A 57671-nucleotide genomic window follows, 5' to 3' on the forward strand; every position below is an offset into this window, starting at 1 on the left:
GTACACGCTGTTCGCCGAAGGCTGCCGCGGCCATCTGGGCCGCCAGCTGATCTCGAAGTTCAAGCTCGACGCGAACGCCGATCCGCAGGCGTACGGGATCGGCATCAAGGAACTGTGGGAAATCGATCCGGCCAAGCACAAGCCGGGCCTCGTGATCCACACGGCCGGCTGGCCGCTGAAGTCCGACACGTACGGCGGCTCGTTCCTGTATCACATGGACAACAACCAGGTGGTGGTCGGCTTCGTGGTGGGCCTGGGCTACACGAACCCGTACCTGTCGCCGTTCGAGGAATTCCAGCGCTACAAGACGCATCCGTCGATCCGCGCGTTCCTCGAAGGCGGCAAGCGCGTGTCGTACGGCGCGCGCGCGATCACGGCCGGCGGCCTGCTGTCGCTGCCGAAGACGGTGTTCCCGGGCGGCGCGCTGATCGGCGACGACGCGGGTTTCCTGAACGCATCGCGGATCAAGGGCAGCCACGCGGCGATCAAGACCGGCATGCTGGCCGCCGACGCCGCGTTCGACGCGGTGCAGGCAGGCCGCCAGTCGGACGAGCTCAATGCGTACCCGGATGCGTTCAAGCAATCGTGGCTGTACACGGAGCTGTACCGCGCGCGCAACTTCAAGCAGTGGATGGCCAAGGGCCTGTACCTGGGCACGCTGATGGTGGGGCTCGAGCAGAAGGTGATGGGCGGCAACGTGCCGTGGACGCTGCATCACCAGCATGCGGACCACGAGATGCTGAAGCCGGCGTCGCAGTGCGAGCCGATCGAATACCCGAAGCCGGACGGCAAGTTGACGTTCGACCGGCTGTCGTCGGTGTTCATCTCGAACACGAACCACGAGGAGAACCAGCCGGCGCACCTGACGTTGAAAGATGCGAGCGTGCCGGTGAACGTGAACCTGCGCACGTACGCGGGGCCGGAGGCGCGTTTCTGCCCGGCGGCGGTGTACGAGTTCGTGAAGAACGACGACGGCGGCGAGCGCCTCGTGATCAATGCGCAGAACTGCGTGCACTGCAAGACCTGCGACATCAAGGACCCGACGCAGAACATCGTGTGGGTCACGCCCGAAGGTGGCGGCGGGCCGAATTATCCGAACATGTAAGCTGCCGGAACGCGCCGCGGCGAGCGGCGCGTTTTTTTGAGTCACGGCACACACCGCCGCAAACGAAACGGGGCGCTGCATCACGCAGCGCCCCGCTTGCATTCATCGCTCGACGGCCGAGGCGACGCAGGGCGCCCCGCCCGCCTCTATCAGGTCGCGCTGCCGGCGATCTTCGGCGTGGCCGTCTCCACGTCGCCGCACTGCGCGCGATGGCGCAGCGCATGGTCGATCAGCACCAGCGCGAGCATCGATTCGGCGATCGGCGTCGCGCGAATGCCGACGCACGGATCGTGGCGACCGAAGGTTTCGACCGTCGCCTCGTCGCCGCTCTTCGTGATCGAGCGGCGCGGCGTGCGGATGCTCGACGTCGGCTTGATCGCGATCGACACGGTGATGTCCTGCCCCGTCGAAATCCCGCCGAGCACACCGCCCGCGTGGTTGCCGACGAAGCCGGCCGGCGTCAGTTCGTCGCCATGCACCGAGCCGCGCTGCGCAACGCTGTCGAAGCCCGCGCCGATCTCGACGCCCTTCACCGCGTTGATGCTCATCATCGCCTTCGCGATATCGGCATCGAGCCGGTCGAATACCGGTTCGCCCCAGCCGACCGGCACGCCCGACGCGACGACGTCGATGCGCGCGCCGATCGAATCGCCATCCTTGCGCAGCGCATCCATGTACGCTTCGAGCTCCGGCACGACCGCCGCATTCGGCGAGAAGAACGGGTTCTCGTGCACGTACGACCAGTCGACGAACGGCACGTCGATTTCGCCGAGGCCGCTCATGTAGCCGCGCACCTCGACCCCGAAGCGCTCGCGCAGCCACTTCTTCGCGACCGCACCGGCACCGACGATCGGCGCGGTCAGGCGCGCGGACGAGCGGCCGCCGCCGCGGTAGTCGCGGATGCCGTATTTCTGCCAGTAGGTGTAGTCGGCGTGGCCGGGACGGAACGTCTCGACGATGTTGCCGTAATCCTTGCTGCGCTGGTCGGTGTTGCGGATCAGCAGCGCGATCGGCGTGCCGGTCGTCACGCCTTCGAACACGCCCGACAGGATCTCGACCTCGTCGGCTTCCTGCCGTTGCGTCACGTGCCGCGACGTGCCCGGCTTGCGGCGATCGAGTTCGACCTGGATATCGGCTTCGGTCAGCCCCATCCCCGGCGGGCAGCCGTCGATCACGCAGCCGATCGCGGGACCGTGCGATTCGCCGAAGGTCGTGACAGTGAAAAGCGTGCCGAGGGTATTGCCGGACATGATGGAACCGCCCAAAGAGAAATGGGCAAACCGATGCGCTGCCGGGGCCGCAGGCAGGTCGATCGTTTGCCGGTCGAGAAAAAGAGGTAAACCGCTATTATGCCAGCCGTCCCGGGCGCGCGGGCCGCGTGAACCGTTCAGACCACACGGGCCGGCGCGGATAAGGGCAGAGGCAAGGCGGTGCGGCGATCACAGGCCCTCGGCGTTACGCGCGGGAGCCGCCGAACCGCGGCCCCCATCCCGTCCCGGTGCGCGAATCGATCATTCCGCGCCGGGCCCGGTGCCCGCCTACTTCCGTGCGCCGCGCAGTTCGGTCACCGCCGCCTGCAACGCCTCGGGCGTCGCCACCGAAGCGGGGATCGGCTCGCCGACCGCCAGCGTCAGCCGGCTCATCACGCCGCGCTTGATCGGCCGTGGCATCCGCGCATCGGAATGCCGCGAAAAATAGCTGCCCCACAGCCCGCGCAGCGCCATCGGGATCACCGGCGCCGGCGTGCGGCTCAGGATCTCGGTGATACCGTGGTGGAACGTGTTGATGTCGCCCGTCTTCGTCAGCTTGCCCTCCGGGAAGATGCACACGAGCTCGCCGTCCTTCAGCGCGGCCTCGCAGAGGTCGTACGCACGCGCGAGCATCGCGGGGTCCTCGTGGCGCGGTGCGATCGGGATCGCCTTCGCATGCCGGAATACCCAGCTCGCGAAACGCGTCTTGAAGATCCGGTGATCCATCACGAAACGAATCGGGCGCGGGCTCGCGGCGGCCAGCACCAGCGCATCGACGTAGCTGACGTGATTGCACACGAGCACCGCCGCCCCTTCCGCCGGAATCCGCTCCGCGTGCACGAGGCGAATCCGGTAGAAGGTATGCACGAGCACCCACGCGACGAAGCGCAGCAGGAACTCGGGCACGAGCAGGTAGATATACGTCGCGACCACGACGTTCAATAGCGCGGTGACGAGGAACAGCCCCGGGATGTCGACACCGGCCTTGGTCAGCCCCATCGCCATCACGGCCGACAGGATCATGAACAGCGCGTTCAGGATGTTGTTCGCGGCGATGATCCGGGCGCGGTGCGTCGGCGCGCTGCGGCTCTGGATCAGCGCGTACAGCGGCACGCTGTAGAAGCCGCCGAACATCGCGAGCAGGAACAGGTCGGCGAGGATGCGCCAGTGGCGCGCACCGGCCAGGAATTCGCCGACCGACAGCAGATGGCCGGGCGACGGCAGCGCGTGGCTCGCGAAATACAGCTCGATCGCGAACACGCTGATGCCGATCGAGCCGAGCGGCACGAGGCCGATCTCGACACGCCGCTGCGACAGCCGCTCGCACAGCAGCGAGCCGAGGCCGATGCCGACCGAGAACGTCGCGAGCAGGATCGTGACGACGTCGGGGCTCGCGGACAGCACGTCCTTCGCGAAATTGAAGAACGACGTGAGGAAGGTCGCGCCGACGAACCACAGCCACGAGATGCCGAGCAGGCTCAGGAACACCGTGCGGTTCTGGCGCGCGAGGCCGAGATTGCGCCAGGTTTCGCTGACCGGGTTCCAGTTGATCACGAGGTCGGGCTGCGGCGCGGGTGTCGGCGGCACGCGCTGCGCGACGAGCCGCCCGGCCAGCGCGATGACGACGACGCTTACCGCAAGCACGCGCTCGCCGCTGCCTTCGATGCCGGCCGCCGCGCCGCCGATGATCGTGCCGATCAGGATCGCGATGAACGTGCCCATCTCGACGAGCCCGTTGCCGCCGACCAGCTCATGTTCGCCGAGATGCTGCGGCAGGTACGAATACTTGACGGGCCCGAACAGCGTCGAGTGCATCCCCATCATGAACGTGCACAGATACAGCAGCGTCGCGCTATGCGTGACGAAGCCGGCCGCGCCGACCAGCATCAGCACGATCTCGAACGATTTCACGAAGCGCGTGAGGGTCGCCTTGTCGTATTTGTCGGCGATCTGGCCGGAGGTGGCCGAGAACAGCACGAACGGCAGGATGAAGATCGCGGAAATCAGGAACGCGGCCGTCTTCGCATCGACGCCGGAGAACCGCGCGGTGTGATACGTGACGAGCGACGTGAAGCCGATCTTGAAGACGTTGTCGTTCAGCGCGCCGAGGAACTGGGTCGTGAAGAACGGCGCGAAGCGGCGCTCGCGCAGCAGGTCGAACTGCGATGCGTGGGCGCGACGTTCGTCGCGCCGCCCCGAAGTGGCTTGCGTGTGATCGCTCATGCGGAATACGCGCGCACCGTCTGGGCGATGCTGCGCGGGCCTCGTGTTGTCGTTGGAAAAACGGCGGCGCAGGACATGCCTGCGCCGCCGCGTGCCGGATGGCGGCGCCCATGCATCGACGTGCCGGGCGCGGCGTGATTCACGGCTTGTGCGCTTCGGCTTCCGATTCCGGCCAGTCGCGGATGTACGCCTTCAGCATCCGGTTCTCGAAGCTCTGCGCCTCGACGACCGTCTTCGCGACGTCATAGAACGAAATGACGCCCATCAGCACTTTCTTGTCGAGCACCGGCATGTAGCGTGCGTGACGCTCGAGCATCATCCGGCGCACTTCGTTGACGTCCGTTTCCGGCGTGCACGTGAGCGGCTCGTCCATCACCTTGCGCACCTGCACGTCGCCGATCGCGCCGCCGTTCACGTGCAGGCGCAGGATGATCTCGCGAAACGTCAGCATCCCGACGAGATCGCCGTACTCCATCACGACGAGCGAACCGATGTCGTGTTCGGCCATCGTATCGACCGCTTCGCGCAGCGGCTTATCGGGCGTCACCGTAAACAGCGTGTTGCCCTTCACTTTCAGAATATCGCTGACGCGCATCGTAGTCCCCTCATGCTTGAATGCAAAATCTCTTTCGATCCTATCGGAAAGCCTGTCAAAAGGAAAGCACGGGCCGGCGCGGCGGCCCGCCACCGCTTGCGGACACGGGCCGCCGGCCGCACAATGGCCCCATGAACAGCGGCCCGAGGAGACGGCCATGGCGCATACGCATACGGAGCAATTCGCCAGCTTCGCTGACTTCTACCCGTATTACCTGAACGAGCACCAGAACCTGACGTCGCGGCGGCTGCACTTCATCGGCTCGCTCGGCGTGATCGGCTGCGTCGCGATGGCGGTCGCGACCGGCCACTGGCTGTGGCTGCCGGCGGCGGTCGTCTGCGGCTACGGGTTCGCGTGGGTCGGACACTTCTTCTTCGAGAAGAACCGCCCGGCCACGTTCCGGCACCCGATCTACAGCCTGATGGGCGACTGGGTGATGTTCAAGGACATCTGCACCGGCAAGATCCCGCTGTAGCCGCCCGACCCCGCCTTCAGGCAGGTCGCGGCGGCTGCGCGTGCGCGTCGGCCACGCCCGGCGCCGGTGCGGCGCTGCCGGCCGGCTGCCCGCCCGCGAGCCGGTGCGCGGCGATCAGCGATGCGAGCGTCACGTCGAACCGGTCGTTCGACAGCACGTCGAGCAGCGCGGCCCCGTCGACGTGGCTGCGGCGCCGCTGGAGTTGGTAGGTCAGCTCGGTGCGATCGATCACCAGCACGTCGAACAGTTGCGCGAGCGTCAGCTGCTCCGGGTTCGCGAGCAGAATGTAGCGCGGCGTGGCCTCCCCGCCGCCGTCGAGCCGCGCCACCCATTCCCGCTCCTCCATCGTCGTCAGCAATCGCTGCGCGGTTTCCATGTCGCAGCGCAGCATCGTCGCGAGCCGCAGCGCCGTATAGCCGCGCTTGCCGGCCGCACGCGCTTCGGCGAGCCGCGCGAGGAGCTCGAGCGCGTCGAGCAGGTCGCTGCCCGGATAGTGGATGCGATGGAACTGGCCGACGCGGATCGCCGGCAGCGCCGACGCCACCATCGCACCCAGCAGCGCGATGAACCAGCTCAAATACACCCACAGCAGGAACACCGGCAGCGCCGCGAACGCGCCGTACACGGCCGTATAGGTCGGAATGCGCCGCACGTAGTAGCCGAAGCCGCGCTTCGCGAGCTCGAATGCGATGGCCGCGAACAACCCGCCGATCACCGCGTCGCGCCATGCGACCGTGCAGTTCGGCAGGTACACGTACAGCAGCGTGAACGCGAGCACCGTCAACGGCAGCGATGCGAGCGCGAGCAGCCACTCCACCATCGACGTGGACGGCCCCGCGCCGGTGAACGCGAGCGACTGCGTGAACAGGTACGACGAGATCGACAGGCTCACGCCGAACAGCAAGGGCCCGAGCGTGATCAGCGCCCAGTACGCGAGCACGCGCTGCGCGAACGGCCGCGGCTTGCGTACGCGCCAGATCAGGTTGAACGCCGATTCGATCGTCATCATGGTCATCACCGAGGTGACGACGAGCACGATCAGGCCCGCCGTGGTCAGCCCCTTGGCCTTCGACGCGAACTGGTTCAGGTACTTGAAGATCTGGATGTTGAACTGCGCGGGCATCAGGTGATCCGCGAGGAACCCCTGCAGCGAGATCTGGAACGACGCGAACATCGGGAACGCGGTGAACAGCGCGAACGCGACCGTCAGGAGCGGCACGAGCGCCAGCAGCGTCGTGAAGGTCAGGCTGCCCGCCACTTGCGGGATGCGATCCTCGGCGCTGCGCCGGGCCGCGAACTGCGCGAGGCGCTTGATGGTGTCGAGATCGACGCTCAACTTCGGCAAACGGCTTCTCCTTCTCGATGCTGCGCGCGTCACGGCGCGCCGCCGCCGCGCAGCGCGACGGCTTCAGCCCCTATAATAGCCGCTCGATTCCAGCAGGGGCCGACTGCACCGGGCACGCGCGCGGCCGCACGCGGCTCCGTCGCCCATGAAAGACATCCTCGTCCTCTATTACAGCCGTCACGGCGCCACGCGCGAGCTCGCGCTCGCGATCGCCAACGGCATCGACAGCGTGCCGGGCATGCAGGCCCGCATCCGCACCGTGCCGCCCGTGTCGGCCGTCTGCGAAGCCACCGCCCCCGACATCCCGGCCGACGGCCCGCCCTACGCGGAACTGCGCGACCTCGAGGAATGCGCGGGCCTCGCGCTCGGCTCGCCGACCCGCTTCGGCAACATGGCCGCACCGCTCAAGTATTTCCTCGACGGCACGACGCCGCAATGGCTGTCGGGCGCGCTCACCGGCAAGCCGGCGAGCGTGTTCACGTCGACGGGCAGCCTGCACGGCGGCCAGGAGTCGACGCTGCTGTCGATGATGCTGCCGCTGCTGCATCACGGGATGATGATCGTCGGAATCCCGTACACCGAATCCGCCCTGAGCACGACGCGTACCGGCGGCACGCCGTACGGCGCGTCGCACGTCGCGCAGCACGACCGCTCGACGCCCGCCGGGCTGTCGGCGGACGAGAAGGCGCTCGCAGCCGCGCTCGGCGTACGGCTCGCACGCGCCGCCGCGGCCCTCGCCAGCGCCCAGGCCGCCGAGGCTGCATGAACGCCCCCGCCCGCCCCGCCGCCGCGGCCCGGCCGCGCTACGCGCTGGCCGCCGCCGCGTGTCTCGTCGCGCTGATCGCGCTGTCGCTCGCGTGGGAGCTGTGGCTCGCGCCGCTGCGCCCCGGCGGCTCCGCGTTGATGCTCAAAGCCGTGCCGCTCGCGCTCGCGCTGCCCGGCGTCTGGCGGCGTAACATCTATACGATGCAGTGGGCGAGCATGCTGATCCTGGTCTATCTCGCCGAAGGCATCGTGCGCGGCATGTCCGATCGCGGGCTGCCCGCGACGCTCGGCTGGTGCGAGACCGCGCTTGCCGTCGGCTTCTTCGTGGCGGCGCTGGCTTACGTCGCGCCGTTCAAGCGCGCGGCGAAAAAACTGCGCGCCACGTCCTGACCCTTACGCGACAAGGTGATGATGTCCTCCGAAGCTTTCGTTTCCGCGTGCCGCGACGCGATCGGCGCCGACCACGTGCTGACCGATCCGCACGATACCGAGCCGTTCCTGACCGACTGGCGCCGCCGCTACAAGGGCGCGGCGTGTGCGGTGCTGAGGCCCGCGAACACGGCGGAAGTCGCCGCGCTCGTGAAGCTCGCCAACGCGCACGGCGTCGCGCTCGTGCCGCAGGGCGGCAACACGGGCCTCGCCGGCGGCGCGACGCCCGATGCGAGCGGCAGCCAGGCCGTGCTGAGCCTGGCGCGCCTGAACCGCGTGCGCGCGCTCGATCCGCACAACAACACGATCACCGTCGAAGCCGGCGTGATCCTCGCCGACGTGCAGGCGCGCGCTCGCGAAGGCGGCCGGCTGTTCGCGCTGAGCCTCGCGGCGGAAGGCAGCTGCACGATCGGCGGCAACCTGTCGACCAATGCGGGCGGCACCGCGGTGCTACGCTACGGCAACGCGCGCGAGCTGTGCCTCGGGCTCGAAGTCGTGACGCCGCAGGGCGAGATCTGGGACGGGCTGCGCGGACTGCGCAAGGACAACACGGGCTACGATCTGCGCGACCTGTTCATCGGCGCCGAAGGCACGCTCGGGATCATCACCGCGGCCGTGATGAAGCTGCATCCGCTGCCGGCCGCGCAGGTCACGGCGCTGGCCGCGCTCGAATCGCCGCACGCGGCGCTCGATTTCCTCGCGCTCGCGCAGCGCGCGGCCGGACCGCTGCTGACCGGCTTCGAGCTGATGTCGGATTTCTGCATGCAGCTGGTCGGCAAGCACTATCCGCAACTGCGCTACCCATTCGCGCAGACGCATGCGCAAACGGTGCTGCTGGAGCTGTCCGACAACGAAAGCGAAGCGCACGCGCGCGCGCTGTTCGAGAAGCTGATGGAAGACGCGTTCGAGGCCGGGCTCGTGGTCGACGCGGTGGTCGCGGAGAACCTCGCGCAGTCGCGCGCGTTCTGGGACCTGCGCGAGCACATCCCGCTCGCGCAGGCCGACGAAGGGCTCAACATCAAGCACGACATCGCGGTGCCGATCTCGTCGATCGCACGCTTCATCGACGAGACCGACGCGGCGATCCAGCAGGCCGCGCCGGGCGCGCGGATGGTCACGTTCGGCCACCTCGGCGACGGCAACCTGCACTACAACGTGCAGACGCCCGAAGGCGGCGATCCGAAGGCGTTCCTCGCGGAATTCCAGAAGCCGATCAACCGGATCGTCTACGACAACGTGCACCGCCATCACGGCACGATCAGCGCGGAGCACGGCATCGGCCAACTGAAGATCGACGACGCGCAACGCTACAAGTCGCCGGTCGAAACCACGCTGATGCGCACGCTGAAGACCGCGCTCGACCCGCGCGGCCTGATGAATCCCGGCAAGGTCCTGCGCTGACGCCGCCTACTCAGGAGCCAAGCCCGTGAAAGTCCGCGTCCTGTCCGACCTGCATCTCGAAAACAACCTGCCCGACGCGATCCCGCATGCCGACGCGGATCTCGTCGTGCTGGCCGGCGACATCCACAATCACGCGGAAGGCCTGCGCTGGGCCGCCGAGACATTCGACCCGGCGGTGCCGGTGATCTACGTGCCGGGCAATCACGAGTACTACGACGGAGAATTCGGCGCGCTGGAGACGGCGATGCGCGACGCGGCGCATGCGCTCGACAACGTGCATTACCTGAACAACGGCGTCTACGTCGATCCCGCCCAACGCTTCCGCGTGCTGGGCACGACGCTCTGGGCGGATTTTTCGCTGTTCGGCGGGGACGAAGCCAGCGTCGCGCGCACGATCGACGCCGCGCTGCGCGTGATGCTCGATTTCAAGGGACTGATCCAGGTGACGTGGCCGCACGATGCGGCGCTGCATGCGGCAGCGGGCGCGCCGGAACGGGATTTCGCGCCGGCCGACGCCATTGCGCTCCATCTGCAAGGCCGTGCATGGCTGGAAACGCAGCTGGCGGTGCCGTTCGCGGGCAAGACGATCGTCGTCACCCATCATGCGCCGCACCGGCGCTCGCTGGCGGAACGCTATGCGGACGATCTGGCGTCGGCGGGGTTCGTCACGGACATGGCGGAACTGGTGCGACCGCCGGTGGATCTGTGGCTGCACGGCCACACGCATACGTCATTCGACTACGTGGCGGACGGCGGCACGCGCGTGGTGTGCAATCCGCGCGGCTACCTTCACCGGCGCACCGGCGAATGGGAAAACCCCGCGTTCGCGTGGGACAAGGTCGTCGAGCTCGGCTGAGCGCCGGCCCGGGCGGCCGCGTGGCGCGGCCTTGCCCGTCTGAAACGTGACGGCGGGATCAGCGGCCGGGGCGGCGCGGCTCGCGCACGCGGACCGGCACGGGCTTCATCTGCGCCCTCGCCTTCATCGCACGCAGCAGGTCGCGGGTCGCCGCCGCGGCGGCAGCCGCGCCCAGCAGGACGCCAAGGCCGATCATCAGGTGCGTATCCATCGCTACTCCGGTGTGGTGTATCTCGTTAATTCCAACAGTATCAAACTGTCTGACACACGTTCGTAAAAAAATGTTGCGTGAAGGACAAATCTCGTCAGATGGCGGCCGACCGCGCGGTCATGTCGCACGCGTGAACTGTTCGAGCGCCGCTTCGTCCGCTTCGAGCGTCAGCGGCAGCTCTTCGCGCAGGAAATCGACCCAGGTCCGGATTTTCGCGTCGAGGTACTGGCGCGATGGATACAGCGCATAGATGTTCATCACGTGCGACCGGTACTCGGGCATCACGCGCACGATGTGCCCGCTGCGCAGCCAGCCGATCGCCGAATAGAGCGGCAGCCCGCCGATCCCCATCCCCTCCCGCACGGCCACCGCGAGCGCCTCCGCGACGTTCACGCGGAACGGCGGCGCCGTGATCGGCACGACCTCGTCGCCGTTCGGCCCCGCCAGCGCCCATTCGTCGAAGTGAAAGCCCGGCGCGACCATCCCGAGGCACACGTGCTGCGCGAGATCGGCCGGCCGCTGCGGCACGCCGTGCGACTCGACATAGCCGGGCGACGCGCACACGACGCTGTAGCTCTCGCCGAGCCGCTGCGACACGAGCCCCGAATCCGGCAGATCGCGGCCGACGACGATCGCGACGTCGTACCCCTCGTCGAGCAGGTCGGGCATCCGCTGCGCGAGCGTCAGCTCGACGTGCACGTCCGGATAGCGCTCGCGATAGCGCGCGATCGCCGGCACCAGATAGTGCTGGCCGAGGCTCGTGAAGCAATGGACCTTCAGCTTGCCGGACGGACGCGCGTGCGCGTCCCCCGCCTCGGCTTCGGCCTGGTCGACGTAAGCGAGGATCTGTTCGCAGCGCTGCAGATAGCGCTCGCCGGCTTCGGTCAGCGCGATCCGGCGCGTCGTGCGGTTCAGGAGACGCGTGCGCAGATGGGCCTCGAGATCCGAGACCGCGCGCGAAGCGTAGGCGGTGGTCGAATTCATCTGCTGGGCGGCCGCGGTAAAGCTTCCCGCGTCCACCACGCGGACGAATACCCGCATGTTTTGTAACGTATCCATCCGATTACCCGTTTGAATCCGGAGGGATTGTTGCACAGGGTCCAACAAATATTATCTCAGGATTCGTAAAAATGACTTGCACCGTTGTCCGTTTATTCAGGAATCGCCGAAAAATATAATCGCCTCCGACTCATCTATATCCGAAAGGGAGAAAATCGTGCAGTCTCCGGCGACAAAAGGGACGCTCGCACTGGCGGTTCTTGCAGTCTCATTAATAATGGCCGGTTGCGCGAGCATGGGCGACAACAAAACCCAGTCCACTCGCATCGAAGCGAACGCACTCGACGCCGGCGCGGCCATCCGCGCGGCCGACCGCGACGCAGGCTGGCCCGCCGCCGACTGGTGGCGCGCGTACCGCGATCCACAGCTCGATGCATGGATCGCCGCCGCCCAGGCCGGCAACCCGACCCTCGCGGCCGCCGAGGCCCGCGTGCGCGAAGCGCAGGCGATGGCGCGCGTCGCCCGCTCGGCCGAGTTGCCGCAGATCAACGGCAACCTGTCGCTGATGCGCCAGCACTGGCCCGACAACGTGTACTACGGCCCGGGGCCGCTCGCCGATACCGACACCTGGAACAATACCGGCACGCTCGGCCTGTCGTACCACCTCGATCTGTGGGGCAAGGACAAGAACGCGACCGAGCGCGCGCTCGACACCGCGCATGCGAGCGCCGCCGATGCACGGGCAGCGAAGCTCGAACTCGAGGTCAACGTCGTGCGCGCGTATGTCGGCATGTCGATGAACTACGCGCTGCTGGACCTCGCGCACGAGACGTTCGAACGCCAGCGCTCGCTCGCCGATCTCGCGCGCAAGCGGCTGCAGGCCGGCCTCGGCACGCAGCTCGACGTGAGCCAGGCGGAATCGACACTGCCCGACTACGAGCGCCAGATCGACAGCTACGAAGAGGCGATCCAGCTCGCGCGCCATCAGCTCGCCGCACTGGCCGGCAAGGGCCCGGGCGCCGGCGACACCATCAAGCGGCCGCAGCTTGCGCTCGATGCGCCGGCCGGCCTGCCGTCGGCGATGCCGGCCGACCTGCTCGGCCGCCGCCCCGACGTCGTCGCGGCGCGCTGGACGGTCGACGCGCAGGCGCGCGGCATCGACGTCGCGAAGGCGTCGTTCTACCCGAACATCGACCTGCTCGCGACGGTCGGCGGCTTCGGCGTGACCGCGCCGTTCACCGACTTCCTGCGCGCGATGAACGGCGGCTGGACGGCCGGCCCCGCGCTGTCGCTGCCGATCTTCGAAGGCGGCCGGTTGCGGGCGCAGCTCGGCGCCGCGAACGCCGGCTACGACCAGGCGGTCGAGCGCTACAACCAGACGATCGTCGGCGCGCTCAAGGACATCGCCGACCAGGTCGTGCGAATCCGCTCGCTCGACACGCAGAAGAAGGACGCCGCGCGCTCGGTGGCGGCCAACAATCGCAGCTATCAACTGTCGCGCGAAGGCTTCCGCCGCGGGCTGACCGATTACGTGAACGTGCTGGTCGCGCAGCAGCAACTGCTGCGCGCGCAGGAGACGGCCGCCCGCATCGATGCGGAACGCCTCGCCGCGCACGCGCAGCTGATGGCCGCGCTCGGCGGTGGAGTCGAGACGGGCAGCGACGTGCCGAAGGACGAAGCCGCCGCCGCGGTTGCCGCTCCCGCCGCCGCATCGGGCACGAAGCCGGCGGCAGCCGTCGCCCGGCCCGCGGAAGTCGCCACCACCGGCGCGTCCGGCGTGCCGGCCGCACGGTAACGCGGAGCGTCGCCATGTCAGCTTCCTCCCCCGCTTCCACGCCCGCCGGCGGCCCGTTCGCGGCCTGGACCGCCGCGTTCGGCGACTGGGCCCGCACCGACGGCGCCGCGTGGCTCTATCTGTTCAAGGCGCTGCTCGCCGCGTTCATCGCGACCGGCGTGTCGATGCGGCTCGACCTGCCCGCGCCGAAAACGGCGATGACGACGGTGTTCATCGTGATGCAGCCGCAAAGCGGCGCGGTGCTCGCGAAAAGCTTCTACCGCGTCGCCGGCACGATCTTCGGATTGATCGCGACGCTCACCTTCGTCGGGCTGTTCCCGCAACAGCCGCAGCTGTTCCTGCTGGCGGTCGCGCTGTGGGTCGCCCTGTGCACGGCCGGCGCCGCGCGCAACCGCAACTTCCGCAGCTATGGCTTCCTGCTGGCCGGCTACACGACCGCGCTGATCGGGCTGCCCGCGTCGCAACACCCGGACGGTGCGTTCATGAGCGCAATGACGCGCGTGGCCGAAATCATGGTCGGGATCGTGTCGGCCGGCGTGGTCAGCGCCCTCGTGTTTCCGCGGACCACCGGCGAGCAGATGCGCACGACGGTGCGCAAGCGCTTCGGCAGCTTCGTCGACTACGTCGCGGCGGCGCTGTCGGGCCAGCTCGACCGCGCACATATCGAAACCATCCATACGCGCTTCGTCGCCGACGTGGTCGGGTTCGAAGCCGCGCGCAGCATGGCCGTGTTCGAGGACCCGGACACGCGGATGCGCAGCGGCCGCCTCGCGCGGCTGAACAGCGAGTTCATGAGCGCGTCGAGCCGCTTCCATGCGCTGCACCAGTTGATGAACCGGCTGCATGCGGCCGGCGCGCAAGCCGCGATCGACGCGATCGAGCCGTACTTTCGCGAGATCGCCCCGCTGCTGCTGACGCCGGCCGGCGAACCGGTACGCACGTCGGCCGATGCCGGCCACGCGGCCACGCAACTGCTCGCGTGGCGCGACGCGCTGCCGCGCCGCATCCGCGCGACGCGCGCGGCGCTCGAAACGCAGCCGGACTTTCCGCTGCTCGACTTCGATACGGCCGCCGAACTGCTGTACCGCTTCATCACCGACCTGCACGAGTACGCGGCCACCTACGCGTCGCTGTCGAGCGCGACGCACGAACGCGAACGCTGGATCGAGCGCTACGAGCCGCGCACCAATGCGACGGCAATGGTGATCGCGGCGATTCGCACCGCGACCGTGATCCTCGTGCTCGGCTGGTTCTGGATCGAGACCGCGTGGCCGAGCGGCGTGACGATGACGCTGACGGCGGCGGCCACCTGCGCGCTCGCGTCGTCGACGCCGCGCCCGACCGCGATGTCCGCGCAGATGGGCATGGGCACCGCGCTCGCCGTCTGCACGGGCTTCCTGCTGACGTTCGGCATCTATCCGCACATCGACGGCTTCCCGCTGCTGTGCGTCGCGCTGGCGCCGCTGCTCGCGATCGGCATCTTCATGACGCTGAAGCCGAAGCTCGCCGGCTACGGGATGGGCTACCTGATCTTCTTCAGCTTCCTCGCCGGCCCGGACAACATCACGCACTACGATCCGACCAGCTTCATGAACGATTCGCTCGCGCTCGTGCTGGCGATGCTGGCATCGGCGATCGCGTTCGCGGTGCTGTTCCCGCCGACCGCGCCATGGCACAAGAAGCGCCTCTTCGCGGACCTGCGCCACCAGGCCGTCGCGGCCGGCCACGCGCGGCTCGCGGGTTTGCGCACGCGCTTCGAAAGCGGCGCGCGCGACCTGATGTACCAGGCGCACACGCTGTCGGCCGACCAGCCCGACGTGCAGCGCGACGCGCTGCGCTGGATGTTCGCGGTGCTCGAAACCGGCAACGCGACGATCGACCTGCGTCACGAGCTCGCGACGCTGCCGGCCGACCCGCGCTATGCGCCGGCGATGCCGTGGCGGCGCGCGATCGACACGATGCGTAGCGCGCTGTCGGCATTGTTCACCCGGCCGAGCGCCGCGCGTTTCGACGCGACGCTCGTCGCGACCAATGCGGCGATCGACGCGACCCGGCAAACGCTCGATGCGGTCGAGCCGTCGCGCGACGAGCGCCACCGGCTGCAGCGCATCCTGAGCCACCTGCATTTCGTGCGGACCGCGCTGCTCGACCCGGAATCGCCGCTCGAGCCGCTCAACCGCAACCGCCCCGTGCATCCCCAACCAGGAGCCTCGTCATGATGCCGCGTGAAATCGCCATTCTCGATGCCTACATGCCGACGGTGGTGCTGATGTTCGTCCTCGGCGCGATCGCGACGTGGGCTGTCGACCGCCTGCTCGCCTATACGGGCCTCTACCGTCTCGTCTGGCACCCGTCGCTGTTCCGGGCCTGCCTTCTCGTCTGCATTTGCGGCGGACTGAGTCTTGCCGTTTACCGTTGATTCCGAACCATCATGATGCTCAGAAAACTCTTCGGCTTCGCCGCGACCGCCATCATCCTTCTCGTCGCGATCCTGATCGGGCGCTCGCTGTGGGTGCACTACATGGACGATCCGTGGACGCGCGACGGGCGCGTGCGCGCCGAGATCGTCAACGTCGCGCCGGACGTGTCGGGCGCGATCGTCGAGCTGCCCGTGCATGACAACCAGCTCGTGAAGAAAGGCGACCTGATCATGCAGATCGACCCGTCGCACTACCAGATCGCGGTCGAGCAGGCGCAGGCGGCGGTGGCCGCCCGCCGCGCGGAACTGCAGATGCGCCGCGACGACGCGGCCCGCCGCGCGGATCTCGATGCGCTCGTCGTGTCGAAGGAAAACCGCGAGAACGCCGTGCACAGCGCGTCGAGCGCCGATGCGCAGTATCAGCAGGCGATCGCCGCGCTCGACGCCGCGAAGCTCAACCTCGAGCGCACGCGCGTCGTCGCGCCGGTCGACGGCTACATCACGAACCTGCAGACCTTCAAGGGCAACTATGCGGTGGCCGGCCAGGCGAAGCTCGCGATCGTCGACAGCCACTCGTTCTGGGTCTACGGCTACTTCGAGGAAACCAAGCTGCCGCGCGTGAAGATCGGCGCGCCGGCCGAAATGCGGCTGATGAGCGGCGGCGTGATGAAGGGCCACGTGGAAAGCATCTCGCGCGGCATCTACGATCGCGACAACCCGCAAAGCCGCGACCTCGTCGCGGACGTGAACCCGACCTTCAACTGGGTGCGCCTCGCGCAGCGCGTGCCGGTGCGCATCAAGATCGACGAAGTGCCGGCCGACGTGGTGCTGTCGGCGGGCACGACCTGCACGGTCATCATCGATCCCGACAAGCAGAAGAAGTCGTAAGCGCCCGGGCGCGCCGCACGCTCAGTGCGCGATGCGGAAACGCCCGACCAGCGCCTTCAATGCCTGAGCCTGCTCGTCGAGTGCGTTCGCGGCAGCCGCCGCCTGTTCGACGAGCGCCGCATTCTGCTGGGTGCCGGCATCCATTTGCGTGACCGCGCGGCCGATCTCGTCGATCCCCGCGCTTTGCTCGTCCGACGCCGCCGAAATCTCGCCGATGATGTCGGTCACGCGCTTGACCGCGCGCACCACGTCGCCCATCGTGCGGCCCGCGTCGTGCGCGAGCGCCGCGCCGTTGGCCACGCGCTCGACCGACGCGCCGATCAGTTCCCGAATCTCCTTGGCCGCGGTCGCCGAGCGCTGCGCGAGCAGCCGCACCTCGCCGGCGACCACCGAGAAGCCGCGCCCCTGCTCGCCGGCGCGCGCGGCCTCGACCGCCGCGTTCAACGCGAGAATGTTGGTCTGGAACGCGATTCCCTCGATCGTGCCGATGATGTCGCGAATGTTCTTCGCGCTGTCGTCGATCTCGCTCATCGTCGCGACCACCCGGCCGACGACTTCCCCGCCCGTCTCCGCGACCGCCGACGCATTGGCCGCGAGCGTGCTCGCCTGCCGCGCGTTCTCGGCGTTCTGCCGCACGGTCGACGTGAGTTGCTCCATGCTGGCCGCGGTGCGCTCGAGTGCGACGGCCTGCTGTTCGGTGCGCCGCGACAGGTCGAGATTGCCGGTGGAGATTTCGCCGGACGCGGCCGCGATGGCCTCGGCGCTCACCGCGATCTCGCCCACGGTGGCCGCGAGCCCCGTCTGCATCTCGGCCAGCGCGCGCACCATGCTGTCGCGGTCGTGGCGGGCGAGCGTGATCGGCCGCGTCAGGTCGCCGCGCGCGATATCCGCGGCAATTTCCTTCGCGAGCGCGGGCTCGCCGCCGAGTTGCGACGCGAGGCGCCGCACGACGCGCTCGGCGATCGCGACGGCCAGCACGATCAGCGCGGCCGTCATCGCCGCGATCATCGCGAACGACGACGAAAAAATGGTGGCGGACGCATCGAGTGTCGCCTTCGACTTCTTGCCGCGCGTCTTCACGAGTTCGGCGACGAGTTTTTCGAGCTTGCCGGTTTCGACCAGCAGCGACACGTCCTGCGTGCCGACCTGCCAGTTCATCTGCGACAGGTCGAGCGGCTGGGCGCGCACCAGCGTGACGAAATCGCGCAGATGCGTGCTCCACGTGCCAACCGCCGTCGAGAAGGCGCGCAGCCTCGCCGAATCGCCGGCATCGGCCGGATCGGCATAGCGCTGCAGCGTGCCGAGCGCCTGGCCGATCGACGCGAGCCCCGCGCTCACCTCGGCGCCGAGTTCGTCGCGCTCCTTCGCGGTGGTCGCGGTCAGCAGCATTTTTTGCGCGCGGCTCGCGCGCAACACCTCGGCCCGCACCTCCGCCGCCGCGCGGCTCGCGACGTGGCCCTGCTCATAGACCGACGCGATCGACGCGTTCAGCCGGCTGATCTGCCACAGCGAGAACACGCCGATCGCGAGCGTGCCGACCAGCAGGATCGCGAACGCGGCGCGCAACGTCGCCTTGACGGTCCACGGCCGACGCGTGCGACGCGCCGCGCGCGCGCGCCGAGCGGCGCGACCGGCGGCAACGGCGGGTGCGGCGGCGGCCGCACCGGGCTGTGGATGCAAAGATGCTGCTTTCATCGAACTATCCCCGTATGGATCACGCTGCCGGAAAGGTCGGTCCCGGCGGTCCCGCGATGGCAGGCCATGCCGCGCGTCCTGCGCCCGCCCGGCGGGTAGCCGGTGCGGGCGCGGCGCGCCTGTTGTCATTGGGTCGTTCTACGGCCGCCATCGCCGTTTCTTGAGTCCGGAAAAACACGCACCGGGCCCGGCGCGGCCCGGCTGAAGGACGGACGCGCCGCCAGCGTTATACCCGTCCAAAAAAGCACGCACCGGCCGATCCATCACACGAATGTCCGATTCGCGACAAAACTTGGCCTGACATTCTCGATACGCCACATTACACTTCTTTGACGCATCAACGAATCGACAACGCGCCGATCCCCAACAGAGCGCGCCAGCCACCTCAACTCGTTCAGCTCACATGGAAACCAGCCTCGACTCCGGAGCCGCCGGCGCAGCCGCCGCCCACCCGTCCGCACCGCCCGCCGCCCGCACCGTCTACCCGGTGCTCGGCGCGATCAGCTTCTCGCACATGCTCAACGACATGATCCAGTCGTTGATCCTCGCGATCTACCCGATGCTCAAGAGCCAGTTCGCGCTGTCGTTCGCGCAGATCGGCCTGATCACGCTCACTTACCAGATCACCGCGTCGCTGCTGCAGCCGCTCGTGGGCCTCTATACCGACAAGCATCCGAAGCCGTATTCACTGCCGGTCGGCATGGGCTTCACGCTCGCGGGGCTGCTGCTGATGTCGGCCGCGCCGAATTTCCCGATGCTGCTGGTGGCCGCCGCGCTCGTCGGCTGCGGCTCGTCGGTGTTCCACCCCGAATCGTCGCGGGTCGCGCGGATGGCGTCGGGCGGCCGGCACGGGCTCGCGCAGTCGGTGTTCCAGGTGGGCGGCAATGCAGGCTCCGCGCTCGGGCCGCTGCTCGCCGCGCTCGTGATCATTCCGCACGGCCAGCACAGCATCGCGTGGTTCTCGGCGGCCGCGCTCGTCGCGATGATCGTGCTCACGCAGATCGGCCACTGGTACAAGAAGCATCCGTCGATGAAGAAAAAGGCCGCCTCGGCCGGCCACCCGACGCTGTCGCGCGGCCGCGTGATGGCCGCGATCGGCGTGCTGGTGCTGCTCGTGTTCTCGAAGTACTTCTACCTCGCGAGCATCAACAGCTATTTCACGTTCTACCTGATCGACAAGTTCCATCTGTCGGTGCAGGCCGCGCAGATCCACCTGTTCGTGTTCCTCGCGGCGGTGGCTGCCGGCACGCTGATCGGCGGGCCCGTCGGCGACCGGATCGGCCGCAAGTACGTGATCTGGGTGTCGATCCTCGGCGTCGCGCCGTTCACGATGCTGCTGCCGTACGCGAACCTGTTCTGGACGAGCGTGCTGACCGTGATCATCGGCGTCGTGCTGGCGTCGGCGTTCGCCGCGATCCTCGTCTATGCGACGGAGCTGATGCCCGGCAAGGTCGGGATGGTCGCGGGCCTGTTCTTCGGCTTCGCGTTCGGCCTGGGCGGCGTCGGCGCGGCCGTGCTCGGCCAGCTCGCCGATGCGACGAGCATCCCGTTCGTCTACAAGGTGTGCTCGTTCCTGCCGTTGATCGGCGTGCTGACGGTGTTCCTGCCGAACCTCGAAAGCAGCCGGCGCAAGCAGGCGTGACGAACGACCGGCCGCGGCGTGCGCGCCGCGGCCGGTCGAGCGGTTTGATGGGAAAAGTACGAGACGGCGGCTTCAGGCCGCCGTCGTCGCATGCAGCGTCAGGAAGCGCTTGAGGATGCCGGACGAATAGCTGCTGGCGATCGCCGACAGGAAGTGCGAGAACGACTGCGTCGCGTGATCGTCGGCCGTATCGGAAATCGTGCGCACGAGCGCGAACGGCACGTCGTGTTCCGCGCACACCTGCGCGATCGCCGCGCCTTCCATCTCGACCGCGAGCGCGTCCGGCAGCGCGTCGCGCAGCGCGAGCACTTCCCGCTCGCTCGACACGAAGCGATCGCCGCTGATGACGAGCCCCGCGTGCAGCGCCGCGCCGGCGAGCCCGAAGCGCTCGGCGAACCGCGCGCCCTCTTCCTCGACGAACAGCGTGCATGCAGCCCGCAAGCGGGCTGTCAGCGCGGCGTCGGTCGCGAAACGCGTGATGCCGAGCAACGGCACCTCGTAGCGCGGAAAGAGCGGCGACGCGTCGAGATCGTGCTGCAGCAGCGTATCGGCCACGACGACGTCGCCGATACGCACCGTGCGCGACACGCCGCCCGCGACGCCGGTGAACACCACGCCCGACACGCCGAACACGTGGATCAGCGCGCTGACCGTCGCGGCGGCCGCGACCTTGCCGATCCGCGCGAGCGTGACGACGCAGGCCGCGCCGTGCACGGTGCCGACGTGGTAATCGCGGCGGCCGAGCGTGACCGTCTTCATCGCGCCGTCGGCGCGCATCGCGGCGATCAGGTCGCCGAGCTCCTCGGGCAGCGCGGCCAGAATGCCGAGCGGACGAGCGGCAGGCGTCACGGCGAGGTCGACGTCCATCATTCCACCGCCTGCAATTTCGCGACCGCAAGCGCGAGCCATTTCTCGCCGTGGCGCTTGAACTTCACCTGCGCCTTCGCATCGGTGCCGTTGCCTTCGAGCGCGGTGACCGTGCCTTCGCCGAACTTCGTATGGAATACCTGCTGGCCGACCCGGAAGCCGGCGTCGGCCGCGCGCTGCTTGTCCGCGAACGCGGGCAGCGGCGCGGACACGGCCGCATCGACGATCTGCTCGCGACTGCCGCCGCCCGGCCGCGCGAACCAGTCGCGCCCGTAGCCGGCATTGTCCGAGCGCCCGCCCCAGCGCGACCCGGCCTCGACCTTCGGCGTCAGCCACTTCAGCACGTGCTCGGGCAGTTCGTCGAAGAAGCGCGAGCGCACGTTGTAGCGCGTCTGGCCATGCAGCATCCGGCTCTGCGCGAACGACAGATAGAGCCGCTCCTTCGCGCGCGTGATCGCGACGTACATCAGCCGGCGCTCTTCCTCGAGGCCGTCCGATTCGAGCACGCTGTTCTCGTGCGGGAAGAGGCCCTCCTCGAGCCCCGTGATGAACACGGCCGCGAATTCGAGCCCCTTCGCCGCGTGCACGGTCATCAGCTGCACCGCGTCCTGGCCGGCCTGCGCCTGGTTGTCGCCGGCCTCCAGCGACGCGTGCGACAGGAAGCCGGCGAGCGGCGTCATCGTGTCGGGGTTCTGCGCGGGATCGGCAGGCGACGCCGGGTCGAGCACGTCGACCGCCGGATCGTCCGTCGCGGTACCGAGCTCGGGCGCCGCGATCGCGCCCGCGCGCAGCGGGATCGAGCGGGCCGGCGTGTCGAGCCCGTAGCCTTCCTCGGCGATGAACGCGGTGGCCGCGTTCACGAGTTCCTGCAGGTTTTCGAGGCGATCCTGGCCTTCGCGCTCGCCCTGGTAGAAATCGGCAAGGCCGCTCGCGCGCACGATGTGCTCGACGGTGTCGGGCAGGTTCATGTGCTGCGTGTCGGCACGCATCTTCGCGATCAGGTTCGCGAACCCGCCGAGGCTCGTGCCGGCCTTGCCGGTCACGTACGGAATCGCGGCGGCCATCGAGCAGCCGTACAGGCGCGCGGCGTCGGCCAGTTGCTCGACCGAGCGCGCGCCGATGCCGCGGGTCGGGAAATTCACGACGCGCGCGAATGCCGTGTCGTCGTTCGGGTTGTCGATCAGGCGCAGGTACGCGAGCGCGTGCTTCACTTCCTGCCGCTCGAAAAAGCGCAGGCCGCCGTACACGCGGTACGGAATGCCCGACGACATCAGCGTGTGCTCGATCGAGCGCGACTGCGCGTTGCTGCGGTACAGGACGGCCACTTCGCTGCGCGCCATCCCGGTATTGATCAGCGAGCGGATCTCCTCGACGATCCAGCCGGCTTCCTGCGAATCGGTGCTGGCTTCGTACACGCGCACCGGTTCGCCGTGGCCGGCATCGGTACGCAAGTTTTTGCCGAGGCGGTGCGCGTTGTTCGAGATCAGCTGGTTCGCCGCGTCGAGGATGTTGCCGTGCGAACGGTAGTTCTGCTCGAGCTTGATCAGGTTGCGCACGCGGAATTCGTCTTCGAAGTCGCGCATGTTGCCGACGTTCGCGCCGCGGAACGCATAGATCGACTGATCGTCGTCGCCGACCGCGAAGATCGCGTTCTCACCGCCCGCGAGCATCTTGAGCCACGCGTACTGCAGCTTGTTGGTGTCCTGGAACTCGTCGACGAGGATGTGCCGGAAGCGCGCCTGGTAGTGCGCACGCAACGGCGCGTTGTACGCGAGCAGCTCGTAGCAGCGCAGCAGCAGCTCGGGAAAATCGACGACGCCTTCGCGCTGGCACTGCTGGTCGTACGCCTGGTAAAGCTCGACGAACTTGCGGTTGAAGTTGTCGGTCGCGTCGACCTTGTCCGGGCGCAGCCCTTGCTCCTTCGCGTTGTTGATGAAGTACTGGACGTTCTTCGGCGGATACTTTTCGTCGTCGACGTTCGCCGCCTTCATCAGTCGCTTGATCGCGGACAGCTGGTCGGCCGTGTCGAGGATCTGGAAAGTCTGCGGCAGGCCGGCGTCGCGCCAGTGCGTGCGCAGCATCCGGTTGCACAGGCCGTGGAACGTGCCGATCCACATTCCGCGCGTGTCGATCGGCATCATCGCCGACAGGCGTGCCATCATCTCGCGCGCGGCCTTGTTCGTGAAGGTGACGGCGAGCACGGTGGGCGGCGACGCATAGCCCTGCTGGATCAGCCACGCGATGCGCGTGATCAGTACGCGGGTCTTGCCGCTGCCCGCCCCTGCGAGGATCAGCGCCGGTTCGTTCGGCAACGTGACGGCGGCGAGTTGTTCGGGGTTCAGATTGGCGAGCAGATCGGGCATGGAGCGGCAGCTGACGGGCGAGAAAAATGCGGGACCCGACATTATAAGTCGGCGACGCGATGCCGTTTCCGATCCGTTCGGTCGCACGCTGCCTGCATGTTGCGGGCACGTTGCGGCCGCGTCACGACAGGCCCGCGCCGGCAAGGCGATGGCTGGGCGATGGGCATCCATTTATAATTGTCGGATTCGGCATCCAATTCACGCATTTTTCGGCAGATTTCCAAACATGAGCGACAACACGCTTGCGAAGAGCTTCGAGCCCCATACCATCGAGTCCCAATGGGGGCCGGAGTGGGAAAAACGCGGCTATGCCGCCCCGGCATTCGATCCGGCCCGCCCCGATTTCGCGATCCAGTTGCCGCCGCCGAACGTGACGGGCACGCTGCACATGGGCCACGCGTTCAATCAGACGATCATGGATGGCCTCGCCCGCTACCACCGGATGCTCGGCGAGAACACGCTGTGGGTGCCCGGCACCGACCACGCGGGGATCGCCACCCAGATCGTGGTCGAGCGCCAGCTCGACGCGCAAGGCGTGTCGCGCCACGACCTCGGCCGCGAGAAGTTCGTCGAGCGCGTGTGGGAGTGGAAGCAGAAATCCGGTTCGACGATCACCGACCAGGTGCGCCGCCTCGGCGCGTCGACCGACTGGTCGCGCGAATACTTCACGATGGACGACAAGATGTCGGCCGCCGTACGCGACGTGTTCGTCACGCTGTATGAACAAGGGCTGATCTATCGCGGCAAGCGCCTCGTCAACTGGGATCCGGTGCTGCTCACCGCCGTGTCGGACCTCGAAGTCGTCAGCGAAGAGGAAAACGGCCACCTGTGGCACATCCGCTACCCGCTCGTCGACGGCTCGGGCTCGCTGACGGTGGCCACCACGCGTCCCGAGACGATGCTCGGCGACGTCGCGGTGATGGTCCATCCGGAAGACGAACGCTACGCGCACCTGATCGGCAAGCTCGTCACGCTGCCGCTGACGGGCCGCGAGATTCCGGTGATCGCCGACGACTACGTCGACCGCGAGTTCGGCACGGGCGTCGTGAAGGTCACGCCCGCGCACGATTTCAACGACTACCAGGTCGGCCTGCGCCACAAGCTCGCGCCGATCGAGATCCTGACGCTCGACGCGAAGATCAACGACAACGGCCCCGAGCAGTATCGCGGCCTCGACCGCTTCGACGCGCGCAAGGCGATCGTCGCCGACCTCGACGCGCAGGGCTTCCTCGACTCCGTGAAGCCGCACAAGCTGATGGTGCCGCGCGGCGACCGCACGGGCGTCGTGATCGAGCCGTTGCTGACCGACCAGTGGTTCGTCGCGATGACGAAGCCGGCGCCGGAAGGCACGTTCCATCCGGGCAAGTCGATCACCGAGGTATCGCTCGACGTGGTGCGCGACGGCCAGATCAAGTTCGTCCCGGAAAACTGGACGACCACCTACTACCAGTGGCTCGAGAACATCCAGGACTGGTGCATCTCGCGCCAACTGTGGTGGGGCCACCAGATTCCCGCGTGGTACGGCGAGAACGGCGAGGTATTCGTCGCGCGCAACGAGGAAGACGCACGCGCGCAGGCCGCCGCGAAGGGTTACGCGGGGGCGCTCAAGCGCGACGAAGACGTGCTCGACACGTGGTTCTCGTCGGCGCTCGTGCCGTTCTCGTCGCTCGGCTGGCCGAACGAGACGCCCGAACTGAAGCACTTCCTGCCGTCGTCGGTGCTCGTCACCGGCTTCGACATCATCTTCTTCTGGGTCGCCCGGATGGTGATGATGACGACCCACTTCACCGGCAAGGTGCCGTTCCATACCGTCTACATGCACGGCCTCGTGCGCGACGCGGAAGGCCAGAAGATGTCGAAGAGCAAGGGCAACACGCTCGACCCGATCGACATCGTCGACGGCATCGACCTCGAGTCGCTGGTCGCGAAGCGCACGACGGGCCTGATGAACCCGAAGCAGGCCGCGACCATCGAGAAGAAGACGCGCAAGGAATTCCCGGACGGCATCCCCGCGTTCGGCACCGACGCGCTGCGCTTCACGATGGCGTCGATGGCGACGCTCGGCCGCAATGTGAACTTCGACCTCGCGCGCTGCGAAGGCTATCGCAACTTCTGCAACAAGCTGTGGAACGCGACGCGCTTCGTGCTGATGAACTGCGAAGGCCACGACTGCGGCAACGACAAGCCGGAAGTGTGCGGCGCGGGCGACTGCGGCCCCGGCGGCTACCTCGACTTCTCGGCGGCCGACCGCTGGATCGTGTCGCTCTTGCAGCGCACCGAAGCCGACATCGCGAAGGGGTTCGCCGATTACCGCTTCGACAACATCGCGAGCAGCATCTACAAGTTCGTGTGGGACGAGTATTGCGACTGGTATCTCGAACTCGCGAAGGTGCAGATCCAGAACGGCACGCCGGAACAGCAGCGCGCCACCCGCCGCACGCTGCTGCGCGTGCTGGAAACGGTGCTGCGCCTCGCCCATCCGGTCATCCCGTTCATCACCGAAGCGCTCTGGCAGAAGGTCGCGCCGCTCGCCGGCCGCTATCCGCAAGGCAAGGCCGACGGCGAGGCGTCGCTGATGACGCAGCCGTACCCGGTCGCAAACCTGCAGAAGCTCGACGAGGCATCCGAGCAGTGGGCGGCCGACCTGAAGGCGATCGTCGACGCGTGCCGCAACCTGCGCGGCGAGATGAACCTGTCGCCCGCGACCAAGGTGCCGCTGCTGGCGGCCGGCGACGCCGAGCGCCTGCGCTCGTTCGCGCCGTACGTCCAGGCGCTCGCACGCCTGTCGGAAGTGCAGATCCTCGCGGACGAAGCCGCGCTCGACCAGCAAGCGCACGGCGCGCCGATCGCGATCGTCGGCCCGAACAAGCTGGTGCTGAAGGTGGAAATCGACGTCGCGGCCGAGCGCGAGCGCCTGTCGAAGGAAATCACGCGCCTGACGGGCGAGATCGCGAAGTGCAACGCGAAGCTCGGCAACGAGGCTTTCGTTGCGAAAGCACCGCCGGCCGTGGTCGAACAGGAGCAGAAACGTGTCGCGGAATTCCAGAGCACGCTCGAAAAACTGCGTGCGCAGCTCGATCGGTTGCCTGCGTAACAAACGGTAAGGTCATTTGCGTTCACTATAATGCGAACGTGAACATAGACCGTCTGACAAGTCGATTACAGGAATAAAGGTTCGATCATGTTGAAAGTCACCAAGGCGGTATTCCCCGTTGCCGGTCTCGGCACGCGGTTCCTCCCGGCAACGAAGGCGAGCCCGAAGGAAATGCTGCCGGTCGTCGACAAGCCACTGATCCAGTACGCGGTCGAGGAAGCGATCGCGGCCGGCATTACCGAGATGATCTTCGTCACCGGGCGCAGCAAGCGCGCGATCGAGGACCACTTCGACAAGTCGTACGAGGTCGAGGCCGAACTCGAGGCGCGCGGCAAGGAAAAGCTGCTCGAACTCGTGCGCAGCATCAAGCCGAGCCATGTCGACTGCTTCTACGTGCGCCAGCCGGAAGCGCTCGGCCTCGGCCACGCGGTGCTGTGCGCGGAAAAGCTCGTCGCCGACAACCCGTTCGCGGTGATCCTCGCGGACGACCTGCTCGACGGCAACCCGCCGGTGATGAAGCAGATGGTCGACGTGTTCGACCACTATCACAGCTCGGTGATCGGCGTCGAAGAGATCCCGCCGTCGGAGACGAAGTCGTACGGGATCGTCGACGGCAAGGAATGGGAAGAGTCGATCGTCAAGATGTCGGCGATCGTCGAGAAGCCGGCGCCGGAAGTCGCGCCGTCGAACCTCGGCGTGGTCGGCCGCTACGTCCTGAAGCCGCGGATCTTCGATCACCTGCGCGCGCTGAAGCCGGGCGCGGGCGGCGAACTGCAGCTCACCGATGCGATCCAGGCACTGCTCGCCGACGAACAGGTGCTGGCCTACAAGTACCAGGGCACGCGCTACGACTGCGGCAGCAAGCTCGGCTACCTGAAGGCGACGGTCGAATTCGCGCTGCGCCACCCGGAAGTCGGTGCGGAATTCGAAACGTACCTGCGCACCCGCGACGGCGCCCAACCGACCGTCTGAACGCGGCAAGGGCGCGCTCCAGCGCGCCCGCCCTCACCTCGCGGCCGCCGCTTCAGCGCGCGTCGGCCGGCTTCACCGAGACGACGCCCGGCATGCCGCCCGCGTCGTCTTTTTTCGTCTTGACGAGCCAGCCGCTGCCGTCGCCGAACGGCACCTTCGCCAGCGCGCTCTTCACGAGCGCCGGCGCGGCCTGCTGCGTACCGGGATCGCGATCGCGCAGCGACGCCGACACGCGATAGACGTCGGCGCCCGATTTCGCATCGACGAAGCGCAAGGTCAGCACGTGACGGTACACGCGGCCCATGAACGGCAGCGCGAACGGCGCGGGCCCGTCGACCGTCACGCATGCGCTGCTCGCCGCACCGCACCGCTCGGCGGTCGCCGCGACCGCCGCCGGCTGCGTCGCGTACGCGATCGACAACCGGTAACGCGCGCCCTTGAGCGGCTGCGCATCGAAGCCGCGGCGCGCGAGCTCGTCGCGCACGAGCGTCTCGATCTGCCGGTATTCGGCGTCGTCCGCCTGCGCGGCCGTCCGTGCGAAGTCGTAGCCGTGCGCACCGGATGCAAATGCATTCGGCTGCCCCACCGCGCTCACGCCGCTCGTCACGCCGGCGCAACCCGTCAACAGCGACGCCGCCAGCGCGGTCGCTGCCCATTGCTTTCTCATGACTTTCCCCAAATGCCTGCCGTCGCGCCCGGCCCTGTCAGGCGGACGGCTCGTCGATCGCGGGCAGCGACACCGTCACCGCGGTGCCAACACCCACTTCGCTGTCGACCGACACGCTGCCCCCATGGCGCGTGACGACCGTCTTCACGAACGCCATGCCGAGCCCGGAACCCGAGATTTCGGGCCGCTCGCCGGCATGGAATCGCTTGAAACGCTCGAACAGATGCCGCTGATCTTCCGGGGCAATGCCGTACCCCTGATCGCGAATCGTACAGAACATCCGCTTCGATGCGTGCTCGACCGTCAGCGTACACGTGATCACCGTGTTGGACGGACTGTATTTGACCGCATTGTTCAGCAGGTTCACGAAGGCACGCGTGATCAGCGAACGGTCCGCGCGCACCCAGCACATGTCGGTGCCCACGCCGGTCTCCACGCGAATGTGCTTCGCCTGCGCCTGCGGCCACACCTCGTCGCTCGCGTCGATCAGCACGTCGACGAGGCTCGTCACCTCGAGCTGGTACGCCTGCGACTCGGCGCGCGCCAGTTGCACGAACTCGTCGGCGAGCGACAGCGCGCGGTGCGCATAGCGCTCGATTCGCGCGAGCAGCCCGCGCATCGCGTCGCTTTCGACGCGGTCGCGCTCGATCTCGACCAGCGCGAGGATCGACGACTGCGGCGAACGCATGTCGTGCGACAGCAGGTGCAGCGCTTCCTCGCGCTGCCGCTCGGCCGCGTGCAGCTCGGTCACGTCGACGAGGCCGGCAATCCAGCCGGTCACGCGCCCTTGCGCGTTGGTACACGCCGCGTAGCGTAGCAGATGGTCGAGCCCGTCGCGATCGCGCACTTCGATGCCGCGCGCCATCGCGTCGTGCTCTGCCTCGAGCGTCGGGTCGAGCACGGCCGGCCAGTGCTCGCGGATCGCCGCGTCGTGCTCGGCGTTGCCGTCGACGGTCTTCATGAAGGTCAGCTCGCCGAGCGCGGTGCGCAGCGGGCGCCCTTCCGGCAGCGGCAACGCGAGCCGCGACCCGTAGCGTTTCGCTGCATGGTTCGCGATCAGCACGGTGCCGGCGAGGTCGGTCACGAAGATCGGCTCGGGCATGCTGTCGAGGCTGTCCCACACGAAGCGCTTCATGTCCTGCACACGCTGCGCGGCCTGCGCCATCAGCGCCATCTGCCGCTCCAGCACGTCGCCGCCGACGCTGCGCGTGCGCGGCGCCTCGGGCAACAGGTGCGGCTCGTCCGCGAGCTTCTGCAGCTCGCGGCGCAGGTACGACATCGTCATTTCGAGCCGCCGCCAGTTCCAGATCGGGTAGACGGCGATCAGCCCGAAGATCGCCGGCGCCGGCGTCAGCCAGATGCGCGCCTCGAACAGCAGCGCCAGGCTCGCGACGACGGCGAGCGCGGCCAGGCTCAGCGTCAGCAGCAACGCGCGCCACGGCGACAGCATCAGGAAGCCGCCCAGCAACACGGCGAGCGGCAGCAGCGATGCGACGAACAACCCCGCGCGCGACGCGGGCGAAATCGCACTGCCGGTCGCCAGCATGTCGAGCACGTTGGCATGGATATACACGCCGGCGAGCGGGCCGAACTCGCCGGACACCGGCGTCGCGAAGCGATCGTACAGCCCGGACGCCGTCACGCCGACGACGACGATCTTGCCGCGCAGCGCGTCGGGCTTCACGCGCCCTTCGAGCACGTCGTCGAACGACAGCGTCGGATACGCGGGCGTATTGCGGCTGAACGGAATCAGGTAGCGGCCGTCGCCCGCCGCATCACGCGACAGGTCGTGCGCGTCCGCGCCGGGCACGCCGCCGACCGGGTGCAGCCGGCCGGCCTGGATCGCGCGATAGACGGGCACCATCAGTTGCGGCCAGCGCACGCGGCCGTCGCTTTCGAACAGCGCGACGCTGCGCACGATGCCGTCGCGATCGACTTCGAGATTGATATGGCCCAGCCCCGTCGCGCGCGCGGCCAGCGCGGCGACCGGCGGATCGACGGAGCGCGTGCCGTCCGCCTGCTCGGGGCTCAACAGCACCGGCAGGAAGGTCGGCACGCGGCTCATCGCGTCCGCGAACGCGCGATCCTCCGGCGACGGTTCGGTAAACAGCACGTCGTAGACGACCGCGGCCGGCTGCGCGCGCGCGAGCGTGTCGAGCAGCCGCGCATGCACGTCGCGCGGCCACGGCCAGCGGCCGAGCGCGGATACGCTCTGGTTGTCGATGTCGACGACGACCACGTCGGGCGACAGCGGCAGGCTGCGCAGCATCAGCAGCCGGTCGTAGATCAGCCCGTCGACACTGGACGACAGGCGGCCGAGCGCGCACGCGAGAATCACCGCGATCCCGAGGCAGCCGATCGCGATCCATTCGATCAGGAAGCGGCGGCCGAGGTGCCGCCGCGGGGAAACGGAGTCGGGTTTCATGCGCCGCGGATCAGCGCGACAACGTGAACGCGCTGACCGGACTGGTCTTCTCGTAGAACTTGCCGCCTTCGAATTCCTCGACGGTCACGGCCCAGAAATAGTCGCCCGGCGGCAGATGCGCGACGGTGATCTGGCGTGCGTGCAGGCCGACCTGGTCGACGACCGGCGCGCTCAGGTCCTTCGAGCGCGACAGCACGAACCGGTAACGCGCATTCTTGCCCGAGCCGTTCGGCGACCAGCGGAACTCGTAACCGCCCGCGCCCTGCGACGCGCTCGCGTCGAGCCCCATCACGCGGCGTTCGAACGCATAGGTGCGCGGCAGCCCCTCGAGGCCGTTCTCATCGATCGCGGCGATCCGCACGAAGTAGTTGCCGTTCGGCACGTCGCGGAACACCGCGCGCGGCGAATCGGTGCGCGTTTCGCGGAACAGGTCGAGCAGCCCCGCATCGTGCGCGAGCTGCACGCGATACGCATGCGCCTGCGCGAGCGGCGTGACGTCGAATGCGACGTCGGGCTCGTCCTGCACCTTGTCGGGATGCGCGAGCGCGGGGGCGCCCAGCAGCTGGACGGGCGCGCCGACCGCGCCGGACGACGTCGCGACGCTGCCGAAGTTCGCATGCACGAGCGTCGCGTCGGCCGGCTGCCGGCCGCCCGCGACGCCGACGGTGCCATCGAGCACTTCGACACGCGTCGTCGCCGTGCCGGCCGCGTCGTAGTTCACGCGAAAGCGCGTGCCGCGCACGCCGGCCACGACCGACGGCGAGCGGATCTGGAAGCGGTCGTCGCGTTTCTTCAGGTGGGTGACTTCGCTGTCGACCGAGCCGCGCGTGAGTTCGAACTCGCGATCGAGCGTGCCGGTCAGCACCGTGCGGCGCAGCGACTTCAGGTCGAGCTGGCTGTCGGGCGGCAGGCTCATGTGCGTGCCGTCGGCCAGCTCGATCGTCACGAAGCCGTTCGGGCCGGTACGCACGCGATCGCCTTCGGCGAGCGTCGCATCGTTCGCGAGCGGCGCGAAAGCCGCGCCGGACGCACGCTCGGCCGTGCCCTGCACCGCGATCACGCGCGCGGTGAGCTTTTCCTTGCGCAGGCGCGCGACCGGCAGCTTCAGCGCGATGCCGGGCTGCAGGTGCTTCGGCGCCGGCACGCCGTTGATCTGCTGGAGCAGTTGCCAGTCGTCCGCGCCCTGCAGGTAGCGCGCGGCGACGTCGTACAGCGTGTCGCCGGCCTGCGTGCGATAGACGACCGTCTTGCCCGCGGCGGCGGGCGGCTGCGCCGCGGCCTGCTGCGCGGCGAACGCCAACGCGACCGCGCAGGCCGCGCGCAGCGCCGCCGTGCGCAGGTTCGCCGTGCGCTGCGTGATTCGCGTCGTCACTCCGGTTCCCCCTGGCCGACCCGTTCGAGCCGGTAGCCGTACCCGTAGATCGGCGCGAGACGGTAGCCGTTCTCGGGCCGCAGGCCGAGCTTGGTGCGCAGCATCGAAATGTGCGTATCCATCGTGCGCGACGGAATGTCGGTCGCCTGCTTCCACACGAGGTCGAGAATGTGCGCGCGCGACAGCGGCCGGTCCAGATGCTGGAACAGCAGCAGCGCGAGCTCGAATTCCTTTTGCGTGAGGCTCACGGCCTTGTCGCCGACGTACGCCTGCTTCAGGTTCACGTCGAAACGGAACTGATCGAATTCGCGGACGGTCGCCTCGGCGTTGACCGGATACGCGCGGCGCAGCAGCGAACCGATGCGCGCGCGCAGGATCGGGCCCGACACCGGCTTGACCACGTAATCGTCGGCGCCGGCGTTGAGGATCTGCGTGATCCCCGCCTCGTCGTCGCGGCTCGTCATGAAGATGATCGGCAGGCTGTGCTCGGTCTGGTTGGCGCGCACCCACTTGAGCACTTCCTCGCCGGACATGTCGGGCACGTTCCAGTCGAGCACCAGCAGATCGAACGTCTCGCGCTGCAGGCGCTTCTTCAGGGCCTTGCCTTCCTTGAACGCATAGCACGTATGGCCAACGGCCGTCAGCGTTTGACTGACGAAATCCGTCTGGGCCGGATCGTCATCCAGTACAGCAATTCTCATAGCACCCCGCAAATCGAAGTCGGTTCGTCCATTCGGCTCCCGCGCCTGCTCCGGCCGCGCAACCTGCGCGCGGCGGCGGATACCGGCCGGCAAGCCGTCGTTCGCCGCTCGCGCCACCTGCGCAAACCGGCGAGCCCGGCTAAATATCTCAAAAACGGGGCACGGACGAACCGGCGATTTCATCATAGTAGTATGAAATTCGCCAAGAAATTGCGCGGACTATCGCCCTTTCTTCGAATAATCCTTTCTGTTGCGCAACCGGACGCCTAATCGGCGCCCGCGATGCCGGCCACCGGCTCGGCAAAATCGTCGATCGGCATGCGTGGCGACGGCGGCTCCGACAGCGGCGGTTGCGCCAGCATCCGCTGCAGCTGGTCGCGCACGCGCTCCCACGCATTGGCCGCGTAGTCGGGCTGGCCCGCCGCCCATGCCTGCGCCAGATCGAACACGCGTTCGATCGTCGCACCGCAGTAGGTCGGGCCCGAGCCGTCGTCCCGCGCGGCGTCGCGCAGCCGTTCGTCGAGCCATTCGGCCAGCCACGGCATTTCGGCCGCGGCCGAATCCGCGTACGCCTCCAGCGCGGCACGCGCGTGGCGGTCCTGCTGCGGATCGAGCTCGATCCGGCTCAATTCCGAGGTGCGCACGGGCGCGATGCTTTCCGCTCCGGACGGACTTCGAAGGGTCCCTGGTCTGAAGGACATGTCCTCTCCCCGTTGTACGACGGTAGCGTCAGGCATGGCCCCCGAGCCCGCCGTGCGACGTACCGTGGCCGGCGCTTCCGCTGGAGGCGGACGACCGGCCGGGTCAGTATACGCAGCCGGTCACGCAATGAGGTTTAAGAATTGTCAGAGAGGAACGCCCGGTTAGGGGCGCCCGGCCAGGCGCGAGTGCCGAGGCGCGGCCGGCCGGGGGCCCGGCACCGCGGGACGTGCGATGCGTACCTTCAGCGGCGACGCATCAGGAACACGAAGGTCTTGTCCTGCGTCGTCGATTCGACGATCTCGTTGCCCGTCTGCTTCGCGAACGCGGCGAAATCGCGCTGCGAGCCCGGATCGGTCGCGAGCACCTTGAGGATCTGCCCGCTTTCCATATCGGCAAGCGCTTTCTTGGCACGCAGGATCGGCAACGGGCAATTGAGCCCGCGCGCGTCCACTTCCTTGTGAATCTGCATCGGCTGTCGACCTTCGAATGACGCGCCACACACGGCGCGGGAGGAAGCCGCGATTTTACCGCAGCGCCGCCGCGCCTGCCCGGGCCGCCCATGTCCCGGCCGCCGCCGGCATCCCGCTCACGCGCCGGAGAAGCCACCCGCGAGCCGTTCGCGCAAGTGGCGCACCAGCGCGCGCACCGCGCTCGGCACGACCGGGCTGTACGGACGGATCGCGAAAATGTGGTCGCCGAACGCGCCCGACGGGCGCCAGCCGTCGAGCAGCGCGACGAGCCGGCCGGCATCGAGATCGCGCCGCGCGCTGAAATCGGGCAGCAGCGCGATGCCGAGGCCGCCGAGCGCGGCCTCGCGCATCGCCTCGCTGTTGTTCGCCGCGAAACTGCCGCGCACCGGCACGCTCACGCGCTGGCGCCGGCGGCCGTCCGGCTCGAAGCTCCATGCGGCCGGCTCGTTGTCGCGCAGGTAGCACAGGCAGCTGTGATCGACGAGTTCGCTCGGGTGGCGCGGCGCGCCGCGCGCGTCGAGATAGTCGCGGCTCGCGACCAGCAGCGAACGCGTGTCGCACAGCTTCCACGCGACGTGGGTCTGCGGCGCGGTGGTCGTGTGACGGATCGCGAGGTCGAAGCCCTCCTGCGTCAGCGAATGCAGCCGGTCCGACAGGTCGAGCTCGATCTGCACGCCCGGATGCTGGCGCAGGAAATCGGGCAGGTGCGGCACGACCTGCTGGCGCCCGAGCGCGACCGGCACCGTGACGCGCAGCAGCCCGCGCGGCTCGCCGGCAAGATCCTTCACCCGCGCGAAATGCTGGCCGATCGACTCGAACGCGTCGCGCGTGCTGTCGACGAGCGTCTGGCCCGCATCGGTGAGCCGCACGCTGCGCGTGGTGCGGCGCACGAGCGGCACGCCGGCCGCCTTTTCGAGATCGGCGATGCGCTGGCTCATCGCGGCCTTGCTGATGCCGAGCCGCTGCGCGGCTGCCGTGAAACTGCCCGCGGCGGCCAGCACCGTCAGCGAATGGATATGCGGCCAGAGCGCCTGGACATTTTGCTGATTCATCCATTGATTATTCAGAATTCTGAACAGTGAATCAAGTTTCGCGGCCTTCTCCCGCTCTGCCGGTTTCCCTAGACTAGGCGCTGTTGCCCCTCATCCCCAGGAGACACGCATGACCACGGTTCCCGCCTATACGTCCGACGCCGACGTCGGCCACTACATCGACGGCGCGCCCGTCGCCGGCCGCAGCGGCCGCTTCCAGGACGTCTTCAATCCGGCGCTCGGTCGCGCAGTGCGCCGCGTCGCGCTCGCCGGCAACGACGAAGTCGAACGGGCCGTCGCGTCGGCCCACGCGGCGTTCCCGGCCTGGGCCGACACGCCGCCGATCCGCCGCGCGCGCGTGCTGCACCGCTTCCTGCAGCTGATGAACGAGCACCGCGACACGCTGGCGGCGATCATCACGGCCGAGCACGGCAAGGTGTTCTCCGACGCGCAGGGCGAAGTCGCGCGCGGCATCGACATCATCGAATTCGCGTGCGGCGTGCCGCAACTGCTGAAGGGCGACTTCACCGACCAGGTCAGCACCGGCATCGACAACTGGACGATGCGCCAGCCGCTCGGTGTCGTCGCCGGCATCACGCCGTTCAACTTCCCGTGCATGGTGCCGTGCTGGATGTTCCCGGTCGCGCTTGCGACGGGCAACACGTTCGTGCTGAAGCCGAGCGAGCGCGACCCGTCGGCCGCGCTGTTCATCGCCGACCTGCTCACGCAGGCCGGCCTGCCCGCCGGCGTATTCAACGTCGTGCAGGGCGACAAGGGTGCGGTCGACGCCCTTCTCGATCACCCGGACGTGCAGGCCGTCAGCTTCGTCGGCTCGACGCCGATCGCCGCCTACGTGCAGCAGCGCGCGGTTCAGTCGGGCAAGCGCGTGCAGGCGCTCGGCGGCGCGAAGAACCACCTCGTCGTGATGCCCGACGCGAACATCGACCAGGCAGTCGACGCGCTGATCGGCGCCGCGTACGGCTCGGCCGGCGAGCGCTGCATGGCGATCAGCATCGCGGTGCTGGTGGGCGACGTGGCCGACAGGATCGTGCCGGCCGTGGCCGAACGCGCGCGCAAGCTGGTGATCGGCGACGGGATGTCGCCGGAAGTCGAGATGGGGCCGATCGTCACCGGCGAAGCGCTCAAGCGCATCGAAGGCTATATCGAGCAAGGCGTGAACGAAGGCGCGCAACTGGTGGTCGACGGCCGCGGGCTGCGCGTGCCGGGCCGCGAGGCCGGCTTCTTCACCGGCGGCACGCTGTTCGATCACGTGCGCCCCGACATGCGGATCTACAAGGAAGAGATCTTCGGGCCGGTGCTCGGCTGCGTGCGCGTGAAGGATTTCGGCGAGGCGGTCGACCTGATCAACGCGCACGAGTTCGGCAACGGCGTGTCGTGCTTCACCAGCGACGGCGGCATCGCGCGCGAATTCGCGCGGCGCATCCAGGTCGGCATGGTCGGCATCAACGTGCCGATTCCGGTGCCGATGGCGTGGCACGGCTTCGGCGGCTGGAAGAAGAGCCTGTTCGGCGACATGCACGCGTACGGCGAGGAAGGCGTGCGCTTCTACACGCGTCAGAAGTCGGTGATGCAGCGCTGGTCGTCGAGCATCGGCAAGGGCGCCGAATTCGCGATGCCGACCGCGAAGTAAGCCGGCCGGTGCGCCACCCGCCGATCCGTTCGGCGGGTGGCGCACCGGCAGCGGGGATCAACCGGCCTTCGTGCCGTGCGCGCCGTCGGCGGTCGGCAGGTACGACAGTTCGAGCCGGTACGCGAGCGCGACGAACAGGCTCTGCGCAAGACCCATCGTGGCCGTCAGCGCGCGAAAGCCGAACGTCGCGCTGTCCTGCACCATCAGCGTCACTTCCGCCTCCCGCGCGAGCGGGCTCATCCGGCTGTCGGTGATCGCGATCAGCCGCGCGCCGCGCTGCGCGGCCTGCTGCGCGACCTGCACGGTCTCGTCCGCATACGGCATGAACGAGATCGCGATCATCACGTCGCCCTTGCGCACCGAGCGGATCTGGCCGAGATGCATGCTGCCGAGCGCGCTGAACAGCCCGATGCGCTTGTCGGTGTGCTGCAGCGCATAGTCGAGATACACGGCGATCGGAAAGGCGCGCCGCGACCCGGCGATCCAGATCGTCTGCGTATCGGCGAGCAGGTCGACGGCCTGCGCCAGTGCGTGCGAGTCGAGCGTCTGCCGCAACTGCTGCATCCCGGCAATGCTGCCCTTGATGAATTCGTCGGCGATCTGTTCAGGCTGCAGGCTCGACGAGCCGGCTTCGATCACGTCGCGCAGCCGCAGGTTGTACGCGCGCCCCGGCGCGATCTGCTGCGCGAGCCCCTCGCGGAACAGCCGCTGCATCTCGGAGAAGCCGGAGAAGCCGAAATGCTTCGCGAAGCGCACGACGGCCGACGGCTGGACGCCGCAGGCTTCCGCGAGCGACTGGATACCTTCCAGCCCAAGCTGGTCCCGATGGGTTTCCACGTGGCGTGCGATCACCTTCAGGCGATTGCTGAGGCCGTCGTACTCCTGCGTCAGGTGCTGCAGGAACGCCTCGACGGTGGCGGGAGGTTTCTCGGATGAACTCATCGGATAGCGCGAAGTTGACGGCCCCGATGTGCGCGCGTGGCTGGCCGGCGCGGCCCGGGGCTCGACTGGATACATGCATGAAGGGCGAATTTAATCACGTTTGCGGCACGACCCGCGCCGCCTGCTCGCTCCCACGCGCTCGATCATCACTTGCACACGCTCCACGGCAAGACTGGAAACGATTGTCCAACGCGCTCGCGGCGTCGTAAAGATCAGGGTGTGTACCGAGGCCGGCTGCCGCGACAAACCGCGACGGAGCGCGACACAGCCGGCGTGCCCGATTCACCGATAGTCGACCCACACGCTGCCCGCGTCGGCCGAACGCACGCAATTCTCGACCCAGCGCACGCCCTCGACGCCCGCGTGGACATCCGGAATACGGATGGCCTTCACCGCCGCGGCGTCGCCGCGATCGGCCGCGTCCATCGCGAGCGCGAAGCGCGCGTACAGGTTCGACCATGCCTCGAACAGCCCTTCCGGATGCCCGGCGCCGATGCGGTCCTCGCGCAATGCATGCGGATGCAGGTACGGCATCCCGCGATCGAGCACCTGCGCGGGCTGCCCCTGGATTTCGTAGCGCAACTGGTTCGGGTGTTCATCCCACCATTCGACGCTCGCCTTCGAGCCGATCACGCGCACCTTCTGCCCGTGCATCGAACCGGCGTTCACCGCGCTCGACCACACGTAGCCGATCGCGCCGGTGTCGTACTCCATGATCGTGAACGCATTGTCCTCGAGCGGCGCGCGGCTCTTGACGAAGCTCTGCCGCGAACACATCAGCCGCCGGATCTTCAGTTCCGGCGCCATCACCTCGGAGATGTACAGCGGATGCGTGCCGATGTCGCCGAGCACGTAGCTCGGGCCGGCGAACTTCGGATCGACGCGCCAGCGCGCGGCCGCGCTCGCGGCCTCGACGCCTTCACTGTGGAAGCCGTGTGCGAACTGCATCTGCACGATGCGGATCTCGCCGAGGTCGCCGCGCGCGATCATCTCGCGCGCCTGCTCGATCATCTGGTGTCCGGAATATCCGTACGCGACGCCGACGATCCGGTTTTTCTCGACCGACAGGCGCTGCAGCGCCTCGGCCTCCTCGGTCGTGAAGCACAGCGGCTTCTCGCAGACCACGTGCAGCCCGGCGTTCAGCGCGGCGCGGCAGATCTCGAAGTGCGTGTTGTTCGGCGTCGCGATCGACACCGCGCGGATGCCGTCCGGGCGACGCGCCTCGGCGTCGAACATCGTCGCGTAGTCGGGATAGCAGCGCTCGGCCGCGACGCCGAGCTTCACGCCGAACTGGCGGCCGCGCTCGGGATCGATGTCGAATGCGCCGGCAACCAGCTGGAAGCTGCCGTCGCGCAGCGCGGCCGACCGGTGGCTATAGCCGATCTGGCTGCCGAGCCCGCCGCCGACCATGCCCCAGCGAATCGAATGGCCAAGCAGAATCTGTCCGTCAATCATGATGGTGGTGTTCCTGGTGCGTGTTCAGGGGATCATGCAAAACCGGCCGACGCGAGAAACGCGCGGCTCGCGGCGACGTCGCGCAGGCTCGTGCCGGCGTTGCGCGGGTCGCGCTCCTGCTCGATCGTGATGTAGCCGGCGTAGCCGATGTCGACGAGCGCCTGGCGGATCGCCGGGTAGTCGAGCACGCCGGTGCCGATCGGGCACATCACGCCGCGCGCGCACGCCGCGAAGAACGCGATGTGCTCGCCCATCACCGCGTCGTACACGGCTGCGTCGATATCCTTGAAATGCACGTAGTCGAGCCGTGCCGCATGGCGGCGCAACCACGTTTCCGGGTCCATGCCCGAGTAATGCAGGTGGCCGGTGTCGAGACACAGGCCCGCCGTGTCGGCCGGAATGTCGGCGACGATCCGGTCGATCTCGTCCGCGAACTCGATGTAGCCGCCCGCATGCGGATGGATCACCGCGCGCACGCCGAACTCGTCGCGCGCGATCGTCGCGATCTGCCGGATATGGTCGACCATCCGCGCCCAGCGCGCGTCGGACAGCCGCGGCGCGCGATCGCCGTGGCCGGCCGCGTAATCGCGTTCCTCGTGGCCCCAGTCGATCACGACCAGGTACGGCGCCGCGTAGCGCTGGCCGTCCTGGGTCGGCAGCTTCGGCAGCCGCGTGATCAGCGCGCAGATGTCGCGCGTCTGGCGCAGCAGGTTCGGCAGGTTCTCCGGCGACACGAGATCGTCGAAGATCGTGCCGGCCGTGATGCTCAGGCGCTGGCGTTCGAGCTCGGCGCTCACCACATCGAGTTCGAGCGGGATGTAGCCGTACGGCCCGAGCTCGATGCCCGAGTAGCCGGCCTGGGCGGCCTCGGCAAGCACGTGCCGCCACGGCGGCAGGTGCGGGTTCTTCACGTCGTCGACGCCCCAGCAGCACGGGGCGCAACCTATCTTCATCGTCATGTCGGTCTCTCCGGCAGGTAAGCGACCGGTCAGCCGCGATAAAACGCGGGACGCTCGGCCATCGCGATCGGCTCGACCGCGCCGCTCTTCTGGGCCCGCACGCACGCGTCGGCCGCGACCGCCGCCGCGTAGCCGTCCCACGCGGACGGCCCCGTCAGCGCGCCCTGCCGCACGCCGTCGATGAACGCCTGCAGCTCGACGTCGTAAGACGCGATGAAGCGCTCCTTCCAGTCGGTCATGATCTCGACCGATTGCCGCGCCGCATGCTTGAGTCCGACGGCCGGCGGATCGGGCAGCTTCGCGATGCCCTGCTCGCCGACGACCTCGCACTGGATGTCGTAGCCGTACTGGCAGTTCACGAAGATCTCCACGTCGATGCGCACGCCGCTCGCGGTCTCCAGCAGCACGATCTGCGGATCGGCGAGATGCGCGGAGGCATGGTGCGTCTTCTTCGGATAGACGACCTGCGCGCTCGCATAGTCCTCGCCGAGCAGCCAGCGCAGCACGTCGAGTTCGTGGATCAGCGTGTCGGTGATCGCCATGTCGGTCGTGTAGCGCTCGCCGACCGACTGGTTGCGGTGCGCGCAATGCAGCATCAGCGGCGCGCCGATCTGGCCGCTGTCGATCACGCGCTTGAGCGCGCGATAGCCTTCGTCGTACGGCCGCATGAAGCCGACCTGCACGAGCCGCTTGCCGTGCGCGACTTCGGCTTCGACGATCCGCATGCAGCCGTCGGCCGTGACGGCCAGCGGCTTCTCGCAGAACACCGGCTTGCCGTGCGCGATCGCGTCGAGCACGAACGCTTCGTGCGTCGGCCCCCACGACGTGACGAGCACGGCCTGCACGTCGGCGGCCGCGACCACTTCGTGGCCGTCGGCGTAGATCTCGGCGTCGAGCCCGTACTTCGTCACCGCGTCGCGCGCCTGCTGCGGATCGATGTCGTTGACGGCCACGACGCGCGCGCCGGACAGCGTGCGCGTCAGCCTGCGAATGTGGTCCTGGCCGATCGCGCCGCAGCCGATCACGCCGATTTGCAAGGTCATGCAGTTCTCTCCAGTCGTTCGTTCATCAGCGGCGCGGCCCGTGCCGCGCCGGTCAGCAATCGGTCATCAGTCAGCGCGCGGTGCGATCGAAATGACGATCGACGTAGCGCTGGATCGCGTCGCGCATGTAGCGCGACGAGGCTTCCGCGCGGTCTTCCCACGCGAACACGCACGACGACATCACGCCATCGAAGCCGACGGCGCCGAGTGCGCGGAAAAACACGTCCCAGTCGATCTCGCCCTGCCCGATGTCGAGATGCTGGTGCACGCGAATCTGGTTCGAGCCGGGCGGGTTCACGATGTAGCGCAACTGGCTGCTCTTGCGGTGGTCGAACGTGTCGGCTACGCGCACGTGCGCAAGGATCGGCGCGGCCTGCGCGATCATCGCTGCCATGTCGTCGCCGTAGTAGAACGTGTGCGGCGCGATATACGATAGCCTCAGCGACGGCGAACCGAGATTCGTGACGATGTCGATCGCCGGCTGCAGCTGCTCGATCCAGTCCTCCGGATGCGGCTCGACCGACAGCACGATGCGTTCTCGCTCGAGGATCGGCAGCAGCTCGTCCATCGAGCGAAACCACGCGGCCTCGCACAGCTCCTTCGGGTTCGCGCCTGGCCGCTCGCCGACCGAGCGCTCGGGCGACGCGCCGCGCCCGAACTCCGACACCATCAGCGGGCACTCCATCTCGACTGCCACCTCGATCGCCTTCTTCCAGCAGCGCACCGCCCATTGCCGCTCGTCGTCGAACGGGCTCGCCCAGCGGTACATCGGCTGCAGCGACGCGAGGCCCACGCCGCTCGCGCGCAGCGCCTGGCGGAATGCGGCCATGCGCTCGCGCGTCGCGCGCGGCATCACCCACCAGTCGAGAAAGTCACTGCGCGGCGACAGCTCGATCTGGTCGTAGCCGAGCTCCGCCACCGCGTGCGGCAGCCGGTCGAGCGGCAGGTGGCGAATCATGTAGGGGTCCAGCGCGATCTTCATCGGGTGTCCTTTGCGAAGTCTGATTTCGGGATCACGCGTGCGCTCAGCGACGCGACTTCTTGTTGCGGTACTGGTCGGCGATCACGGCCGCGACGATGATCGCGCCCTTCACCATCTCCTGGTAGTACGCGTCGATGCGGATGAACGTGAAGCCCGACGTCATCACGCCGAGGATCAACACGCCGATCACGGTGCCCGTCACGCGGCCGAGGCCGCCCGACAGCGACGTGCCGCCGATCACGACGGCCGCGATCGCATCGAGCTCGTACATCACGCCCATGCCCGACTGGCCGGAGATCGCGCGCGCGGCCGTCACGGTGCCGGCGATCCCGCTCAGGAGGCCCGCGATCGCGTAGACGAAGATCAGGTGCCGCGCGACGTTGATGCCCGACACGACGGCCGCATGGCGGTTCGCGCCGATCGCATACGTGTACTTGCCGAAGCGCGTGTAGCGCAGCACGACGTGGAAGATCGCGGCCACCACCAGGAAGATGATCACCGGATTCGCCCCCGCGCCGATCGCCGCGAACGGGTCGGTCAGCATCGACACCGGCATCCCGTTGGTGAACCACTTCGCGAAGCCGCGCGCGGCGACCATCGTGCCGAGCGTCGCGATGAACGGCGGGATGCCCGTCAGCGCGATCAGCGTGCCGTTCAGGAGGCCCACCAGCAGCCCGACGCATACGCCGGCCAGCACCGGCCAGATGACCGGCAGGTCGGTGAGGTGCGGAAACACCGCGCGCGGGAAGTCGGACACCTGCGCGAGGCTCGCCGACACGACGGCGGCCGCCGCGACGACCGAACCCGACGACAGGTCGATCCCGCTGGTGATGATCACGAGGTTCACGCCGACCGCGATGATGCCGATCACGGCCATCTGCAGCACGATGATCTCGAGCCGCTCGGCATTGAACAGGAAGCTCTGGCCGACGACGATCCAGCCGACGACCTCGAAGAACAGGCTGATGCCGACCAGCACCAAGAAGATGCTCAGTTCGGGCGGCCACTTCGCATGCCGCGACTTGAGTGTCATGGTCTGCGCATCCGCGACCGGGTTCAGGTTGCCCATTTCAGTTGTCTCCAATCTTGTTTCGGCTCAGCGCGACGCGAGATCCATGATGCGGACCTGGTCGGCGTCCTTGCGATCGACGATGCCGGTCATGCGCCCTTCGTGCATCACCATCACGCGATCACTCATCCCCAGCACTTCCGGCATTTCCGACGAGATCATCAGCACCGCGACGCCCTTGCCGGCGAGCGCGCTGACGAGCCGGTGGATCTCGGCCTTCGCGCCGACGTCGATGCCGCGCGTCGGTTCGTCGAGGATCAGGATGCGCGGCTGCGTGAGCAGCCACCGGCCGATCAGCACCTTCTGCTGGTTGCCGCCCGACAGGTTCTGGATTTCCTCGTGCAGCCCGGGCGACTTCACGCGCAGCATCCGGCTCATTTCCTCGCAGTCGCGCTTCAGTTGCGCCTGCTGCACGAAATTGAACTTCACGTAGCGGTGGCTCAACACCGCCGCTTCCATATTCGCGAGCAGGTCGAGATTCAGGAAGCAGCCGGAATCCTTGCGATCCTCGGTGAGGAACGCCATCCCGTGCTTCATCGCCTGCGCGGGCGTCGAAATACGCACCGGCTTGCCGTCGATGCGGATCTCGCCCGAGGTGGCCGGCACGACGCCGAACAGCGCCTCCGCGACGTTCGAGCGCCCCGAGCCGACGAGGCCCGCGACGCCGAGGATTTCACCCGCGCGCAGCTCGAAGCTCACGTCGCGGAACACGCCGTCGACGCAGAGATCCTTCACCGACAGCACGACGTCGCCGATCGGCACGTCTTCCTTCGGGAACATCTGCGTGATCTCGCGCCCGACCATCATGCGGATGATGTCGTCGCGCGTGACGTCGCTCGATGCATGCGTGCCGATGTACTTGCCGTCGCGGAACACCGAGAACTCGTCGGCGATCTCGAACAGCTCGTTCATCTTGTGGGTGATGTAGACGATGCCCTTGCCCTGCTCGCGCAACTGGCGAATGATGCGGAACAGGTGCGTGACTTCCTTGTCGGTCAGCGCGGAGGTCGGCTCGTCCATGATCAGCACGTCCGAGTCGAACGACACGGCCTTCGCGATCTCGACCATCTGGCGGCTCGCGACCGTCAGCGTGCGCACGTCGGTCTCCGGATCGATGTCGATCGACAGCCGCTCGAACAGCGCGGCCGTGCGGCGGCGCAGCTCGGCGTGATCGATCAGGCCGAAGCCGTTCTTCGGTTCGCGGCGGATCCAGATGTTCTCCGCGACCGTCATGTACGGCATCAGGTTGAGTTCCTGATGGATCATCGCGATGCCGCGGTCGAGCGCGTCGAGCGGGCCGTTCAGCACGACCGGCTCGCCGTTGATCAGGATTTCGCCCTGGTCGGGCGTGTAGACGCCCGCGATGATCTTCATCAGCGTGGACTTGCCCGCGCCGTTCTCGCCCATCAGCGCATGCACGGTGCCGCGGCGCACGCGGAACTGCACGCCGTCGAGCGCGACGACGCCGGGAAAGGACTTGCCGACGCCGCGCACCTCGAGCACGCAGTCGGCCATCGGCGCACCGGACGAACCCGGCGCGGCGGACGACGCGGCCGGTGCGCTTTCGCTGGCCATCGAGCGCGCGATCCTGGCTGTAAACATGGACGTTCCTCGAAAATCGCGCGCGAACCCGGCCGCGCCGGGCCCGCGCAGTTCAGCGGAAAAACCGGTCAGTGCTTCGCGTACTGGTTCATGTTCTCCGGCGTCACGAGCTCGAACGGCACGTTCACGTAGCGATCGACCGGCTGCTTCTTCGCGAGCTTGAGCGCCGCGGCCACCGCCTGCGCGCCCTGCCCGGTCGCGTTCTGGTACACCGACACCTTCAGCTCGCCGGCCTTCATCGCGGCGAGCCCGTCCGGCGTCGCGTCGATACCGGCGACGACCATTTTCGGCGTGAGCTTGCGCGCGGCCTTCAGCGCGTTGATCGCGCCGATCGCCATCTCGTCGTTGTTCGACACGATCGCGTCGAACTTCGTCCCGGAGCTCAGCCAGTTCATCGTGATGTCCTGGCCCTGCGTGCGGCTCCACTTGCCTTCGCGCTTGTCGACGATCTTCATGCCCGCGCATTCCTTCGTCGCGATCACGTCCTCGATGTCCTTGGTGCGGGCGCGCGCCGATTCGTTGGACAGCTCGCCCATCAGCACCAGGAGGTCGCCCTTGCCGCCGAGCAGCTTGCACACCTGGCGCGCCTGCAGCGTGCCCGACTGCTTTTCGTCGGAGGCGACGACCGCGACGCCGGCCGGCAACTTGTCGAAATCGACCGGCTTGCGGTTCACGTAGATGAGCGGGATCTTCGCGGCGGTCACCATCTTGGTGATCTTCGGCGTCGCGTCGGTATCGACCGGATTCACGATGATCGCGTCGACCTTCTGCGCGATCATGTTCTGGACCTGGCTCAACTGCTTGCCGACGTCATTGCCGCCGTCCTCGATCTGCACCGTCGCGCCGTCCTTCTTCGCCGAATCGGCGATGCTGTTGCGCAGGATGGTCAGGAACGTGTCGTCGAACGATGCCATCGTCACGCCGATCTTCTCGGCATGCGCGAGCGGCGCAGCCAGGATCGCGGCGGCCGCGACGGCCATCAGCTTGGTCTTCATGATCAATCTGTCTCCTCATCTCCGGGGGGCGGAAGACGGCGCGTTGCGCGCCGCCGGGCCGAGTCCGATCGGGTCCGATCGGGACTGAAGCATCCGGATGAAACTGTAGATCACTTCCTCGAAATTTTGGAAATTTATTTCTACGTGATTTCACCTAGGGAACTGGATTTCCAAAAAGTCTAGACTCCGTTCCGTAGCCCGACTCCGGTGGCAGGCAGCCTCGTGTCGTGCGGCATAGGCCGCGGACAGTCGCCACCGGATCGGCCCCCCTAATCTGCCGGCAGCGCCGAACGCCGGCCGCGAGCGTGACACGTGATATGAGCCTGCTGAACTTTCCGAGTGACCGCCCCATCGATCTCGCCTGCCTCGGCCGCGTGGCCGTGGATCTCTATGCGCAGCAGTACGGCAGCCGCCTCGAGGACGCGCGCAGCTTCCAGATGTATCTCGGCGGCTCGTCGGGCAACGTCGCGTTCGGCGTCGCGCGGCTCGGGCTGAAGACCGCGATGATTTCGCGCGTCGGCGACGAGCAGATGGGCCGCTTCCTGCGCGAGACGCTCGAGCGCGAAGGGTGCGATACGAGCCAGTTGCAGACCGACCGCGAGCGCCTCACCGCGCTGGTGCTGCTCGGGCTGAAGGATCGCGATACGTTCCCGCTGCTGTTCGTGCGCGAGAACTGCGCGGACATGGCCGTGCGCGCCGACGAGATCAGCGAGGACTTCATCGCCGGTTGCCGCGCGCTGGCGATCACCGGCACGCATCTGTCGACGCCGGGCACGCGCGAGGCGTCGCTGACTGCGTTGGCGTATGCGCGCCGCCACGGCGCCGTGCGCATCCTCGACATCGACTACCGGCCGGTGCTGTGGGGGCTGACCGCACACGGCGCCGGCGAAAACCGCTACGTGCCCGACGCACAAGTGACGCGGCAGTTGCAGCAGGTGCTCGGCGAATTCGACTTGCTGGTCGGCACCGAGGAGGAATTCCTGATCGCGGGCGGCGTGCCGCACGACCTGATCGGGTCGTTGCAGGCGGTGCGCGCGATCACGAACGCGACGCTGGTCGTCAAGCGCGGCGCGCTCGGCTGCTGCGTGATCGAAGGCGACATTCCGCCCAGCATCGACGCTGCGCCGACCTTCCTCGGCGAGCGCGTCGAAGTGCTGAACGTGCTCGGCGCGGGCGACGCGTTCCTGTCCGGCCTGCTGTCGGGGCTGCTGCGCGGGCGCGACTGGGCCGAATCGACGCGCATCGCGAACGCGTGCGGTGCGATCGTCGTGTCGCGTCATGCGTGCTCGGCCGCGATGCCGACGCCGGCCGAACTCGCGCACTGGTTCGACGGCAGCCGCAATCCGGCGGTCGATGCCGACCGCACGCTCGCGCACCTGCATCGCGTGACGGTGCCGCGCCGTGAATGGGACGACCTGTGCGTGATGGCGTTCGACCATCGCAGCCAGTTCTATGAATTGGCGGTGCAGGCCGGCGCGGACGAAGCGCGGATCAAGACGCTGAAGCGCCTGCTGGTGCGCGCGGTCGAACAGGTCGAGCGCGATCGCGGCATCGCCGGCCACGTCGGCGTGCTGATCGACGGCGGCGCGTACGGCAGCGATGCGCTCGCGTCGGCCACCGGACGCGGCTGGTGGGTCGGCCGCCCGGTCGAGCTGCCGGGCTCGCGGCCGCTGCGCTTCGACGACACGCGCTCGGTCGGCTCGTCGCTCACGCACTGGCCGACCGAACAGGTCGTGAAGTGCCTGGTTCACTATCACCCCGATGACCCCGTCGACCTGCGCGTCGAGCAGGAGCAGCGCGTGCTGGAACTGTGGGAAGCCACGCGCGCAAGCGGCAACGAGCTGCTGCTGGAAATGATTCCACCGCGCGCGGTCACGCCGGCCGGCACCGAGGACGACGCGGTGCTGCGCACGATCGCGCGCTTCTACAACCTCGGCGTGAAGCCCGAATGGTGGAAGCTCACGCCGCTCACCGCCGACGGCTGGGCGCGGCTCGCCGCGCTGATCGCCGAGCGCGACCCGCACTGCCGCGGCGCGGTGATCCTCGGGCTGAACCAGCCGCTGCAATACCTCGTCGACAGCTTCCGCTCGGCGACCAACCCGATCGTCAAGGGCTTCATGGTCGGGCGCACGCTGTGGGCCGATGCGTCGCTGAACTGGTTCGCGGGCCGGATCGACGATCAGGCGCTGATCGACGAAGTGGCCGGCAACTTCGCGCAACTGGTCGACGCGTGGCTGGGCCGCCGTGCCGCCGCGCGCGCCGCCGCGGCCTGACGCCCGTGTTCGTGACGACCACCCGACTTCTCTCTATCGACCGACGATGACCACCACCGTAAGACTGACCGTCAGCCAGGCGCTCGTGCGCTACCTGGCCGCCCTGCGCGCCGAAGTCGTCCAGCCCGACGGCCGCACCGAGATCCTGCCGTACTGCGGCGGCGTGTTCGCGATCTTCGGCCACGGCAACGTGGCCGGGCTCGGCGAAGCGCTGCACGCGGAGAAGGACCGGCTGCCGACGTTTCGCGCGCACAACGAGCAAGGGATGGCCAATGCGGCCGTCGCGTTCGCGAAAGCGAATTTCCGCCAGCGCATGATGGCCGCGACGTCGAGCATCGGCCCCGGCGCGACCAACATGCTGACTTCCGCCGCGCTCGCGCACGTCGGCCGGCTGCCGCTGCTGCTGCTGCCCGGCGACGTGTTCGTGTCGCGGCTGCCCGACCCCGTGCTGCAGCAGGTCGAGGATTTCGAACAGGGCGACGTCAGCGCGAACGACTGCTTCCGGCCCGTGACGCGCTACTTCGACCGCATCACGTCGCCCGAGCAACTGCTCGTCGCGCTGCCGCGCGCGATCCAGGTGATGACCGATCCCGCGCAATGCGGCCCCGTATGTCTTGCGCTGCCGCAGGACGTGCAGACCTTCGCGTACGACTGGCCCGAGGATTTCTTCGCGCCGCCGGTGATCCGGATGCGCCGGCCGCCGGCCGACGCGCTCGAACTCGCCGATGCGCTCGACGTGCTGAAGGCCGCGAAGAAGCCGCTGATCGTCGCGGGCGGCGGCGTGCTGTACAGCCAGGCATGGGATGCGTTGCGCACGTTCGCCGACGCTCATGGCGTGCCGGTCGCCGAATCGCAGGCCGGCAAGGGCAGCCTCGCGTGGGATCACCCGCTGAACCTCGGCTCGATCGGCGTGACGGGCTCGCCCGCCGCGAACCGCGCGGCCGCGCAGGCCGACGTCGTGTTCGCGGTCGGCACGCGGCTGCAGGATTTCACGACCGGCTCGCACGCACTCTACGGCGACGCGACGCTGCTGAGCCTGAACGTGCAGCCGTTCGACGCGGGCAAGAAGCGCGGCCGGCAACTGGTGGCCGATGCGCGCACCGGCCTCGGGCAACTGTCGGCCGCGCTGGCCGGCTGGCGCGCCGATCCGGCGTGGACCGCCGCGAACCGCGACCAGGCCGCCGCGTGGAACGCGCGCGTGACGGAGCTGACCACCCGGATTCCGAAGGACACGCTGCCGTACGACGCGGAAGTGATCGGCGCGGTGCGCGACTCCGCGGCCGACGCGGGGCGCGACAGCGCGCGCGACGATCTCGTCGTGTGCGCGGCCGGCACGCTGCCGGCCGAACTGCACAAACTGTGGCGCAGCGGCGTACCGGGCAACTACCACATGGACTATGCGTATTCGTGCATGGGCTACGAAGTCGCGGGCGGCCTCGGCGCGAAGCTCGCGCGGCCCGAGCGCGAAGTGATCGTGATCGTCGGCGACGGCTCGTACATGATGCTCAACGCCGAACTCGCGACCTCCGTGATGCTTGGCCGCAAGATCATCGTCGTGATCCTCGACAACCGCGGCTACGGCTGCATCGAGCGGCTGCAACTCAATTGCGGCGGCGCGAGCTTCAACAACATGCTCGACGACTGCGTGCCCGAAGGCGGCGAACGCTCGACGATCGACTTCGCGATGCATGCACGCTCGATGGGCGCCGAAGCCGTGCACGTGCGCGACGTCGGCGAATTGCGCCACGAAATGAAGCGCGCACGGGCGGCGACGACCAGCCAGGTGCTCGTGATCGACACTACGCACCAGCGCACGACCGACGACGGCGGCGCGTGGTGGGAAGTCGCGGTGCCGCAGGTGTCCGAACGCGCCGGCGTCGAAGCCGCGCACCGCGCGTATCTCGATGCGAAGACGCGCCAGCGGCGCTGATCCGCGCACGCTGCTCCACGAACACGCTTCGCATCCCACATCATCCGAACCAAGGAAGCACCCCATGAGCTGGAACGTCCGCATCGGTATCAATCCCCTGTCGTGGATGAACGACGACCTGCCGTCGCTCGGCGGCGAGACGCCGCTGGAAACGGCGCTCAAGGAAGGCGCCGAAATCGGCTATGCGGGCTTCGAGCTCGGCAACAAGTTCCCGAAGACGGGTCCCGAACTGAAGGCGAAGCTCGCCGAATTCGGGCTCGTGTGCGTGTCGGGCTGGTATTCGGGCTTCCTCGCCGAAGTCGCGCCGGGCATGACCGACGCCGATGCGGTCGCGGCGGAAATCGAGCGCTGCCGCGCGCACATGACGAAACTGCAGTACAACGACGTGAAAGTCGTCGTGTACGGCGAATGCGCGGGCACGATCCAGGGCAACATCGACACGCCGGTCGCGAAGCGGCCGCGTTTCGTCGACGACGCAGCGTGGCGGCGCTATGCGGCGCGCCTCGACGCGTTCGGCGCGCACCTGCTCGACACGTACGGCATCAAGCTTGCCTACCATCACCACATGGGCGCGTACGTCGAATCGCCGGACGACGTCGACCGGCTGATGGCGCTGACCGATCCGGCAAAGGTGTTCCTGCTGTTCGACACCGGCCATGCTTATTTCGGCGGCGCGGCCGACCCGGTGACGCTGCTGAAGAAGCACGTGTCGCGCGTGGCACACGTGCATTGCAAGGACGTGCGGCCGCAGGTCGTCAACCAGGCGCGCAACGACGGCTGGAGCTTCCTGAACGGCGTGATCAACGGCACCTTCACGGTGCCGGGCGACGGCGCGCTCGACTACGACGCGACGCTGCGCACGCTGAAGGACGCCGGCTACGAAGGCTGGCTCGTCGTCGAGGCCGAGCAGGACCCGGCCGTCGCGCCGAGCTATCAATATGCGAAGAAGGGCTACGAGTCGCTGCGCGCGATCGTCGACCGGTTGAGCGCGTAAGCCGGCACGCAGGCGCGTGAGCGCTCGAGTCCTACCCTATTGCGGAGACCCATTTCATGACGATTTCTCCCCTGCTGGTCAAGGCATCCGCCGACCGCGAGATCTGCAACGTCACGCCTGAATCGGCCGGCTGGAAGCACGTCGGCTTTCGCGCGCTGCGCCTGAAGGCCGGCGACACCGAGACGCTCGACACCGGCACGCGCGAACTGTGCGTGGTCGTGCTGACGGGTACGGTGCGTGCGGACGTCGACGGTGAAACCTACGATGCCCTCGGCAAGCGCGACAGCGTATTCGAGGACGTGTCGCCGGACGCGCTGTACGTGCCGGGCGGCAAGACCGTCACGCTGGTCGCGACGCGCGATGCGGAAGTCGCGCTCTGCACCGCGCCGTACGCGAGCGGCGACAAGCGCGTGCTGCGCCTCGACGGCGAGCGGATGCGCCGCTCGGTGCGCGGGCAAGGCACCAACACGCGCTACGTGTGCGACATCCTGATGGGCGACAACCCGGCCGCCGACCGGCTGCTCGTCGTCGAAGTCGTCACGCCGGCCAGCCATTCGAGCAGCTATCCGCCGCACAAGCACGACCGCGACGCGGCGCCCGACGAGACGTCGCTCGAGGAAACCTATTACCACCGGATCGATCCGCCGCAGGGTTTCGCGTTCCAGCGCGTGTACACCGACGACCGCAGCCTCGACGAAGCATGCGCGGTCGAGAACCATGACGTCGTGATGGTGCCGCGCGGCTATCACCCGGTGGTCGCGCCTCACGGCTACAACCTGTACTACCTGAACGTGATGGCGGGCCCGAGCCGCGCGTGGGCGTTCAAGAACGATCCCGCGCACGAGTGGATGCTCGATGCGGCGCCCAAACGTTGAAGTGCTGAAGAAGTGCTGAAACGCCGAAGCACTGAATGGAACACGGGCCCGCGCGCGGCCCGTGACGATGCGACGCCCGGCATGCGCGTACCGCGCCGGCAACGCTACGGAGCCGCCATGGTGACGCCCCCCTTTCGCCCCGAACCCCACGCCTTCGACGACGATGCGTCGAACCCGGCGCTGCCGCACTTCAATGCGGCCGTCGCGCGCCGCATGGGAGAAATCGCGGTCAACCTCGCGTCGCGACGCGGGCTGCCGATCGCGGTCGGCATCGTCGGCGGGCATGCACCGCTGTTCTACTGCGCGCTCGACGGCAGCGGCGCGCACGATGGCGATGCGATCCGCCGCCGGCAGAACACGGTGCTGCGGTTCGGCCAGAGTTCGCTCGCGGTCGGCGCATGCTTTCGGCGTGCCGGCTGGTCGCTGCGCTCGCAGGGCCTGTCGGACGACGACTACGCACTCGACGGCGGCGGCGTGCCGTTGCGGATCGCCGGCGCCGGCATCGTCGGCGCGATGACGATCGCGGGGCTCGGCTCCGAAGCCAATCACGCGCTCGTCGTCGAATGCCTGCGATGGCACGTCGGCGCGAATGCGCTCGCAATGAGCGCGTAACGGCGCGAACGGCGCCCACGCACCGTTCGCGCGGCACCGCGGACGATCAGTTCAACCCGCCGCTCACGACGAGGTGCTCGCCGGTCATCCAGCGCGCATCGTCCGACGCGAGGAACACGGCGACCGACGCGATGTCGTTCGGCTCGCCGAGCCGGCCGAGCGGCGTCTGGCTACGCACCTGTGCGTCCATATCGGAACCGATGATGCCCGCGCTGTGCGTGCCTTCGGTCACGACCATTCCCGGATTGATCGCGTTCACGCGGATCTTGCGCGGGCCGAGTTCGAGCGCGAGCACGCCGGTGATCGCGTCGACCGCACCCTTCGTGCCGCTGTACACGGCGCTGGCCGGCGGCGTGATGCTGGTCACCACCGAGCTGATGTTGATGATGCTCGCGCCTTCGCCGAGATACTTGACGGCCGCCTGCGTGGTCAGCAGCACGCCGAACACGTTCGTGTCGAACTGCCGGCGGTAGTGTTCCTCGGTGATCGCTTCGATCGGTGCGAATTCGTACACGCCGGAGTTGTTGACGAGCACGTCGAGACGGCCGTACGTTTCGACCGCGGTATCGACGATGCGCTGCGCATCGGCGGCCTTCGACACGTCGCCGCCGACCGCGACCGCGCGGCCGCCCGCTTCGGTGATCGCGCTCACGACCGCATCCGCGCCCGCCTTGCTGCTCGCGTAGTTGACGACGACCGCCGCGCCTTCGTCGGCCAGTGCCTTCGCGATTGCCGCGCCGATGCCCTTGGATGCGCCCGTGACGATCGCGACCTTGCCTGTCAGCTTGCTCATGATTTCATTCCTCAGTCCGAAGACGTTCGATGGATGGTGCCGGTTGCCGCGACGATGCGTTGACGCGTCGACGCGTTGTGAGGGCGACCGGCCTGACTGGCAATGTACGTTGCGGCACCGCGGCGATAAAGCGGCTCGACGCGAATTGACTGGCGGAGTTTGCCGAACAATCGACCGGGCGCGGTCAGCCGGCGCTCAGCCACGCTTGGGCGACCTCGCCGCCCAGGCCGTCGAGCGCGCCGTCGTAGACGATCCGTCCGCGCCCCATCACCGCGACGCGCCGCGCGAGCCGCGGTGCGAGCTGCAGCCGCTGCTCGATCAGCATGATCGCGACGCCGTCGGCCTGCAGCGCGGCGAGGCACGCGCCGACTTCGTCGACCGCGAGCGGCGCGAGCCCCTCGGCCGGCTCGTCGACGATCAGCACGCGCGGGCGGCCGGCGAGTGCGCGCACCAGCGCAAGCACCTGCTGCTCGCCGCCCGACAGCCGCCCGGCTTTCACGTCCGCGCGCGCGGCCAGCAGCGGAAAACGCTCGAACAGACGATCGAGCGCCGTGCGTTCGGCGGCGCCGCTCGCGCCGCGCAAACCGAGCCGCAGGTTGTCGCGCACGCTCAGCAGCGGAAACACGTCGCGGCTTTCGGCCACGTAAGCGACGCCGCGCCGCGCGATCTCGAACGTGCGCGCCCCCGCGCATTCGGCGCCGGCGATACGCACCGAGCCGGCCGTACGTACGAGCCCCATCACGGCCTTCGCGAGCGTCGAGCGCCCCGAGCCGTTGCGGCCGAGCAGTGCGAGCGTCTCGCCCGGCGCGAACGCGAGATCGACGCCGTCGAGCACGGGCTGCCTTCCGTACCACGCGCGCAGCCCGCCAATGTCGAGCACGGCGTTCATGCCGCGCCCTCGCCCAGGTACGCGGCACGCACGCGCGGATCGGCACGGATCGCATCGGGCGCGCCGGTCGCGACCACCGCGCCGCGCACGAGCACCGTGATGCGTTCGGCGAAACCGAACACCGCGTCCATGTCGTGCTCGATCATCAGCACCGTGCGGCCCTGCGTCGTCGCGCGGATCAGCGCGATCATCCGCGCCGCCTGCGCGCGGCTCATGCCGGCCGTCGGCTCGTCGAGCAGCAGCGTACGTGCACCGCTCGCCAGCGCGATCCCGAGATCGAGCGCGCGTTGCTCCGCGTAGCTCAATTCACCGGCCGGCGTATCGCGCCGTGCGTCGAGGCCGATGTCGTGCAGCACGCGCGCGGCCGCGAGATCGACCGACGCCGATTCGCGCAGCCGGTTCCACCAGCGCCGCCGTTCGGCCAGCGCATGCAGCGCCGCGCAACGCAGGTTGTCGAATACGCTCAGGCGCGCGAACGCGCTCGTCTGCTGGAAACTGCGGCCGATACCGAGGCGGCTCGCGACGACCGGCCCGCGCCCGCGCAGCTCGACGCCGTGCAGCATGACGCGCCCGCGCGTCGGGCGCGTCGCCCCGGCGATCACGCCGAACAGCGTCGACTTGCCCGCGCCGTTCGGCCCGATCAGCGCATGGCGCTCGCCGGCCGCGATGCTCAGATCGACGCCGTCGAGCACGGTCTGCGCGCCGAAGCGCTGCACCACGCCGTGAAGCGCGATCGCGTTGCCGTTCATCGTGCGTCCTCCTGCGTGGCGACCGCCGCGCCGTGCCCGAGCCGCGCGCGCCAGCCCCACAGCAGCGTGCCGATGCCGGCCGCCGAAGCCGCCACGGCCCAACCGACCGGCGTATCGGCGTCGATGCCCCATGCGCCGAACGCGAGGCCCGTGCCGTCGTCCTGCGCGAAGCGCCACGCATAGCCGAGCTCGGCCGCGCAGACGATCGCGACGCCCCAGAACACGCACGCACCGCTGGCGCACAGCAACCGCCAGCGCTCGGTCGCCGGCACATCGCGCCGCAATGCATGCGCGAGCGCCCGCGCGATGCCGGCGATCCCGCCCGGCGCGGCCACGACGATCGCGACGAACAATACGCCCAGATACAGCGCCCACGCACGCGACACGCCCGCGACGCCGATACTCAGCGCGGTCAGCACGGCCGCGCCGGCCGCCGGCCCGAAGAACGCACCGGTGCCGCCGATCACCGCGGCGATCAGCACGGTCGCCGAGCGCGCCATCGACACGCTGTCGGGCGTCGCGAGTTCGACGTCGATCAGCGTCAGCGTGCCGGCGACGCCGGCGAAGAACGATGCGCAGGTGACCATCGCGAGCCGCACGCGGCGCGGATCGGTGCCGAGCGCCGCGACGCGCGCCGGGTTATCGCGCACCGCGTTCGCGAGCCGCGCGAGCGGCGTGCGCGTCAGCACATGCATGGCCGCCGCCGACACGACGCACCACGCGGCGATCACCGCATACGCGTGGGCCGGCGCGCCGAAATACCCGTTGCCCCACGGCCCGCCGCTCGCCCGGTCGATCGGCACGCCGCCGATCCCGCCGAACCACGCGGGCACGCTCCACGCGGCGGCCGCGACGCATTCGCCGAGCCCGAGCGTGATCATCGCGAACGCGGTGCCCGAGCGGCGTGTCGCCAGCAGCCCGGCGACGAACCCGAAGCCCGCGCCGGCCATGCCGCCGACGAGCGGCAACAGCGGCAGCGGGCCGCCGACGTGATTGAACCAGTGCGCGGCCGCGAATGCGCCGAGGCCCGCGAACGCCGCATGCCCGAACGACAGCAGCCCGGTCGTGCCGAGTTGAAGGTTGTACGACAGCGCGAGCACGACGAGCGCGGCCGTCTGCGCGAGATAGCCGAGCACCGCACCATGCGGCCACAGCCACGCGGGCAGCGCGACGCACGCGGCGAACAGCGCCCAGCGCATGCATCCGGCCAATGCGCGGCTATGCATCGACACGCTCACCGAACAATCCGCGCGGCCGTGCGACCAGCACCACGACGAGCAGCAGGTACGGCACCAGCGGCGCCAGTTGCGCGATCGATACCACAGCCACGCTGTCGGGCAGCGCGATCCCCGTCCATTGCGCGAGATCGCGCAGCGACGTGTCGCTCGCGGCCGCGAAAGTCTGCGCGAAGCCGACCGCGAGCGACGCGACGAACGCACCACCGAGCGAGCCGAGCCCGCCGATCACGACCACCGCGAACACGACCGACCCGACCGTCTCGGCGAGCGCCGGCTCGATCACCGCGAGCGGCGCGCCGATCACGCCGGCCAGCGCCGCGAGCGCGGTGCCCGCGCCGAACAGCGCGGTCATCACGCGCGGCACGTCGTAGCCGAGCGCCTCGACCGCCGCGCGATGCGTGAGCGCCGCGCGCACGACGAGCCCGATACGCGACGCCCGCAGCAGCACGCCGAGCGCGACCAGCATCGTCGTGGACATCGCCATCATGAACAGCCGGTAGCGCGGCAAAGCGAGACCGAACACGGTCACGGGCGCGCCGTCGAACAGCGGCGGCACCGGCGCCGGCAGCGGCGCGAGGCCCCATGCGAGTTTCGCGCCCTCGCCGATCAGGTACGCAAGACCGAAGGTCAGCAGCAGTTCGCTCGTATGGCCGCGCGCCTGCACACGGCGCAGCAGCGCGCGTTCGCAGCCGGCGCCGAGCAGCCCGACCGCGAGCGGCGCGAGCACGAGCGCGGGCCAGAAGCCGGCCCAGGCCGCGATGCTGTAGCCCACGTACGCACCGAGCATGTAGAAGCTCGCATGCGCGAAGTTGAGCACGCCCTGCACGCTGAAGATCAGCGTGAGGCCGGCCGACAGCATGAACAGCAGCAAGCCGTAGCTGAGGCCGTTGAAGGCCTGGAGCGCGAACGCGTGCACCGCGCAGCGTCAGGCGGCGAGCGGTTCGAGCGCGGCGCGCAGCGCGTCGGGCAGCGGCACCGGGCGGCGCGTGCCGCGATCGACATACACGTGCACGAAATGCCCCTGCGCGGCGGGCGACGCCTCGCCTTGCGCGAACAGCCCGACTTCGTAGCGCACGCTCGACGTGCCGAGCTTCACGACGCGCAGCCCCGCGTCGACCGATTGCGGGAACACGAGCGGCGCGAAATAGTTGCACTGCGTCTCGACGACCAGCCCGATCGTCTGCCCGTGCTCGACGTCGAGCACACCCGCGCGGATCAGGTACTCGTTCACGACGGTGTCGAAGTAGCTGTAGTAGACGACGTTGTTCACGTGCCCGTAGACGTCGTTGTCCATCCAGCGGGTCGTGATCGGCAGGAAGTGGCGATAGGCGTCGCGCGGACGCGGCTGCGGCTTGTCGGACATGGCGATGGCGCTCAGGACGATGGAAGCGAAGGGAACGATGGGAACGGTTGGGACGACGCGCGGCGCCGGAGGCACGCGGCGCGCCGGAGGGCAACGCGGCGCCGCGTCGCGATCGCGCGCGGCACGGCGGACGACACGCCGCGGGCAGGCAGGCTCGTCACTGCCCCGGCCGGTCGACGAATTCGAAATCGAGGCCGCGCGCGCGCATCCAGTCGGCGAGCGCGACACCCGTGCCGGCGCGCCACGGGCGCAGCAGCGGCGGATCGACGAGCTTGTATTCGAGCAGTTCCGGCGACAGCGACACCGTGCCCGACGCCCGCACGTGGTACGCGATGATCAGTTCGTTCTTGCGCATGAATTCGTACACGCCGACGAGCGACACCTGCTCGGCCTTCAGCGCGGTTTCCTCGAACACCTCGCGGGCGATGCCGTCCTCGGGCGTCTCGCCGTTTTCGAGGAAGCCGGTGATCAGCGCGAACATCCCTTCGGGCCACGCGGCG

The 57671-nt window shown here is 68.4% G+C and carries 50 protein-coding genes (1 of these 50 running past the window's edge); 19 read left to right on the forward strand and 31 right to left on the reverse strand.

Translation table 11 applies throughout. The features are described 5' to 3' along the window. On the forward strand, window positions 1-1105 hold a 1105-nt coding region (locus tag HWX07_RS32930), incomplete at its 5' end, for an electron transfer flavoprotein-ubiquinone oxidoreductase (RefSeq protein WP_175879168.1). A 149-nt stretch (window positions 1106-1254) separates the two neighbouring features. On the opposite strand, the gene aroC is transcribed toward HWX07_RS32930, so the two are convergent. The 3 genes from aroC to HWX07_RS32945 all read right to left on the reverse strand — a co-directional run bounded on the left by aroC (window position 1255) and on the right by HWX07_RS32945 (window position 5173). Next, window positions 1255-2355: a chorismate synthase gene (gene aroC, locus HWX07_RS32935; protein ID WP_175879169.1), complete on the reverse strand. Its 1101-nt coding sequence runs from the start codon at window positions 2353-2355 to the stop codon at window positions 1255-1257. Between the two features lie 288 nt (window positions 2356-2643). Beyond that, window positions 2644-4578, reverse strand: coding sequence for an MFS transporter (locus tag HWX07_RS32940; protein ID WP_011545233.1), 1935 nt, complete (start codon window positions 4576-4578; stop codon window positions 2644-2646). A 139-nt stretch (window positions 4579-4717) separates the two neighbouring features. Continuing rightward, on the reverse strand, window positions 4718-5173 hold the full coding sequence (locus HWX07_RS32945; protein ID WP_006488504.1) for a CBS domain-containing protein: 456 nt from the start codon (window positions 5171-5173) through the stop codon (window positions 4718-4720). Window positions 5174-5330: 157 nt separating this feature from the next. On the opposite strand from HWX07_RS32945, the gene HWX07_RS32950 reads away from it, so the two are divergent. Beyond that, window positions 5331-5648, forward strand: a complete 318-nt coding sequence (locus tag HWX07_RS32950; RefSeq protein WP_006476203.1) for an Mpo1-like protein — start codon at window positions 5331-5333, stop codon at window positions 5646-5648. Between the two features lie 16 nt (window positions 5649-5664). On the opposite strand, the gene HWX07_RS32955 is transcribed toward HWX07_RS32950, so the two are convergent. Beyond that, entirely contained in the window at window positions 5665-6993 is a 1329-nt protein-coding gene (locus HWX07_RS32955; RefSeq protein ID WP_175879170.1) for a YihY family inner membrane protein, read from the reverse strand. 145 nt (window positions 6994-7138) lie between these two features. On the opposite strand from HWX07_RS32955, the gene wrbA reads away from it, so the two are divergent. From wrbA to HWX07_RS32975, 4 genes are read left to right on the forward strand one after another with little or no spacing between them, the layout of a single operon-like run. Beyond that, window positions 7139-7759: an NAD(P)H:quinone oxidoreductase gene (gene wrbA, locus HWX07_RS32960; RefSeq protein WP_175879171.1), complete on the forward strand. Its 621-nt coding sequence runs from the start codon at window positions 7139-7141 to the stop codon at window positions 7757-7759. Then, the gene (locus HWX07_RS32965; RefSeq protein WP_175879172.1) at window positions 7756-8148 is read left to right on the forward strand and encodes a DUF2069 domain-containing protein; all 393 of its coding nucleotides are present in this window, start codon (window positions 7756-7758) and stop codon (window positions 8146-8148) included. Before wrbA ends, HWX07_RS32965 begins: the two co-directional genes overlap by 4 nt. A gap of 18 nt (window positions 8149-8166) precedes the next feature. Beyond that, window positions 8167-9588, forward strand: a complete 1422-nt coding sequence (locus HWX07_RS32970; protein ID WP_124468218.1) for an FAD-binding oxidoreductase — start codon at window positions 8167-8169, stop codon at window positions 9586-9588. 25 nt (window positions 9589-9613) lie between these two features. Next, window positions 9614-10444: a metallophosphoesterase gene (locus HWX07_RS32975; protein ID WP_175879173.1), complete on the forward strand. Its 831-nt coding sequence runs from the start codon at window positions 9614-9616 to the stop codon at window positions 10442-10444. Between the two features lie 58 nt (window positions 10445-10502). Here HWX07_RS32975 and HWX07_RS32980 read toward each other — a convergent pair whose 3' ends face one another. Beyond that, window positions 10503-10655: a hypothetical protein gene (locus tag HWX07_RS32980; RefSeq protein ID WP_175879174.1), complete on the reverse strand. Its 153-nt coding sequence runs from the start codon at window positions 10653-10655 to the stop codon at window positions 10503-10505. Between the two features lie 117 nt (window positions 10656-10772). Then, on the reverse strand, window positions 10773-11714 hold the full coding sequence (locus tag HWX07_RS32985) for a LysR family transcriptional regulator (protein ID WP_175879175.1): 942 nt from the start codon (window positions 11712-11714) through the stop codon (window positions 10773-10775). Window positions 11715-11871: 157 nt separating this feature from the next. Between HWX07_RS32985 and HWX07_RS32990 the strand changes: the two genes are divergently transcribed. Genes HWX07_RS32990 through HWX07_RS33005 form a run of 4 tightly spaced genes read left to right on the forward strand, consistent with a single transcriptional unit; the run spans window position 11872 to window position 16756 of the window. Then, entirely contained in the window at window positions 11872-13449 is a 1578-nt protein-coding gene (locus HWX07_RS32990; RefSeq protein WP_175879176.1) for an efflux transporter outer membrane subunit, read from the forward strand. Between the two features lie 14 nt (window positions 13450-13463). Further along, window positions 13464-15668, forward strand: a complete 2205-nt coding sequence (locus tag HWX07_RS32995; protein ID WP_175879177.1) for an FUSC family protein — start codon at window positions 13464-13466, stop codon at window positions 15666-15668. Then, a complete protein-coding gene (locus tag HWX07_RS33000; RefSeq protein ID WP_006476212.1) occupies window positions 15665-15868 on the forward strand; it encodes a DUF1656 domain-containing protein in 204 nt (67 codons plus the stop codon). Before HWX07_RS32995 ends, HWX07_RS33000 begins: the two co-directional genes overlap by 4 nt. Window positions 15869-15880: 12 nt before the next feature. Then, entirely contained in the window at window positions 15881-16756 is an 876-nt protein-coding gene (locus HWX07_RS33005; RefSeq protein ID WP_175879178.1) for an HlyD family secretion protein, read from the forward strand. Between the two features lie 21 nt (window positions 16757-16777). Here HWX07_RS33005 and HWX07_RS33010 read toward each other — a convergent pair whose 3' ends face one another. Beyond that, window positions 16778-18451 (reverse strand): methyl-accepting chemotaxis protein, encoded by a 1674-nt coding sequence (locus HWX07_RS33010; protein ID WP_175879179.1) that lies wholly within the window; start codon window positions 18449-18451, stop codon window positions 16778-16780. Between the two features lie 403 nt (window positions 18452-18854). Here HWX07_RS33010 and HWX07_RS33015 point away from each other — a divergent pair, with 403 nt between their 5' ends. Further along, the gene (locus HWX07_RS33015) at window positions 18855-20093 is read left to right on the forward strand and encodes an MFS transporter (RefSeq protein ID WP_006476215.1); all 1239 of its coding nucleotides are present in this window, start codon (window positions 18855-18857) and stop codon (window positions 20091-20093) included. A gap of 72 nt (window positions 20094-20165) precedes the next feature. Here HWX07_RS33015 and HWX07_RS33020 read toward each other — a convergent pair whose 3' ends face one another. Both HWX07_RS33020 and HWX07_RS33025 read right to left on the reverse strand, forming a co-directional pair. Beyond that, window positions 20166-20963, reverse strand: a complete 798-nt coding sequence (locus HWX07_RS33020; RefSeq protein ID WP_041491965.1) for a 5'-methylthioadenosine/adenosylhomocysteine nucleosidase — start codon at window positions 20961-20963, stop codon at window positions 20166-20168. Continuing rightward, the gene (locus HWX07_RS33025) at window positions 20960-23323 is read right to left on the reverse strand and encodes a UvrD-helicase domain-containing protein (protein WP_012328351.1); all 2364 of its coding nucleotides are present in this window, start codon (window positions 23321-23323) and stop codon (window positions 20960-20962) included. The genes HWX07_RS33020 and HWX07_RS33025 overlap by 4 nt, the downstream gene beginning before the upstream one ends. Before the next feature lie 226 nt (window positions 23324-23549). Here HWX07_RS33025 and HWX07_RS33030 point away from each other — a divergent pair, with 226 nt between their 5' ends. Together HWX07_RS33030 and galU are read left to right on the forward strand one after the other, a co-directional pair. After that, window positions 23550-26417, forward strand: a complete 2868-nt coding sequence (locus tag HWX07_RS33030; protein ID WP_175879180.1) for a valine--tRNA ligase — start codon at window positions 23550-23552, stop codon at window positions 26415-26417. An 87-nt stretch (window positions 26418-26504) separates the two neighbouring features. Further along, entirely contained in the window at window positions 26505-27389 is an 885-nt protein-coding gene (gene galU / locus HWX07_RS33035; RefSeq protein ID WP_006476218.1) for a UTP--glucose-1-phosphate uridylyltransferase GalU, read from the forward strand. 52 nt (window positions 27390-27441) lie between these two features. Here the strand turns inward: galU and HWX07_RS33040 are convergent, their stop codons facing one another. The 7 genes from HWX07_RS33040 to HWX07_RS33070 all read right to left on the reverse strand — a co-directional run bounded on the left by HWX07_RS33040 (window position 27442) and on the right by HWX07_RS33070 (window position 34778). Continuing rightward, on the reverse strand, window positions 27442-28056 hold the full coding sequence (locus HWX07_RS33040) for a DUF4136 domain-containing protein (protein ID WP_006476219.1): 615 nt from the start codon (window positions 28054-28056) through the stop codon (window positions 27442-27444). Window positions 28057-28093: 37 nt separating this feature from the next. After that, window positions 28094-30481 carry a CHASE2 domain-containing protein gene (locus HWX07_RS33045; protein ID WP_012328350.1) on the reverse strand — a complete coding sequence of 796 codons (2388 nt, stop codon included), beginning with the start codon at window positions 30479-30481 and terminating at the stop codon, window positions 28094-28096. 10 nt (window positions 30482-30491) lie between these two features. Continuing rightward, window positions 30492-31853: a FecR domain-containing protein gene (locus tag HWX07_RS33050; protein ID WP_175879181.1), complete on the reverse strand. Its 1362-nt coding sequence runs from the start codon at window positions 31851-31853 to the stop codon at window positions 30492-30494. Then, window positions 31850-32554, reverse strand: a complete 705-nt coding sequence (locus tag HWX07_RS33055) for a response regulator transcription factor (protein WP_006490421.1) — start codon at window positions 32552-32554, stop codon at window positions 31850-31852. Before HWX07_RS33055 ends, HWX07_RS33050 begins: the two co-directional genes overlap by 4 nt. Before the next feature lie 266 nt (window positions 32555-32820). Beyond that, window positions 32821-33255, reverse strand: a complete 435-nt coding sequence (locus HWX07_RS33060; protein WP_012328348.1) for a hypothetical protein — start codon at window positions 33253-33255, stop codon at window positions 32821-32823. Between the two features lie 242 nt (window positions 33256-33497). Next, on the reverse strand, window positions 33498-33725 hold the full coding sequence (locus HWX07_RS33065) for a sulfurtransferase TusA family protein (RefSeq protein ID WP_006402122.1): 228 nt from the start codon (window positions 33723-33725) through the stop codon (window positions 33498-33500). Between the two features lie 117 nt (window positions 33726-33842). After that, window positions 33843-34778: a LysR family transcriptional regulator gene (locus HWX07_RS33070; RefSeq protein WP_011545214.1), complete on the reverse strand. Its 936-nt coding sequence runs from the start codon at window positions 34776-34778 to the stop codon at window positions 33843-33845. Between the two features lie 109 nt (window positions 34779-34887). Here HWX07_RS33070 and HWX07_RS33075 point away from each other — a divergent pair, with 109 nt between their 5' ends. Further along, entirely contained in the window at window positions 34888-36408 is a 1521-nt protein-coding gene (locus tag HWX07_RS33075) for a CoA-acylating methylmalonate-semialdehyde dehydrogenase (RefSeq protein ID WP_012328347.1), read from the forward strand. Window positions 36409-36465: 57 nt separating this feature from the next. On the opposite strand, the gene HWX07_RS33080 is transcribed toward HWX07_RS33075, so the two are convergent. The 8 genes from HWX07_RS33080 to HWX07_RS33115 all read right to left on the reverse strand — a co-directional run bounded on the left by HWX07_RS33080 (window position 36466) and on the right by HWX07_RS33115 (window position 45455). Beyond that, window positions 36466-37350 carry a MurR/RpiR family transcriptional regulator gene (locus HWX07_RS33080; protein ID WP_053523975.1) on the reverse strand — a complete coding sequence of 295 codons (885 nt, stop codon included), beginning with the start codon at window positions 37348-37350 and terminating at the stop codon, window positions 36466-36468. Window positions 37351-37632: 282 nt separating this feature from the next. Then, a complete protein-coding gene (locus HWX07_RS33085) occupies window positions 37633-38805 on the reverse strand; it encodes a Gfo/Idh/MocA family oxidoreductase (protein WP_124701206.1) in 1173 nt (390 codons plus the stop codon). A 32-nt stretch (window positions 38806-38837) separates the two neighbouring features. After that, window positions 38838-39764: a TIM barrel protein gene (locus tag HWX07_RS33090; protein WP_006476226.1), complete on the reverse strand. Its 927-nt coding sequence runs from the start codon at window positions 39762-39764 to the stop codon at window positions 38838-38840. A 29-nt stretch (window positions 39765-39793) separates the two neighbouring features. Further along, window positions 39794-40807: a Gfo/Idh/MocA family oxidoreductase gene (locus tag HWX07_RS33095; protein WP_175879182.1), complete on the reverse strand. Its 1014-nt coding sequence runs from the start codon at window positions 40805-40807 to the stop codon at window positions 39794-39796. 70 nt (window positions 40808-40877) lie between these two features. After that, entirely contained in the window at window positions 40878-41789 is a 912-nt protein-coding gene (locus tag HWX07_RS33100; protein WP_175879183.1) for a sugar phosphate isomerase/epimerase, read from the reverse strand. 43 nt (window positions 41790-41832) lie between these two features. After that, entirely contained in the window at window positions 41833-42858 is a 1026-nt protein-coding gene (locus tag HWX07_RS33105) for an ABC transporter permease (RefSeq protein WP_175879241.1), read from the reverse strand. A gap of 27 nt (window positions 42859-42885) precedes the next feature. Continuing rightward, window positions 42886-44460, reverse strand: a complete 1575-nt coding sequence (locus HWX07_RS33110) for a sugar ABC transporter ATP-binding protein (RefSeq protein WP_175879184.1) — start codon at window positions 44458-44460, stop codon at window positions 42886-42888. A gap of 68 nt (window positions 44461-44528) precedes the next feature. After that, the gene (locus tag HWX07_RS33115; RefSeq protein WP_006476231.1) at window positions 44529-45455 is read right to left on the reverse strand and encodes a sugar ABC transporter substrate-binding protein; all 927 of its coding nucleotides are present in this window, start codon (window positions 45453-45455) and stop codon (window positions 44529-44531) included. A gap of 317 nt (window positions 45456-45772) precedes the next feature. On the opposite strand from HWX07_RS33115, the gene iolC reads away from it, so the two are divergent. From iolC to HWX07_RS33140, 5 genes are all read left to right on the forward strand, one after another. After that, window positions 45773-47728 (forward strand): 5-dehydro-2-deoxygluconokinase, encoded by a 1956-nt coding sequence (gene iolC / locus HWX07_RS33120; RefSeq protein WP_175879185.1) that lies wholly within the window; start codon window positions 45773-45775, stop codon window positions 47726-47728. 46 nt (window positions 47729-47774) lie between these two features. Continuing rightward, window positions 47775-49658, forward strand: a complete 1884-nt coding sequence (iolD, locus tag HWX07_RS33125; protein ID WP_175879186.1) for a 3D-(3,5/4)-trihydroxycyclohexane-1,2-dione acylhydrolase (decyclizing) — start codon at window positions 47775-47777, stop codon at window positions 49656-49658. A 64-nt stretch (window positions 49659-49722) separates the two neighbouring features. Beyond that, on the forward strand, window positions 49723-50652 hold the full coding sequence (iolE, locus tag HWX07_RS33130; RefSeq protein ID WP_012328343.1) for a myo-inosose-2 dehydratase: 930 nt from the start codon (window positions 49723-49725) through the stop codon (window positions 50650-50652). Between the two features lie 56 nt (window positions 50653-50708). After that, window positions 50709-51527 carry a 5-deoxy-glucuronate isomerase gene (gene iolB, locus HWX07_RS33135; RefSeq protein ID WP_006476234.1) on the forward strand — a complete coding sequence of 273 codons (819 nt, stop codon included), beginning with the start codon at window positions 50709-50711 and terminating at the stop codon, window positions 51525-51527. Between the two features lie 117 nt (window positions 51528-51644). Then, complete coding sequence (locus HWX07_RS33140) at window positions 51645-52139, forward strand: heme-degrading domain-containing protein (protein ID WP_175879187.1); 495 nt, start codon at window positions 51645-51647, stop codon at window positions 52137-52139. A 46-nt stretch (window positions 52140-52185) separates the two neighbouring features. Here the strand turns inward: HWX07_RS33140 and HWX07_RS33145 are convergent, their stop codons facing one another. The 7 genes from HWX07_RS33145 to HWX07_RS33175 form a co-directional block, all read right to left on the reverse strand. Beyond that, window positions 52186-52932 carry a glucose 1-dehydrogenase gene (locus tag HWX07_RS33145; RefSeq protein WP_175879188.1) on the reverse strand — a complete coding sequence of 249 codons (747 nt, stop codon included), beginning with the start codon at window positions 52930-52932 and terminating at the stop codon, window positions 52186-52188. Between the two features lie 184 nt (window positions 52933-53116). Then, complete coding sequence (locus tag HWX07_RS33150; protein ID WP_175879189.1) at window positions 53117-53821, reverse strand: ABC transporter ATP-binding protein; 705 nt, start codon at window positions 53819-53821, stop codon at window positions 53117-53119. Beyond that, window positions 53818-54570, reverse strand: a complete 753-nt coding sequence (locus HWX07_RS33155; RefSeq protein ID WP_175879190.1) for an ABC transporter ATP-binding protein — start codon at window positions 54568-54570, stop codon at window positions 53818-53820. Before HWX07_RS33155 ends, HWX07_RS33150 begins: the two co-directional genes overlap by 4 nt. Continuing rightward, window positions 54567-55796 (reverse strand): branched-chain amino acid ABC transporter permease, encoded by a 1230-nt coding sequence (locus tag HWX07_RS33160; protein WP_175879242.1) that lies wholly within the window; start codon window positions 55794-55796, stop codon window positions 54567-54569. Before HWX07_RS33160 ends, HWX07_RS33155 begins: the two co-directional genes overlap by 4 nt. Beyond that, on the reverse strand, window positions 55789-56724 hold the full coding sequence (locus HWX07_RS33165; RefSeq protein ID WP_175879191.1) for a branched-chain amino acid ABC transporter permease: 936 nt from the start codon (window positions 56722-56724) through the stop codon (window positions 55789-55791). The genes HWX07_RS33160 and HWX07_RS33165 overlap by 8 nt, the downstream gene beginning before the upstream one ends. A 9-nt stretch (window positions 56725-56733) precedes the next feature. Further along, the gene (locus tag HWX07_RS33170) at window positions 56734-57171 is read right to left on the reverse strand and encodes a thioesterase family protein (protein WP_011545195.1); all 438 of its coding nucleotides are present in this window, start codon (window positions 57169-57171) and stop codon (window positions 56734-56736) included. Window positions 57172-57328: 157 nt separating this feature from the next. Continuing rightward, window positions 57329-57671, reverse strand: the 3' portion of a protein-coding gene (locus tag HWX07_RS33175) for an NUDIX domain-containing protein (protein WP_006476241.1). Its footprint extends 194 nt past the window's final position; 343 of the gene's 537 nt are visible here — the last part of the coding sequence; the start codon falls outside the window, past its right edge; it ends in the stop codon at window positions 57329-57331.

Source organism: Burkholderia sp. BCC0097, from assembly GCF_902832985.1.
Lineage (GTDB): Bacteria > Pseudomonadota > Gammaproteobacteria > Burkholderiales > Burkholderiaceae > Burkholderia > Burkholderia orbicola.

Coding starts and splice junctions, on each gene's coding strand:
- HWX07_RS33150 (WP_175879189.1), bottom strand. CDS start 53,821: ATGAACGCCGTGCTCGACATTGGCGGGCTGCGCGCGTGGTACGGAAGG.
- HWX07_RS33045 (WP_012328350.1), bottom strand. CDS start 30,481: ATGAAACCCGACTCCGTTTCCCCGCGGCGGCACCTCGGCCGCCGCTTC.
- HWX07_RS33005 (WP_175879178.1), top strand. CDS start 15,881: ATGATGCTCAGAAAACTCTTCGGCTTCGCCGCGACCGCCATCATCCTT.
- HWX07_RS33160 (WP_175879242.1), bottom strand. CDS start 55,796: ATGCATAGCCGCGCATTGGCCGGATGCATGCGCTGGGCGCTGTTCGCC.
- iolC (WP_175879185.1), top strand. CDS start 45,773: ATGAGCCTGCTGAACTTTCCGAGTGACCGCCCCATCGATCTCGCCTGC.
- HWX07_RS32945 (WP_006488504.1), bottom strand. CDS start 5,173: ATGCGCGTCAGCGATATTCTGAAAGTGAAGGGCAACACGCTGTTTACG.
- galU (WP_006476218.1), top strand. CDS start 26,505: ATGTTGAAAGTCACCAAGGCGGTATTCCCCGTTGCCGGTCTCGGCACG.
- HWX07_RS33100 (WP_175879183.1), bottom strand. CDS start 41,789: ATGAAGATCGCGCTGGACCCCTACATGATTCGCCACCTGCCGCTCGAC.
- HWX07_RS33070 (WP_011545214.1), bottom strand. CDS start 34,778: ATGAATCAGCAAAATGTCCAGGCGCTCTGGCCGCATATCCATTCGCTG.
- HWX07_RS33055 (WP_006490421.1), bottom strand. CDS start 32,554: ATGAGAATTGCTGTACTGGATGACGATCCGGCCCAGACGGATTTCGTC.
- HWX07_RS33010 (WP_175879179.1), bottom strand. CDS start 18,451: ATGAAAGCAGCATCTTTGCATCCACAGCCCGGTGCGGCCGCCGCCGCA.
- HWX07_RS33090 (WP_006476226.1), bottom strand. CDS start 39,764: ATGACGATGAAGATAGGTTGCGCCCCGTGCTGCTGGGGCGTCGACGAC.
- HWX07_RS33030 (WP_175879180.1), top strand. CDS start 23,550: ATGAGCGACAACACGCTTGCGAAGAGCTTCGAGCCCCATACCATCGAG.
- HWX07_RS33140 (WP_175879187.1), top strand. CDS start 51,645: ATGGTGACGCCCCCCTTTCGCCCCGAACCCCACGCCTTCGACGACGAT.
- HWX07_RS33095 (WP_175879182.1), bottom strand. CDS start 40,807: ATGACCTTGCAAATCGGCGTGATCGGCTGCGGCGCGATCGGCCAGGAC.
- HWX07_RS33065 (WP_006402122.1), bottom strand. CDS start 33,725: ATGCAGATTCACAAGGAAGTGGACGCGCGCGGGCTCAATTGCCCGTTG.
- HWX07_RS33000 (WP_006476212.1), top strand. CDS start 15,665: ATGATGCCGCGTGAAATCGCCATTCTCGATGCCTACATGCCGACGGTG.
- iolE (WP_012328343.1), top strand. CDS start 49,723: ATGAGCTGGAACGTCCGCATCGGTATCAATCCCCTGTCGTGGATGAAC.
- iolD (WP_175879186.1), top strand. CDS start 47,775: ATGACCACCACCGTAAGACTGACCGTCAGCCAGGCGCTCGTGCGCTAC.
- iolB (WP_006476234.1), top strand. CDS start 50,709: ATGACGATTTCTCCCCTGCTGGTCAAGGCATCCGCCGACCGCGAGATC.
- HWX07_RS33155 (WP_175879190.1), bottom strand. CDS start 54,570: ATGAACGGCAACGCGATCGCGCTTCACGGCGTGGTGCAGCGCTTCGGC.
- HWX07_RS33110 (WP_175879184.1), bottom strand. CDS start 44,460: ATGTTTACAGCCAGGATCGCGCGCTCGATGGCCAGCGAAAGCGCACCG.
- HWX07_RS33105 (WP_175879241.1), bottom strand. CDS start 42,858: ATGGGCAACCTGAACCCGGTCGCGGATGCGCAGACCATGACACTCAAG.
- HWX07_RS33115 (WP_006476231.1), bottom strand. CDS start 45,455: ATGAAGACCAAGCTGATGGCCGTCGCGGCCGCCGCGATCCTGGCTGCG.
- HWX07_RS33170 (WP_011545195.1), bottom strand. CDS start 57,171: ATGTCCGACAAGCCGCAGCCGCGTCCGCGCGACGCCTATCGCCACTTC.
- HWX07_RS32980 (WP_175879174.1), bottom strand. CDS start 10,655: ATGGATACGCACCTGATGATCGGCCTTGGCGTCCTGCTGGGCGCGGCT.
- HWX07_RS32970 (WP_124468218.1), top strand. CDS start 8,167: ATGATGTCCTCCGAAGCTTTCGTTTCCGCGTGCCGCGACGCGATCGGC.
- HWX07_RS32995 (WP_175879177.1), top strand. CDS start 13,464: ATGTCAGCTTCCTCCCCCGCTTCCACGCCCGCCGGCGGCCCGTTCGCG.
- HWX07_RS32965 (WP_175879172.1), top strand. CDS start 7,756: ATGAACGCCCCCGCCCGCCCCGCCGCCGCGGCCCGGCCGCGCTACGCG.
- HWX07_RS33080 (WP_053523975.1), bottom strand. CDS start 37,350: ATGAGTTCATCCGAGAAACCTCCCGCCACCGTCGAGGCGTTCCTGCAG.
- HWX07_RS32950 (WP_006476203.1), top strand. CDS start 5,331: ATGGCGCATACGCATACGGAGCAATTCGCCAGCTTCGCTGACTTCTAC.
- HWX07_RS32940 (WP_011545233.1), bottom strand. CDS start 4,578: ATGAGCGATCACACGCAAGCCACTTCGGGGCGGCGCGACGAACGTCGC.
- HWX07_RS33085 (WP_124701206.1), bottom strand. CDS start 38,805: ATGATTGACGGACAGATTCTGCTTGGCCATTCGATTCGCTGGGGCATG.
- HWX07_RS33145 (WP_175879188.1), bottom strand. CDS start 52,932: ATGAGCAAGCTGACAGGCAAGGTCGCGATCGTCACGGGCGCATCCAAG.
- HWX07_RS33060 (WP_012328348.1), bottom strand. CDS start 33,255: ATGTCCTTCAGACCAGGGACCCTTCGAAGTCCGTCCGGAGCGGAAAGC.
- HWX07_RS33025 (WP_012328351.1), bottom strand. CDS start 23,323: ATGCCCGATCTGCTCGCCAATCTGAACCCCGAACAACTCGCCGCCGTC.
- wrbA (WP_175879171.1), top strand. CDS start 7,139: ATGAAAGACATCCTCGTCCTCTATTACAGCCGTCACGGCGCCACGCGC.
- HWX07_RS33020 (WP_041491965.1), bottom strand. CDS start 20,963: ATGATGGACGTCGACCTCGCCGTGACGCCTGCCGCTCGTCCGCTCGGC.
- HWX07_RS33075 (WP_012328347.1), top strand. CDS start 34,888: ATGACCACGGTTCCCGCCTATACGTCCGACGCCGACGTCGGCCACTAC.
- aroC (WP_175879169.1), bottom strand. CDS start 2,355: ATGTCCGGCAATACCCTCGGCACGCTTTTCACTGTCACGACCTTCGGC.
- HWX07_RS33015 (WP_006476215.1), top strand. CDS start 18,855: ATGGAAACCAGCCTCGACTCCGGAGCCGCCGGCGCAGCCGCCGCCCAC.
- HWX07_RS32985 (WP_175879175.1), bottom strand. CDS start 11,714: ATGGATACGTTACAAAACATGCGGGTATTCGTCCGCGTGGTGGACGCG.
- HWX07_RS33040 (WP_006476219.1), bottom strand. CDS start 28,056: ATGAGAAAGCAATGGGCAGCGACCGCGCTGGCGGCGTCGCTGTTGACG.